The 55,354-nt window shown below is 67.0% G+C and carries 53 protein-coding genes, 1 tRNA gene and 1 pseudogene (2 of these 55 only partly in view); 29 read left to right on the top strand and 26 right to left on the bottom strand.

Annotated features, from left to right (window positions below):
• From QY917_RS08495 to QY917_RS08480, 4 genes and pseudogenes are all read right to left on the bottom strand, one after another.
• Positions 1-513 (bottom strand): annotated as a pseudogene (locus QY917_RS08495) (methyl-accepting chemotaxis protein) (its annotated part extends 269 nt beyond the left edge of the window); the annotation flags it as partial.
• 133 nt (positions 514-646) lie between these two features.
• Positions 647-1,615, bottom strand: a complete 969-nt coding sequence (locus QY917_RS08490) for a tripartite tricarboxylate transporter substrate binding protein BugE (RefSeq protein ID WP_011806124.1) — start codon at positions 1,613-1,615, stop codon at positions 647-649.
• A 90-nt stretch (positions 1,616-1,705) separates the two neighbouring features.
• Positions 1,706-2,962, bottom strand: coding sequence for a CaiB/BaiF CoA-transferase family protein (locus QY917_RS08485; protein WP_123676004.1), 1,257 nt, complete (start codon positions 2,960-2,962; stop codon positions 1,706-1,708).
• 152 nt (positions 2,963-3,114) lie between these two features.
• Positions 3,115-4,311, bottom strand: a complete 1,197-nt coding sequence (locus QY917_RS08480) for an acyl-CoA dehydrogenase (protein WP_015913800.1) — start codon at positions 4,309-4,311, stop codon at positions 3,115-3,117.
• Between the two features lie 165 nt (positions 4,312-4,476).
• On the opposite strand from QY917_RS08480, the gene QY917_RS08475 reads away from it, so the two are divergent.
• On the top strand, positions 4,477-5,430 hold the full coding sequence (locus QY917_RS08475) for a LysR substrate-binding domain-containing protein (protein ID WP_123676005.1): 954 nt from the start codon (positions 4,477-4,479) through the stop codon (positions 5,428-5,430).
• Between the two features lie 21 nt (positions 5,431-5,451).
• Here the strand turns inward: QY917_RS08475 and QY917_RS08470 are convergent, their stop codons facing one another.
• Together QY917_RS08470 and QY917_RS08465 are read right to left on the bottom strand one after the other, a co-directional pair.
• The gene (locus QY917_RS08470; protein WP_123676006.1) at positions 5,452-6,177 is read right to left on the bottom strand and encodes an LrgB family protein; all 726 of its coding nucleotides are present in this window, start codon (positions 6,175-6,177) and stop codon (positions 5,452-5,454) included.
• The gene (locus tag QY917_RS08465) at positions 6,174-6,548 is read right to left on the bottom strand and encodes a CidA/LrgA family protein (protein ID WP_123676007.1); all 375 of its coding nucleotides are present in this window, start codon (positions 6,546-6,548) and stop codon (positions 6,174-6,176) included. The genes QY917_RS08470 and QY917_RS08465 overlap by 4 nt, the downstream gene beginning before the upstream one ends.
• 225 nt (positions 6,549-6,773) lie before the next feature.
• Between QY917_RS08465 and QY917_RS08460 the strand changes: the two genes are divergently transcribed.
• Both QY917_RS08460 and QY917_RS08455 read left to right on the top strand, forming a co-directional pair.
• Positions 6,774-7,001: a hypothetical protein gene (locus QY917_RS08460; RefSeq protein WP_123676008.1), complete on the top strand. Its 228-nt coding sequence runs from the start codon at positions 6,774-6,776 to the stop codon at positions 6,999-7,001.
• Between the two features lie 614 nt (positions 7,002-7,615).
• Complete coding sequence (locus QY917_RS08455) at positions 7,616-7,750, top strand: hypothetical protein (RefSeq protein WP_255580449.1); 135 nt, start codon at positions 7,616-7,618, stop codon at positions 7,748-7,750.
• A gap of 580 nt (positions 7,751-8,330) precedes the next feature.
• Here the strand turns inward: QY917_RS08455 and QY917_RS08450 are convergent.
• Together QY917_RS08450 and QY917_RS08445 are read right to left on the bottom strand one after the other, a co-directional pair.
• The gene (locus QY917_RS08450; protein ID WP_123676010.1) at positions 8,331-8,939 is read right to left on the bottom strand and encodes a lipocalin family protein; all 609 of its coding nucleotides are present in this window, start codon (positions 8,937-8,939) and stop codon (positions 8,331-8,333) included.
• Positions 8,940-8,964: 25 nt separating this feature from the next.
• Positions 8,965-9,915 carry a cobalamin-dependent protein gene (locus QY917_RS08445; protein WP_123676011.1) on the bottom strand — a complete coding sequence of 317 codons (951 nt, stop codon included), beginning with the start codon at positions 9,913-9,915 and terminating at the stop codon, positions 8,965-8,967.
• 168 nt (positions 9,916-10,083) lie between these two features.
• On the opposite strand from QY917_RS08445, the gene QY917_RS08440 reads away from it, so the two are divergent.
• The 9 genes from QY917_RS08440 (at position 10,084) to QY917_RS08400 (ending at position 18,937) form a co-directional block, all read left to right on the top strand.
• Positions 10,084-11,388 (top strand): NAD(P)/FAD-dependent oxidoreductase, encoded by a 1,305-nt coding sequence (locus tag QY917_RS08440; RefSeq protein WP_123676080.1) that lies wholly within the window; start codon positions 10,084-10,086, stop codon positions 11,386-11,388.
• Positions 11,385-12,203 (top strand): DUF1365 domain-containing protein, encoded by an 819-nt coding sequence (locus QY917_RS08435; protein ID WP_123676012.1) that lies wholly within the window; start codon positions 11,385-11,387, stop codon positions 12,201-12,203. The genes QY917_RS08440 and QY917_RS08435 overlap by 4 nt, the downstream gene beginning before the upstream one ends.
• Positions 12,204-12,205: 2 nt before the next feature.
• The gene (locus QY917_RS08430) at positions 12,206-13,426 is read left to right on the top strand and encodes a cyclopropane-fatty-acyl-phospholipid synthase family protein (RefSeq protein WP_123676013.1); all 1,221 of its coding nucleotides are present in this window, start codon (positions 12,206-12,208) and stop codon (positions 13,424-13,426) included.
• A 75-nt stretch (positions 13,427-13,501) separates the two neighbouring features.
• Complete coding sequence (locus QY917_RS08425; protein ID WP_123676081.1) at positions 13,502-15,178, top strand: methyl-accepting chemotaxis protein; 1,677 nt, start codon at positions 13,502-13,504, stop codon at positions 15,176-15,178.
• Positions 15,179-15,205: 27 nt separating this feature from the next.
• A complete protein-coding gene (locus QY917_RS08420) occupies positions 15,206-15,802 on the top strand; it encodes a chalcone isomerase family protein (RefSeq protein ID WP_123676014.1) in 597 nt (198 codons plus the stop codon).
• Positions 15,799-17,118 (top strand): MFS transporter, encoded by a 1,320-nt coding sequence (locus QY917_RS08415; protein WP_123676015.1) that lies wholly within the window; start codon positions 15,799-15,801, stop codon positions 17,116-17,118. Before QY917_RS08420 ends, QY917_RS08415 begins: the two co-directional genes overlap by 4 nt.
• Positions 17,115-17,651, top strand: a complete 537-nt coding sequence (locus QY917_RS08410) for a DUF3833 domain-containing protein (RefSeq protein WP_123676016.1) — start codon at positions 17,115-17,117, stop codon at positions 17,649-17,651. The genes QY917_RS08415 and QY917_RS08410 overlap by 4 nt, the downstream gene beginning before the upstream one ends.
• Before the next feature lie 11 nt (positions 17,652-17,662).
• Positions 17,663-18,445: an SDR family NAD(P)-dependent oxidoreductase gene (locus QY917_RS08405; protein ID WP_123676017.1), complete on the top strand. Its 783-nt coding sequence runs from the start codon at positions 17,663-17,665 to the stop codon at positions 18,443-18,445.
• Between the two features lie 3 nt (positions 18,446-18,448).
• Entirely contained in the window at positions 18,449-18,937 is a 489-nt protein-coding gene (locus tag QY917_RS08400; protein WP_123676018.1) for a nuclear transport factor 2 family protein, read from the top strand.
• A 246-nt stretch (positions 18,938-19,183) separates the two neighbouring features.
• On the opposite strand, the gene QY917_RS08395 is transcribed toward QY917_RS08400, so the two are convergent.
• From QY917_RS08395 to QY917_RS08380, 4 genes are all read right to left on the bottom strand, one after another.
• Positions 19,184-19,492, bottom strand: a complete 309-nt coding sequence (locus QY917_RS08395) for an RNA-binding protein (RefSeq protein WP_011806105.1) — start codon at positions 19,490-19,492, stop codon at positions 19,184-19,186.
• 76 nt (positions 19,493-19,568) lie between these two features.
• Complete coding sequence (gene infA, locus QY917_RS08390) at positions 19,569-19,829, bottom strand: translation initiation factor IF-1 (RefSeq protein ID WP_011806104.1); 261 nt, start codon at positions 19,827-19,829, stop codon at positions 19,569-19,571.
• Positions 19,830-19,852: 23 nt separating this feature from the next.
• Complete coding sequence (locus tag QY917_RS08385; RefSeq protein ID WP_123676082.1) at positions 19,853-20,068, bottom strand: hypothetical protein; 216 nt, start codon at positions 20,066-20,068, stop codon at positions 19,853-19,855.
• Between the two features lie 427 nt (positions 20,069-20,495).
• Positions 20,496-20,580: transfer RNA gene (locus QY917_RS08380), tRNA-Leu, on the bottom strand.
• Between the two features lie 43 nt (positions 20,581-20,623).
• On the opposite strand from QY917_RS08380, the gene cysM reads away from it, so the two are divergent.
• From cysM to QY917_RS08365, 3 genes are all read left to right on the top strand, one after another.
• Positions 20,624-21,529: a cysteine synthase CysM gene (cysM, locus tag QY917_RS08375; RefSeq protein WP_047350540.1), complete on the top strand. Its 906-nt coding sequence runs from the start codon at positions 20,624-20,626 to the stop codon at positions 21,527-21,529.
• A gap of 115 nt (positions 21,530-21,644) precedes the next feature.
• Positions 21,645-22,208: an NUDIX domain-containing protein gene (locus tag QY917_RS08370; protein ID WP_015913780.1), complete on the top strand. Its 564-nt coding sequence runs from the start codon at positions 21,645-21,647 to the stop codon at positions 22,206-22,208.
• Positions 22,209-22,213: 5 nt separating this feature from the next.
• Complete coding sequence (locus tag QY917_RS08365) at positions 22,214-22,441, top strand: sulfurtransferase TusA family protein (RefSeq protein WP_011806050.1); 228 nt, start codon at positions 22,214-22,216, stop codon at positions 22,439-22,441.
• 103 nt (positions 22,442-22,544) lie between these two features.
• Here the strand turns inward: QY917_RS08365 and galU are convergent, their stop codons facing one another.
• From galU to hemC, 7 genes are all read right to left on the bottom strand, one after another.
• Complete coding sequence (gene galU, locus QY917_RS08360) at positions 22,545-23,432, bottom strand: UTP--glucose-1-phosphate uridylyltransferase GalU (RefSeq protein WP_011806049.1); 888 nt, start codon at positions 23,430-23,432, stop codon at positions 22,545-22,547.
• Between the two features lie 78 nt (positions 23,433-23,510).
• Positions 23,511-26,378 (bottom strand): valine--tRNA ligase, encoded by a 2,868-nt coding sequence (locus QY917_RS08355; protein ID WP_123676083.1) that lies wholly within the window; start codon positions 26,376-26,378, stop codon positions 23,511-23,513.
• A gap of 134 nt (positions 26,379-26,512) precedes the next feature.
• The gene (locus tag QY917_RS08350) at positions 26,513-27,133 is read right to left on the bottom strand and encodes a VOC family protein (RefSeq protein ID WP_011806047.1); all 621 of its coding nucleotides are present in this window, start codon (positions 27,131-27,133) and stop codon (positions 26,513-26,515) included.
• 178 nt (positions 27,134-27,311) lie between these two features.
• Positions 27,312-28,595, bottom strand: coding sequence for a heme biosynthesis HemY N-terminal domain-containing protein (locus QY917_RS08345; protein WP_123676019.1), 1,284 nt, complete (start codon positions 28,593-28,595; stop codon positions 27,312-27,314).
• 23 nt (positions 28,596-28,618) lie between these two features.
• Entirely contained in the window at positions 28,619-29,695 is a 1,077-nt protein-coding gene (locus QY917_RS08340; RefSeq protein ID WP_123676020.1) for a uroporphyrinogen-III C-methyltransferase, read from the bottom strand.
• On the bottom strand, positions 29,685-30,503 hold the full coding sequence (locus tag QY917_RS08335) for a uroporphyrinogen-III synthase (protein ID WP_123676021.1): 819 nt from the start codon (positions 30,501-30,503) through the stop codon (positions 29,685-29,687). The genes QY917_RS08340 and QY917_RS08335 overlap by 11 nt, the downstream gene beginning before the upstream one ends.
• A 2-nt stretch (positions 30,504-30,505) precedes the next feature.
• Positions 30,506-31,438, bottom strand: coding sequence for a hydroxymethylbilane synthase (gene hemC / locus QY917_RS08330; RefSeq protein WP_123676084.1), 933 nt, complete (start codon positions 31,436-31,438; stop codon positions 30,506-30,508).
• A 125-nt stretch (positions 31,439-31,563) separates the two neighbouring features.
• Here hemC and ppc point away from each other — a divergent pair, with 125 nt between their 5' ends.
• From ppc to QY917_RS08310, 4 genes are all read left to right on the top strand, one after another.
• Positions 31,564-34,413, top strand: coding sequence for a phosphoenolpyruvate carboxylase (gene ppc / locus QY917_RS08325; protein WP_123676022.1), 2,850 nt, complete (start codon positions 31,564-31,566; stop codon positions 34,411-34,413).
• A gap of 9 nt (positions 34,414-34,422) precedes the next feature.
• Positions 34,423-36,606, top strand: coding sequence for a YccS family putative transporter (gene yccS / locus QY917_RS08320; RefSeq protein WP_123676023.1), 2,184 nt, complete (start codon positions 34,423-34,425; stop codon positions 36,604-36,606).
• A gap of 97 nt (positions 36,607-36,703) precedes the next feature.
• Positions 36,704-37,318: a hypothetical protein gene (locus tag QY917_RS08315; protein WP_123676024.1), complete on the top strand. Its 615-nt coding sequence runs from the start codon at positions 36,704-36,706 to the stop codon at positions 37,316-37,318.
• Positions 37,319-37,332: 14 nt separating this feature from the next.
• The gene (locus QY917_RS08310) at positions 37,333-37,887 is read left to right on the top strand and encodes a FlgO family outer membrane protein (protein WP_302079261.1); all 555 of its coding nucleotides are present in this window, start codon (positions 37,333-37,335) and stop codon (positions 37,885-37,887) included.
• Between the two features lie 81 nt (positions 37,888-37,968).
• Here QY917_RS08310 and flhC read toward each other — a convergent pair whose 3' ends face one another.
• From flhC to bfr, 3 genes are all read right to left on the bottom strand, one after another.
• Complete coding sequence (gene flhC, locus QY917_RS08305; protein ID WP_015913769.1) at positions 37,969-38,508, bottom strand: flagellar transcriptional regulator FlhC; 540 nt, start codon at positions 38,506-38,508, stop codon at positions 37,969-37,971.
• A 41-nt stretch (positions 38,509-38,549) separates the two neighbouring features.
• Positions 38,550-38,879, bottom strand: a complete 330-nt coding sequence (gene flhD, locus QY917_RS08300) for a flagellar transcriptional regulator FlhD (protein ID WP_011806037.1) — start codon at positions 38,877-38,879, stop codon at positions 38,550-38,552.
• A gap of 303 nt (positions 38,880-39,182) precedes the next feature.
• The gene (bfr, locus tag QY917_RS08295; protein WP_011806036.1) at positions 39,183-39,659 is read right to left on the bottom strand and encodes a bacterioferritin; all 477 of its coding nucleotides are present in this window, start codon (positions 39,657-39,659) and stop codon (positions 39,183-39,185) included.
• A 237-nt stretch (positions 39,660-39,896) separates the two neighbouring features.
• Here bfr and ahpC point away from each other — a divergent pair, with 237 nt between their 5' ends.
• Both ahpC and ahpF read left to right on the top strand, forming a co-directional pair.
• Positions 39,897-40,460, top strand: coding sequence for an alkyl hydroperoxide reductase subunit C (gene ahpC, locus QY917_RS08290; protein ID WP_015913767.1), 564 nt, complete (start codon positions 39,897-39,899; stop codon positions 40,458-40,460).
• Positions 40,461-40,565: 105 nt separating this feature from the next.
• Positions 40,566-42,122, top strand: a complete 1,557-nt coding sequence (gene ahpF / locus QY917_RS08285) for an alkyl hydroperoxide reductase subunit F (RefSeq protein WP_123676026.1) — start codon at positions 40,566-40,568, stop codon at positions 42,120-42,122.
• 100 nt (positions 42,123-42,222) lie between these two features.
• On the opposite strand, the gene QY917_RS08280 is transcribed toward ahpF, so the two are convergent.
• Entirely contained in the window at positions 42,223-43,053 is an 831-nt protein-coding gene (locus QY917_RS08280) for a pyruvate, water dikinase regulatory protein (RefSeq protein WP_011806033.1), read from the bottom strand.
• Positions 43,054-43,276: 223 nt separating this feature from the next.
• Here QY917_RS08280 and ppsA point away from each other — a divergent pair, with 223 nt between their 5' ends.
• The 4 genes from ppsA (at position 43,277) to QY917_RS08260 (ending at position 48,691) form a co-directional block, all read left to right on the top strand.
• The gene (gene ppsA, locus QY917_RS08275; protein ID WP_011806032.1) at positions 43,277-45,667 is read left to right on the top strand and encodes a phosphoenolpyruvate synthase; all 2,391 of its coding nucleotides are present in this window, start codon (positions 43,277-43,279) and stop codon (positions 45,665-45,667) included.
• Between the two features lie 20 nt (positions 45,668-45,687).
• Entirely contained in the window at positions 45,688-46,005 is a 318-nt protein-coding gene (locus tag QY917_RS08270) for a DUF4212 domain-containing protein (RefSeq protein WP_011806031.1), read from the top strand.
• A complete protein-coding gene (locus QY917_RS08265; RefSeq protein WP_123676027.1) occupies positions 45,998-48,085 on the top strand; it encodes a VC_2705 family sodium/solute symporter in 2,088 nt (695 codons plus the stop codon). Before QY917_RS08270 ends, QY917_RS08265 begins: the two co-directional genes overlap by 8 nt.
• Before the next feature lie 138 nt (positions 48,086-48,223).
• Positions 48,224-48,691: a hypothetical protein gene (locus QY917_RS08260; protein ID WP_047350521.1), complete on the top strand. Its 468-nt coding sequence runs from the start codon at positions 48,224-48,226 to the stop codon at positions 48,689-48,691.
• 115 nt (positions 48,692-48,806) lie between these two features.
• On the opposite strand, the gene efp is transcribed toward QY917_RS08260, so the two are convergent.
• The 3 genes from efp to QY917_RS08245 form a co-directional block, all read right to left on the bottom strand.
• Positions 48,807-49,361, bottom strand: a complete 555-nt coding sequence (efp, locus tag QY917_RS08255) for an elongation factor P (protein ID WP_011806028.1) — start codon at positions 49,359-49,361, stop codon at positions 48,807-48,809.
• A 166-nt stretch (positions 49,362-49,527) separates the two neighbouring features.
• A complete protein-coding gene (earP, locus tag QY917_RS08250; protein ID WP_123676028.1) occupies positions 49,528-50,640 on the bottom strand; it encodes an elongation factor P maturation arginine rhamnosyltransferase EarP in 1,113 nt (370 codons plus the stop codon).
• The gene (locus QY917_RS08245) at positions 50,637-51,536 is read right to left on the bottom strand and encodes a LysR family transcriptional regulator (RefSeq protein ID WP_123676029.1); all 900 of its coding nucleotides are present in this window, start codon (positions 51,534-51,536) and stop codon (positions 50,637-50,639) included. The genes earP and QY917_RS08245 overlap by 4 nt, the downstream gene beginning before the upstream one ends.
• A gap of 120 nt (positions 51,537-51,656) precedes the next feature.
• Here QY917_RS08245 and QY917_RS08240 point away from each other — a divergent pair, with 120 nt between their 5' ends.
• The 4 genes in view from QY917_RS08240 to QY917_RS08225 are tightly spaced (at most 50 nt apart) and all read left to right on the top strand, a layout consistent with a single transcriptional unit that may run on beyond the window.
• Complete coding sequence (locus QY917_RS08240) at positions 51,657-52,877, top strand: CaiB/BaiF CoA-transferase family protein (RefSeq protein WP_015913760.1); 1,221 nt, start codon at positions 51,657-51,659, stop codon at positions 52,875-52,877.
• On the top strand, positions 52,874-53,848 hold the full coding sequence (locus tag QY917_RS08235; RefSeq protein ID WP_123676030.1) for a hydroxymethylglutaryl-CoA lyase: 975 nt from the start codon (positions 52,874-52,876) through the stop codon (positions 53,846-53,848). The genes QY917_RS08240 and QY917_RS08235 overlap by 4 nt, the downstream gene beginning before the upstream one ends.
• Positions 53,849-53,885: 37 nt before the next feature.
• Positions 53,886-54,887, top strand: a complete 1,002-nt coding sequence (locus tag QY917_RS08230) for a tripartite tricarboxylate transporter substrate binding protein (protein WP_123676031.1) — start codon at positions 53,886-53,888, stop codon at positions 54,885-54,887.
• Between the two features lie 50 nt (positions 54,888-54,937).
• Positions 54,938-55,354 carry the beginning of a tripartite tricarboxylate transporter substrate binding protein gene (locus QY917_RS08225; RefSeq protein ID WP_041836343.1) on the top strand. It continues 570 nt past the right edge of the window, so only the first 417 of its 987 coding nucleotides appear in the window; the start codon lies at positions 54,938-54,940; the stop codon falls past the right edge of the window.

Here is a 55,354-nt window from a genome sequence, read left to right as displayed (position 1 = left end):
TGGTGGCGCCGGCTTGGCCGACCAGTGCGGACCCTTGCTCCGCCCGCTCCACGCTGGTGTGGATCAGTTGCTTGATCTCCTTGGCCGCGGCGGTCGAGCGCTGGGCCAGCGCACGCACCTCCCCGGCCACCACGGCAAACCCGCGGCCCTGCTCGCCGGCGCGTGCGGCCTCCACCGCGGCGTTCAGCGCCAGGATGTTGGTCTGGAAGGCGATGCCGTCGATGACGCCGATGATGTCCGCGATGCGGTGGCTGCTTTCGTTGATGCCCTGCATGGTGGTGACGACCTGGGTCACCACTTCGCCGCCCTGGCTGGCGACCTGCGAGGCGTTGCGGCCAGCTGGTTGGCCTGGCGCGCGTTGTCGGCGTTCTGGCGCACGGTGGAGCTCAGGTCCTCCATAGAGGCGGACGTTTCCTCCAGCGCGCCGGCCTGCTGCTCGGTGCGGGCCGACAGGTCGTTGTTGCCCTGGGCGATCTCGGTGCTGGCCAGTGCCATTTGGCGCGCGTTGACTCTTTCTTGAATTTTGTTTCAATAGGTGATTACCCTGTGATGTATGGGCATATCAGGAAGGCCTGCCGTTGCACCCATGGCGCAAACGAAAAAGCCCCGCGGGGGCGGGGCTGGTGAGGGTTGGGGCGGTGCGCGCTCAGTCCATGGTGAGCTTCTGCTTGTCCACCACGTTTTTGTAAGCCGTGTATTCGGCCTTGATTTCCTGGGCGAACTTCGCCGGCGTGTCGGCCACGATCAGCGAGCCCGTGTCCTCGATGCGCTTGCGCACCGCAGGGTCCTTCAGCACCTTGTGCACGGCGGCGTTGACCTTGTCCACGATGTCCTTGGGCAGACCCTTGGGTCCGATGATGCCGTAATAGGCCATACGGTTCACGTTGGGCAGGCCCACTTCGGCCAGTGTGGGCACGTCGGGCAGCACGGCCAGGCGCTGCGGGGCGGCCACCACCAGGGCGGTCAGGCGCTTGTCCTTGATGAAGGGCAGGGCGGACGGCAGGTTGTCGAAGATCAGCGGGATCTGGCCGGCGACGGCGTCGTTCAGTGCCGGGCCCGAGCCGCGGTAGGGCACGTGCACCAGCTGGGTGCCGGTCTCCAGCATGAACATTTCCATCATCAGGTGGCCGATGCTGCCGGTGCCGGGCGAGCCGAACGAGTACTTGCCTGGAGTCTTCTTGACTTCGGCCAGGAAGCTCTTGTATTCCTTGCCGGCGAACTGCGGGTTGGCCGCAATCACGTTGGGCGTGGCGGCGATGTTCACGACCGGGGTGAAGTCGGTGAACACGTTGTAGGGGATCTTGGGGTTGATGGCCGGGTTGGTGGCCGTGGTGGACACGGTGGCCACGCCCAGGTTGTAGCCGTCCGGCGTGGCGCGCGCGGTTTCGGCCGCACCGATAGCGCCGCCGCCGCCGCCCTTGTTCTCCACCACCACGGGCTGGCCCAGCTCGCGGCCCAGGGGCTCGGCCACCACGCGGGCGATCAGGTCGGTGGTGCCGCCCGCGGCGAAGGGCACCAGCAGGCGGATGGGCTTGTTGGGGTAGCCGGACTGGGCCTGGGCGGCCGTGCCGAGCAGGGCCAGCAGGCCCAGGGTGAGTGCGCTGCGACGAATCATGCTTTTATCTCCTGTTATCGATGTGGTGAAGCAATGGCGTGCCAGTGATGGCGGGAAGGAAGCACCGACGGGGCCGGTGCGGGAAAAGGGTCAGATGGCACCCCCCGCTTTGAGCGCTGCGATGGCCGAAGCATCCAGGCCCAGCTCGCGCAGCACCTCGTCGGTGTGCTGGCCGAGCGCGGGTGGCGCGCGATGGTAGCTGACGGGCGTGCCCGACAGCCGCATGGGGTTGGCCACCGTGGCCATGGGGGCGATGCCGTCGCCGGCGTCGCGGGGCAGCTCCCTGCGGATGCCGCGCGCGCGCACCTGTGGGTCGTCGAAGGCCTGGGCGATGGTGTTGATGGGGCCGCAGGGCACGGCCTTGTCCTCCAGCAGGGCGATCCACTCGGTGGTGCTGCGGGTCTGCAGGACAGGCTCCATCAGCGCCAGCAGCGCAGCGCGGTGCTGCACGCGTGCGGTATTGGTGGCAAAGCGTGCGTCCTGTGCCCATTCGGGGTGGCCACACGCCTGGCAAAAGCGCGCGAACTGTCCGTCGTTGCCGATGGCCAGCAGCACGTTGCCGTCGCGGCTGCGAAAGTCCTGGTAGGGCGCCAGGCTGGGGTGGATGTTGCCGGCGCGTCCGGGCGCCTGCCCGGTGGCCAGGTAGCCCGCGGCCTGGTTGGCCAGCACGGCCATGCCCACGTCGAGCAGAGCCATGTCGATGTGCTGCCCTTCGCCGGTGCCGTTGCGGGCGTTGTCGCGCGCGTTCAGCGCGGCCAGGATGGCGTTGCTGGCGTACAGGCCGGTGAACACGTCCACCACGGCCACGCCGACCTTTAGAGGCCCGCCGCCGGGCTGCCCGTCGGCATGGCCGGTGATGCTCATCAGGCCGCACATGGCCTGCACCATCAGGTCATAGCCGGCGCGTTCGGCATACGGCCCGTCCTGGCCGAAGCCGGTGATGGAGCAGTAGACCAGGCGCGGGTTCAGCGCCTTCAGGCTGGCGTAGTCCAGCCCGTATTGCGCGAGGCCCCCCACCTTGAAATTCTCGACCACCACGTCGGCCTCGGCGGCCATGCGGCGCAGCAGCGCCTGGCCCTCGGGATGGGCCATGTCCACGGTGATGCTGCGCTTGTTGCGGTTGCAGGCGGTGAAGTAGCTGGCCTCGCGCGTGTCGCGGCCAGCGTCGTCCTTCAGGAAGGGCGGGCCCCAGTGGCGCGTGTCGTCACCGGCCTGGGGGCGCTCGACCTTGACCACGTCGGCGCCCAGATCGGCCAGCATCTGGGTGCACCAGGGACCGGCAAGCACGCGCGAAAGATCCAGTACCTTGATACCGTCCAAGGCGCCGCGGGGGGTGGAAGCACTCATGAAATCGCTATTGAAAACGTAGCTGCTCGCGCTTGTTGTGCCAACAATTCAAGGATAAAAACCATTGAACTGATTGCAGGGTAAGCGCGAGAAGCTCCTATTTTGAGAGCGCGCGTGACAGGCCTTTGATGCGGCCCGCGCGCCGCGTTGGGTCAGTTGGCGAACGCGGCGATGCCCGTCTGCGCGCGGCCCAGGATGAGCGCGTGCACGTCGTGCGTGCCCTCGTAGGTGTTGACCACCTCCAGGTTCACCAGGTGGCGTGCTACGCCGAACTCGTCGCTGATGCCGTTGCCGCCCATCATGTCGCGCGCCAGGCGGGCGATGTCCAGGGCCTTGCCGCAGTTGTTGCGCTTGATCAGCGAGGTGATCTCCACCACGTTCTGGTGCTCGTCCTTCATGCGGCCCACGCGCAGCGCGGCCTGCAGGCCCAGCGTGATCTCGGTCTGCATGTCGGCCAGCTTTTTCTGCACGAGCTGGTTAGCGGCCAGCGGGCGGCCGAACTGCTTGCGGTCCAGCGTGTACTGGCGCGCGGTGTGCCAGCAGAACTCGGCCGCGCCCATGGCGCCCCAGGCGATGCCGAAGCGTGCGCTGTTCAGGCAGGTGAAGGGGCCCTTGAGGCCACGCACCTCGGGGAAGGCGTTTTCTTCGGGCACGAACACATCGTCCATCACGATCTCGCCGGTGATGGAGGCGCGCAGGCCCACCTTGCCGTGGATGGCGGGGGCGGACAGGCCCTTCATGCCCTTGTCCAGGATGAAGCCGCGGATCTGGCCCACGGTGCCGGATGCCTCCACTTCCTTGGCCCAGACCACGAACACGTCGGCCACAGGGCTGTTGGTGATCCACATCTTGTTGCCCTTGAGGCGATAGCCGCCGTCCACCTTGTAGGCGCGCGTGGCCATGCTGCCGGGGTCGGAGCCGTGGTCGGGCTCGGTCAGGCCGAAGCAGCCGATGAACTCGCCGGAGGCCAGCTTGGGCAGGTACTTCTGCTTCTGCGCTTCGGAGCCGAACTCGTTGATCGGCACCATCACCAGCGACGACTGCACCGACGCCATGGAGCGGTAGCCCGAGTCCACGCGCTCGATCTCGCGCGCCACCAAGCCGTAGCTCACGTAGTTCAGGCCGGCGCCGCCGTATTCGGTGGGGATGGTGGGGCCCAGCAGGCCCAGCTCGCCCATCTCGCGGAAGATGGTCACGTCGGTCTTCTCGTGGCGGAACATGTCCAGCACGCGGGGCGCCAGCTTGTCCTGGCAGTAGGCGCGCGCGGCGTCACGGACGGCGCGCTCGTCCTCGGTGAGCTGCTGGTCGAGTTGGAAGGGGTCGTCCCATTGGAAGGCGTTGCGGGTCATGGTGTCTCCAGTGCTGGAATGCGGGGTGGGTGGCGGGGACCCAAGCATGCACAAGGTGCATTGCTTGGTTAACGAAGGTGATCGTATGGCGTCTGAGTAAGTGACGGCAAGCGAGTTATTTGCATCCAGATATTTGATTTAAGAATATCTGGCTAAGATGCTGCGATGCGACGACACCTGCCATCCACCCAGGCGCTGGCCTGCTTCGAAGCCGCTGCGCGTCACGAGAGCTATACCCGGGCCGCGCAGGAGCTGGCGCTGACGCAAAGCGCGGTGTCGCGCCAAATCCTGGCGCTGGAGGAGCAACTCGGCGTGCAACTCTTTCGCCGCACGCGCCACGGGGTGGTGCTCACCCCCGCGGGGCGGCATTACGGGCAGCAGGTGGCGCGCTGGCTGCAGGGGCTGGAGCGCGACACGCTCGACGTCATGGCCCACCAGGGGCATGGCGGCGCCATTTCGCTTGCGGCAGTGGCCACCTTTGCCACGCGCTGGCTGATCCCGCGCCTGCCTCTGCTGGCCGCGCGCCACCCCGAGATCGTGGTGCACATCGAGACGCAGACCCGGCCCTTCCTGTTCACCGATACGGCCTTCGACGCGGCGCTGTACGCGGGCACGCCCGAGCAGGTCGCCAACTGGCCCGGCGTGCAGGCGCAGCTGCTGATGCAGGAGGACGTGGTGCCCGTATGCAGCCCGCGCCTGCTGGAGACGGCGGCGCAGCAACTGGGCATGCCGCGCGGCACGGGCCGTGCACACCAGGGCCTGCCGCCACCGGCGCTGGCGCGGCTGCCGCTACTGCAGCAAAGCACCCGGCCCTATGGCTGGCGACAGTGGTTCGATGCCATGGGCGTGTTGGATGCGCCGCGCGCGCTGGAAGGGCCGCGCTATGAACTGTTCTCCATGACGGCCGCCGCGGCGGCCCACGGCCTGGGGATTGCGCTGATGCCGCCCATGCTGATCGAGGCCGAGATCGCCCGGGGCGAGCTGGTGGTGGCCTGCCCGCGTCCGTTGCGTGGCGAGCGGGGTTACTACCTCGTGAGCCCCGCGCAGCCCCAGCCGCCGGTGCTGGCCGCGTTCGCTGGCTGGCTGCAGGACATGGCGGTGGCCGGGCCGCTGGCGTAGCCGCTCTTCAGCATCTGTCGATCAGCGTCCACCCATCAACGCGACGCATACCGGCACCAGCACGGCAGTGGCCACACCGTTCAGGCCCATCGCCAGCGCGGCGAAGGCACCGGCCGTGGGATGCACCTGCAGTTCGCGCGCCGTGCCGATGGCATGGGCCGTGAGGCCGATGGCAAAGCCGCGCACGGCCGGGTCGTGCACGCGCAGCAGGCGCAGCAGCGGCCCCGCCAGCACCGCCCCCGCAATGCCCGTGATGGCCACGGCCACCGCTGCCAGCGATGGCGCGCCGCCGATGCGCTCCGCCACGGGCAGCGCGATCGGCATGGTGGCGGATTTGGGTGCGAGCGCCATCAGCGTCTCATACGATGCGCCCAGCGCCCAGGCCAGCAGCAGGGCGGAGACGATCGCCACCGTGCAGCCCACGAGCAGCGCCACGCTGATCGGGCGCCAGAGCTGGCGAATGCGCTCGCGCTGCGCGAACAGCGGCACGGCCAACGCCACCGTGGCGGGGCCGATGAGAAAGCTCAGTAGTTGCGTGCCCTCGCGGTAGGTGGCGTAGGGCGTGCCCGTGAGCAGCAGCACCGCCACGACGAGCGCCGTCGCCGTCAGTGGTGGGATCAGCAGCGGGTGTGCGCCGCTGCGCCGATACAGCGCCAGCGTCAGCGTGTAGGCCGCCAGCGTCAGCGCCAGCCAGGGCAGGGGCGACGCCGTGAGCCATGCGGCCAGCCCGGGGAGAGACGCGCTCACTGGGCCTGCTCCTGCTCGCGCGGGCGTGCGTCGGCGCTGTCGCGCAGCAGCCAGCGCAGCGTCCAGGCCGTCACCACCAGCGTGATGGCCGCCCCCACGATGCCGGCCACGAGGAACGGCAGCCATTCGCGCGCGATGCGGTCAAAGTGCAGCATGACCCCGGCGATCGCCGGGATGAACAGCAGCATCATGTTCTGCAGCAGGCTGCCCGCGGTGCTCTCCAGCGCCTGCGGGACGCGCCCGTATGCCAGCAGCGCCGCCAGCAGCAGCAACATGCCTGCGAGAGCGCCAGGCAGTGGCAGGCCCACGAGCTGGACCAGAAGTTCTCCCAGTAACTGGAGGATGAAGAGGGCGGTCAGGGCGTAGAGCATTGAAGGCGGGCAGGGCGTCGCGCAGGCGCAAAAACCATGATCATCCCTGATACCCACCGGACCGCGCTGGTGCTCGGGTGATGTCGCCTCTTTGCGGGAGGTCGGGGGCTCCGCCGGTTGCGCGCAACGGCCATCCGCAATACCCTGGTGTGCAGCGGTCGTCCGGCGAAGCACCCTCCGGTGCAACGCAACGGTCGCCGCACCACTGCACCAGGAGGACTTGCCATGGCTACCGCCCAGCCCCTGTACCACGCGCCCACGTTTGAACCTACCGTGGATGAGATCGCCACGCTGAAGCAGCTCGAAATGGGCCAGGCCATCAGCGTGCCCGACGCGCTCAAGCACCATCTGTCCGGGCGCCTGCTGGATTGGGCCTATATCGGCAAGACGCCCGGGGGCGAGTTCCACATCACCGACCTGGGCCGCCAGCTCATCAAGCGCCAAAACAACTGAGCCGGGGTCACCGCTGCGGGGCGGATTCGCCTCCGTCCTACACGGCGTCCCGTGCGTGCGAAGGTACCTTACGGCCACCGCGGCAAACCCCCGACGGGTGCGCATCGCAGTTTTGCTGCCATGCCCAGGCGGCGCGGGCCGGGCTTCTCGGCTCCCATTGCGGGAGCCCTGGTGCCAGGTCTGGGCCGAACGCTGTGGCCGCATGCATGGCAAGGGTGGCGTCCTCTTATCGCCGCCCGGCGGCATGTGGCTAACACCCGTAAGCTTTGCCCTTTGGCAGCGTCCCGTGCTGGCCAGTCCTCACGGGGCCCCGCGTACTCGATTGCCGAGGCGCGGGCGGCAGGCACATCGTCCTGCCGCTGCCTCTGGCGCGGTATGCCACCGACCCGGAGATGGCTGACATGATTCACCGCACCGCTCTCGCTCACCGCCAACCGGCCGATCCCCCCGTGGAGCCGGATGTGCCCGCTCCACCCCCGGAGCCCGCTGACACGCCTCCGCGTCTGGGCTGAATGGCGGTACGGACGGGCAGTACGCGCACTTGCGCGGGTGGCTGTCTTACAAGGCAGGCCCCGCCAGGCGCTTATGGTGGACCGCAACTACCGGAGCGTGACATGCCACCTACCAAACCCGCCTCAGGCGAAGTACCCCATTCTTCAGGCCGCAACCGCGTGGCCACCTCCAGGACTGTGACACTGCTGCTCATCGCCGTGGCGGTGATGCTGCTGTTCCTGTGGGCGCCGTGGTAGCACCGGGACAGACCGTTGGTCTTTTTGCGCTGTTGAACGGGACGTTCGAACGGGGCATTCGTCTGACAGTGGCCGTGCCCCTGTGTTCATAACGTGCTTCATGTAACACAGGAGCTTCACCATGAACCGCACCCCCAACCGTCCGGGCGCTGCACCATCCCCGGGCACCACCCCACCGAGCCAGCGCGACGACAAGCGCGCCATTCGCATCGCCCTTGTCACCGCCCTGATCGCGCTGGTAGCCGTTGTCGTATTCAACTTGCGCGCTCCAAAGGATCGCTTGAGCGCGCCTGGCGAAGGGGCTCCCGCAGCCACCCAAGGGTCCGCCGGAATGGCCGGGCCGTCGGTGGATCCCCCCCAGCCCTCAGCGCCCCAGCGCGGCGACACGCCTACCACCCCGGGTCGCGAAGGCATGGGCGCACCTGCCGGGGGCGCGCCCGCGGCGCAGTAAACGATGCGGGCACGCGCATTGCCGCACGACTGACCGGCTACGAACGTGGGTCAAAGAAAGGCGCACGCCACTGAGCGCGTTTTCGATCCCACGTAGGCTTCTTTTCCCGCTGCTCGCTGGTACATGCAGTCAATGGGGCGGGTGCGCAGGATCCTGGCGCTTGTGCGTGACCCAGATGAGAGCGTGCGTATCCACCCCCAGCGCCTGGGCGCGAGCCACGATGGCATCGCGCTGCGCAGCGTCCAGTTGTTTGTCGCGCGCCAGAATCCAGCAGTAGCTGGTATCAGGCCCCAACACCAGCGCCCAGCGGTAGTCAGGGTCAAGCGCCGCGACGTGGTAGCCGCCGTAGAACGGGCCGAAGAAGGACACCTTGAGCGATCCGGTGGTGGGAGCACCCGTGAACAGCGCCTTGCCAACGGCTTCGCGCCATTGGCCCGATGCGGCGGCAAAGCCGCGGTTGACCACGCGCACGCTGCCGTCCGCCTGGGGGGTGTAGGTGGCGGACACATCCGTCATGCCGCGCTCGAATGAGTGGTCGAGCCGGGCCAGCTCATACCAGCGCCCCTGATAGCGCTGTAGATCGAATGGCGTGACCGCTTTTACGCCCGGCGGGGGGCTGGTGTTTGCACAGCCGGCCATTACGGCGACCCCTGCCATCCACAGGGCCCACAGGCCTGCGCGGCAGGACGGGATGAGTGCGCGCCGCACAGAAAATAGAAAAGCCGAGAGCAGGTACATGTGATGTCCTTGACCAAGTGGTGGATCAGTGTGTGTGGCGCCATTGCGCCACCAAGGGTTGAAGCCCCGTCAGGTGCTGGACGGGAGTGATCCCTTCCAGGGGCTTTTGGTACAGAGCCGTGCACGAGCCGCCGACCCACAACGCGGTGGTGGGAGACAACTGGGCCCGCAACTCACGCAGGCTGGCGTGAACGACTGTCCCGTTATGCACATTGCTAAAGCTCAAAGCCACCACATCCGCCCGATGGGCCACGGCGGCTTGGGCCACGTCGCCCACGGGTGTCTGCGTACCCAGCGAAACGCAGGTACAGCCTTCCAGTGCCAGCAGAGCTTCAACCATGAGCAACCCCAAGCTGTGCAATTCCTGGGGCAGCGTGGTGAGCAGGACCTTGGGACCTTGCGGTATGGGCAGCGGCGCCAGGGAAGCAATGGCGTTGCGCAGAACCCCGGTGATGACCTCGGTGAAGAGGTGTTCCTCGAAGACCTCGAAGCGCCCTTGCACCCAGGCCTCGCCCACGGCCGTGGTCAGGGGAGCCACCAGGTCGGTGACAAACGGAGCGAGCCCCATGCGCAGCTGCGCGTGACTCAGGGCATGCCGCAGGGCTTGCGGATCGTGCGCTCCGATGGCCTTAAGAAGCGGAGCCAGGGTCGCAGGTGAGGAGAACGCCTGAAGATTTGTCTTGGACAAAGATGAACTGGGGAATGAAGGTCTCTGGTTCAGCAAGGACAGCAGTTCTGCACTGTCCAAGCCCACCACCTTGCCGGGCCTGGCCCCTGTGTCGAGCAGGCGGCGAATCAGTTTCAGCCGTTGCACCTGCTCGCTCGGATACAGGCGGTCCCCCGCCCCGTCGCGCAAGGGTTGCGGGAAGCCATAGCGTTTTTCCCATACGCGCAAGGTGTCCTTGGCTACGCCGGTTTCGCGCTCCACGGCCGCGATGGGCAAACCTGCGCTTTCGGGATGGTCTGGCGTGCTCATGCGCCAACCTTTATGCGGCGTACAGGCCTCAGGAGGGTATTGAAAGTCATGGACAAACTGTGGGGATTGGTGAAATTGTCTAGGACAAAATTTGTTTTGTCCACTACATTACGCCCATTGTCTGCTCACAGCGCTACCTCTGGTATTTCGCCGAGGGTTGGAGTGATCATGAAAATCGCCATCATTGGTTCGGGAATTTCAGGTTTGGCCGCAGCCCACCGCCTGCGGGCGCAGGCGCATGTCACGGTGTTCGAGGCGGGGCATTACTTCGGCGGCCACACCCACACGGTGGACGTGTGCCTGCCGGACGCGGCCGGGGAATTGGTAACGCATGGCGTCGACACCGGCTTTCTGGTCTTCAACGAACGGACCTATCCCGGGCTGATTGCCTTGTTTGACGAGCTGCGGGTACCCACCGCGCGCTCGGACATGTCGTTCTCGGTGCAGGTGCCTGGCGCCGGCGCAATGGGCACCGGGACGCTGGAGTGGAGCGGTGCCAACCTGGCAACCGTGTTTGCCCAGCGCCGCAACCTGCTGCGCCCGCGTTTCTGGGGCATGCTGCGCGAGCTGCTGCGTTTCAATCAGCTGTGCACCGCCCTGGCGGAGTCGGGCGAAGAGGCCGCGCTGGCCCAGCCCCTGAGCGAGTTTCTGGCGCTGCATGGCTTTGGCACAGCGTTCCGCGACTGGTATTTCCTGCCCATGCTGGGCTGCATCTGGAGTTGCCCCACCGACCAGATGCTGCGCTTTCCCGTGGCCACCATGATCCGTTTCTGCCACAACCACGGGCTGATTCAGGTGAGCCACCGCCCGCAGTGGTTCACGGTGGCGGGTGGCGCACGCCAGTACGTGCACCAACTGCTGCGGGGGCTTGATGCGCGACTGGCCACGCCTGTGGAGCGCATCGTGCGCGATGCCGCTGGCGTGCAGGTGCATGCAGGGGGGCAAAGCGAGCGCTTCGACGCCGTGGTGCTGGCGGTGCACAGCGACCAGGCCCTGCGCCTGCTGGCGCAGCCGACACAGCAGGAAACCCAGGTGCTGGGTGCCATCCACTACCAGCCCAATCGCGCGGTGCTGCATACCGACGCGCATGTGATGCCGCAGCGGCGCAGCGCCTGGGCCGCCTGGAATTACGAGCGCGCAGCCAGCAAGGAACGTGAATCGGCGCGCGTGTGCCTGCATTACTGGCTCAATCGCTTGCAGCCTTTGCCTTTTGCCGACCCCGTGCTGGTCTCTCTCAATCCGACGCGTTCGATTGCGGCGGAGAAGGTGTTGGCCGAATTCGACTACGACCACCCCGTGTTCGATCTGGCCGCCATTGCCGCCCAGGACCAGGTGCCGCAATTGCAGGGCGTGCAGCGCACGTGGTACTGCGGTGCTTGGACGGGGTATGGCTTTCATGAAGACGGCCTGCAGTCGGGCTACCGCGCCGCCGATCTGCTGCTGGAGCAGTTGCGTCAGCGGGAGGCCGCATGAGCCCTCCAGTCACCGCGGTCACTGGCAACCGGCCGCACATCGGCTTCGGTCATGTGTGGCACACCCGGCTGCGCCCGCGCCGTCACCGTTTCATCGTCCCGACCTTCTTTCTGCTGCTGCCCATGCGCACGCTGCGCGCGCAGCCGCAGGCCGCGGGCGTGTTGGCGCTGAACCGGCCGGGTGCTCTGGCGTTTCGCGATGCCGACCACGGTGATGGCCGCAGCCCGCAAGCCGGGGGGGCATTGGCCTGGCTGGAAGAGCTGCTACGCGGCGAAGGCATTACCGATGCGCAGGGTGAGATCTGGCTGCACTGCTATCCGCGCATCCTGGGCTACAGCTTCAAGCCGGTGAGTTTCTGGTACTGCCACCGCCGTGACGGCAGCCTGCGTGCCATCGTGGCCGAAGTGAACAACACCTTCGGCGAGCGCCATGCCTACCTGCTCGACGCACCAAGGTACGGCGAGGAATTACGCGCGCGCAAGGTTTTCCATGTGTCGCCGTTTTGCCCGGTGGAAGGCGGCTACCGCTTTGAATTCAAGCGCAGTGGCATACAGGGGCTTGAGTCCACGCGCGTGCGCATCGACTTTGACGATGCCCAGGGCCCGCTGGTGCTCACCGGCGTGGCAGGGCGCCTGCAACCCTTGGACGCCAGCAGCCGCCGCCGGGCGCTGTGGCACTACCCGTTTCTGACATGGGGCGTCATTGCGCGCATCTACTGGCATGCCCTGCTGCTGTGGATCAAGCGTGCGCCCTTGCATTCCAAACCCACGCCGCCTGCACGGCCCGTGACCCGATCTTCCTCGCCGAGCACCTGACCATGAACACCACCACTGTCTCGCCGTCCGCGCTCCCCTTGCCTGACATGTCTGCCGCGGCACGCCATGGACTGCGACTGTTGCAGCGCCTGCAGCGTGGCACGCTCCATCTGGAGCTACCCGACGGCAACGTCGTGCAATTGGGTAGCGGCCAACACCCGCATGCCAGCATGCGCCTGCACAACTGGAAGGTGTTTGGAGCCGTCCTGCGCTCGGGGGATATTGGCCTGGCGGAGAGCTACATCGCCCAGGATTGGAGTACGTCCCACCTGGCCGACTTGTTGCGGTTGCTGATGGACAACCGCGATGCGCTGGAGTCTCTGGTCTATGGCGGCTGGTGGGGGCGGCTTGCGTACCGTCTGCGTCACCTGCTCAATCGCAACACCCGTGCCGGGAGCCGGCGCAACATCCACGCGCACTACGACCTGGGCAACGCTTTCTACACGCTGTGGCTGGACCCGAGCATGAACTACTCCAGTGCATGGTTTGAGGGCAACCTGGGGGGAGACCTCACCCAGGCGCAGCACGCCAAAGTACGCCGCGCCCTGCACAGCGCGGGCGTGCAGCCCGGCCACCGGGTGCTGGAAATCGGTTGTGGCTGGGGTGCCCTGGCAGAGATGGCCGCTGGCGAGTTCCGGGCGCAGGTGACAGGGGTGACGCTGTCCACGGAGCAACTGGCCTGGGGCCAGGCACGCATGCAGGCCGCGGGCCTGGCCGCCCAGGTGGATTTACGGCTGCAGGACTACCGTGATATCCAGGAAGGCCCGTTCGATGCCATCTGTTCCATCGAAATGGTCGAGGCCGTGGGGCAGGCTTATTGGCCTAGTTACTTTGGCGCCATGGCGCGCCTGCTCAAGTCGGGCGGGCGCGCCTGCGTGCAGAGCATCGTGATCGACGACGCGCTGTTCGACCGCTATGTGCGGGGTACCGATTTCATCCAGCAGTACATCTTCCCAGGGGGGTGTCTTCCCAGTCCATCGCGTTTTCGCGCCGCCGCACAGGGCGCGGGGCTGCGGGTGGTGGAGGAGTTTGCCTTCGGCCGCGACTACGCGGAAACCCTGCGCCGCTGGCACCAACGCTTCGTCCAGCAGCGAGCCCAGGTACAGGCCCGGGGATTTGATGCGTCTTTCCTGCGCACCTGGGAGTTCTATCTAGCGTACTGCGAGGCCGCATTCGACGCACGCAGCATCGACGTCGTGCAGTACACGCTGGTGAAGGACTGAAGCGCCCCTCACGGGCAACGATCCCCGCTTTTCATGGCCCCGTACGGCCCCCTTTTTTTCAACAAGAAAATCATCATGTTCTTATCTCGAATGACGGTCGCCGCCCGCTTGTACGCCGGGTTCGGATTGATCCTGGTCCTTTTGGTGGTGCTGACGGGTATCGCCCTGGTGAAGGTGAACCGCATTGACCAGGCGCTGCGAACCAACAACGACATCCACGTGCAGGTGCAGCGCTACGCCATCAACTTCCGTGGTTCGGCCCATGACCGCTCCATCGCCGTGCGCGACGTGGTGCTGAGTCCGTCCCCCGCCGAGCGCGACCGGGAGATCGCCACCATCGCTGCGCTGGCGGACTTTTACGCCCAGTCGGCTGCGCCGCTGGAAAAGCTCATCACCCGCAAAGGCGCGGCCCCTGAACTGGGGCAGCTGTATGCCGATATTCGCAGCGCTGAATCCAAGGCCGTGGCCACCACTCAGGCCATCATTGCCCAGGTGCAGGCGGGCGACGCCGCTGCGGCACAAACCCTGTGGACGCAGGCCAAGCCGCAATACGTGCAGTGGCTTGCAACCATCAACAAGCTCATCGACTTCAAGGAAGCGCGCATCCAGGCGACCAACCAGGGCGCCATGGACGAGGCGGGCAGCTTCCTCGGCGTGATGTTCTCGGCGCTGCTGCTGGCGTTGGTGCTCAGCGTGGCGGTGGCTTGGAGCGTGGCGCGCAGCATCGTGCGTCAGCTCGGGGCCGAACCCGCAGCGCTGGCCGACGTGGCCAGCCTCGTGGCGCAGGGCAACCTGCGGCCGGTGACGGGCGCTGCCCAGGCGCAGCCGGGGAGTGTGCTGGCATCGCTGGGGGCGATGCAGGCCAGTCTGGCGCGCGTGGTAGGCCAGGTGCGCCAGGCGTCGAACGCCGTCACCGTGGGTTCTGAAGAGATTGCCGGCGGCAACGCCGGGCTGCTGCAGCGCACCGAAGAGCAGGCCGCGAACCTGCAGCAGGCCGCCGCTTCCATGGAGCAGATGACCGCTTCGGTGAGGAACAACGCCGACTCGGCCCGCCAGGCCACCCAGGTCGCGGCCTCCGCCAGCCAGGCGGCCCACAAGGGCGGCGCGGTGGTGGCCCAAGTGGTCAGCACCATGGAGGAGATCACGGCCAGCAGCCACAAGATGGCCGACATCATCGGCGTGATCGATTCGATTGCGTTCCAGACCAACATTTTGGCGCTCAACGCTGCCGTGGAGGCTGCGCGCGCCGGTGAGCAGGGCCGCGGCTTTGCCGTGGTGGCCGGCGAAGTGCGGGCGCTGGCGCAGCGCAGTGCCGACGCTGCCAAGGAGATCAAAGGACTGATCGACGGCAGTGTGGCCAAGGTGGAGGAGGGCGCGCGCCTGGTGGGCGATGCAGGAGCCACCATGACCGACATCGTGGAACAGGCCCAGCGCGTGGCGGGCCTGATTGCGGAAATCAGCACCGCCACCGCCGAGCAGACCGACGGTATTGCCCAGGTGGGCAACGCCGTGACCCATCTCGACCAGGCCACCCAGCAAAACGCGGCCATGGTGGAGCAAAGCGCCGCGGCTGCACAGACCCTGAAGCAGCAGGCTGCGCAACTGGCCGAGGCCGTCAGTGTGTTCCGCTTGGCGCAGGACGCAGGCGGTGGTGCACCGGTGTCGGTGGTGCGCCGCACTTCCCCCATGGTGGCTGCTGCACCCTCTGCCTTGCGGCTCCGGGGCGAGGTTGCGGCTTCTGTTGCATATTAAAACAATAGCGGCTAGCGCTTGACCCATATGCCCTGGAGCCGAATTTCATCCTTGAAGCGCTGGGCTTTTGCAGGCGGTGCGGCCTTGGCGTTGGCGGTGGCTTCGGCCAATCCCACGACCGGACAGGACGGTGGCGCTGCCCCGGCCTGGGTGCGGCAATCCCTCATGGGGGCCACCCTGGCGGGGGAAGGGCAGATGCGGTTTTTGGGCTTGCGCATCTACGACGCACGGCTGTGGGTCACGCCTGGTTTTGACGCCAGCCGCTTTGGTGCGCACCCGCTGGCGCTGGAGTTGACCTACCACCGTGGCTTCACCGGTGCGGCCATTGCCCGGCGCTCGGTAGAGGAAATGCAGCGCCAGGCCAGCGTGCCTTCTGAACAGGCCGAGCGCTGGCAGCAGCGCCTGGCGGCCGTGATTCCCGACGTGCAGCCAGGCGAGCGGCTCACCGGCCTGTACCAGCCGGGCCAAGGCATGCGTCTGTGGCGTGGCAGCCAGGAGTTGGCCGCGATTGACGATGCGGAGCTGGCGCGCCTGTTCTTTGGCATCTGGTTGTCACCGCAGACCTCGGAGCCGGGCCTGCGCAGTGCCTTGCTGGCCCGCACTCCCGGCGGAGGGGCCCCATGACTCCCCGGGCTGCGCCCGTGCGTGCGGTTCCGCTGCCCCGTTGGTGGTCCGGGCCGGCCTATGGCCTGCTCGGTCTGCCGCTGGCCTTTGTGGCCTTGCCGCTGTATGTGGTGTTACCGCATTACTACGCCACGGAATTGGCTTTGCCGTTGGCCAGTGTGGGTGCTTTGCTGATGCTGGTGCGTCTGCTGGATGCGGCCGCCGAGCCCCTGCTGGGGCGCTTGAGCGACCGCCTGTACCAAGGCCCGCTGCGTGCGGTCCTGTGGGTGGCGGGGGGCTCGGCCTTGGTGCAGGTGCTGGGGTTGTCGGGGCTGTTCTTTCCCGCGGTGCAAGGACCGCAGGCGTTGGCGGCGTGGATGGTGGCAGGGTTGTTGGTGACCTGCCTGGCGCACAGCCAGTTGGTGATTGCGCACCAGGCCTGGGGCGTGCGTCTGGGCGGCGACGCGCTGCAGCGCAGCCGTGTCGTGGCCTGGCGCGAAGGTCCGGGGCTGATCGGCGTGGTCACGGCCAGTGCGTTGTCGGTGGCCTGGGGCGCCGGGCCCATGCTGGTGGTGTTCGCGCTGAGCTTGCTGGCCGGGTGGCTGGCCCTGTGGTGGGCGCCGCGCCCTGCAGCACCTGCGCCGCGGGATTTATCTGCCGCTTTTGCCTGGGCCACGGTCTGGCAACCCTTGCACCAGCCAGCCTTTCGTCGCTTGCTGGCGGTGTTTTTGTGCAACGGCATTGCCAGCGCAGTTCCGGCGGCGTTGATGCTGTTTTTTGCCCAGGACCGGCTGCAGGCCACACAGGCGCAGATTGCTTTGTTTCTGGTGCTGTACTTTGTCAGCGGGGCGCTGTCCATGCCAGGGTGGCTGCGCGCGGTGCGCCGCTGGGGGCTGGAGCGCGCCTGGCTGGGCGGCATGCTGCTGGCGGTGGCCTGTTTTGGCTGGACGACGCTCCTGGGCAGCGGGCAGATTGCGGCCTTTGCGTGGATCTGTGCGTTGTCCGGTATCGCCTTGGGGGCGGATCTGGCCTTGCCCGGGGCTTTGCTGGCGCGCTTGGTGGAACGCCAGGGGGCTCAGGGGCGCAGCGAAGGGGCGTACCTGGGGTGGTGGAACCTGGCCACCAAACTGAATCTGGCCCTGGCCGCAGGCGCGGCGCTGCCGTTGCTGCAGTGGCTCGGCTACAGCCCCGGCATCCAGGACGCCCACGCGCTACAGCGCCTCGCTTGGGCTTACGCGCTGCTGCCTTGCGCCCTCAAGCTTCTGGCAGCAGGTTTGCTGTACCGCCTGCTGATCCGCCCCTCCCCGCCGTTGCATGACCAAGGAGTTACCCCATGAACACCCGCCGCCACGCCTTGCTGGCCTTGCTCGCGGGCACTGCCGTGTTGACCGGCTGTGCCAGCCCCCAGGTGACCGACTATGCCCAGGAGCGTCCACAGCTGCAGCTGGACCGCTACTTCAACGGCCGCATCCTGGCCCACGGTATTTTTCAGCAGCGAGGCGGCGAGGTGGTGCGCCGCTTTACCGTGGTGATGGATTGCCACTGGGAGGGCCATCAAGGCGTGCTGGACGAGGCTTTCACCTATTCGGACGGCAGCACCCAGCGCCGTATCTGGCGCCTGACCAAGCATGCTGATGGGCGCTACACCGGGACCGCTGACGATGTGGTGGGTGAGGCCCAGGGCCAGACCGCGGGCAATGCCTTCCGCTGGAACTACACGCTGCGCCTGCCGGTGGACGGCAAGGAGTATGAAGTGCAGTTCGACGACTGGATGTTCCTGGTCGATGACCGGGTGATGCTCAATCGGGCCACGATGCGCAAGTTCGGCGTCACCCTGGGCGAGGTATTGCTGTCGTTCACCAAGACATAAGGAGCCGCACTGTGCCTTTGAACCCCGCGATCACTGACTGGCGCGGCAAGCGCGTGTGGCTGGTGGGCGCCTCCAGCGGTATTGGCCGGGCCGTCGCAGCGCAATTGCACGCACAGGGCGCGCAGGTGATCGTGTCGGCACGCCAGCAGGCGCTGCTGGCGGCGTTTGCGCACGAACACCCTGGCAGCCAAGCAGTGGTGCTGGATGTGACCGATGCCCAGGCGGTCCTGGACGTTGCCGCGCGCCTGCAGACCGAGTCACCACTGGACCTGGTGTGCTACTGCGCCGGCCACTACACCCCCATGCGTGCCGACACGCTGGCGCTGCCCGAGCTGCTGCGCCATCAGCAGGTCAACCTGACGGGCGCGCTGCATGTGCTCGCCGCCGTGGTCCCGGGACTCCTGGCATCTGCCCAGGCGGGACGCGTACCTCACTTGAGTCTGGTGGCCAGTGTTGCAGGCTGGCGCGGTCTGCCGCAGAGCTTGGCCTATGGACCGACCAAGGCGGCCCTCATCAACCTGGCCGAGACGCTGTTCCTTGACCTGCGCCCGCAGGGCGTGGGCGTGAGCGTGGTGAACCCCGGCTTTGTCGATACGCCCCTGACGCGCCAGAACGACTTCAACATGCCCGCGCTGCTCACGCCGGAGCAGGCGGCCCAGGCCATACTGCGTGGTTGGGGGAGGGGCGCGTTTGAACTGCATTTTCCACGCCGCTTCACGCTGTGGCTCAAGCTGCTGCGCGTGCTGCCGTACCGCTGGTACTTTCCGCTGGTCCACCGTATGACCGGGCTGTGACGCATGCACCCACCTATAGACACCCACGCTTGCGTCGCCCGGCTGGTCCAGCTCTACGAGCAGCTAACCCCCGCGCAGTTGCCCCTACTGGAGGACTACTACGCGCTTGACGCACGGTTCAAGGACCCCTTCAATGATGTGCACGGCGTGCCCGCCATCCGTGCCATCTTTGCCCACATGTTCGAGAGCCTGGAGCAGCCGCGCTTTGTCGTCACCCAGCGGCTGGTGCAGGACGACCGGGCCTTTTTGCAATGGGAGTTCCACTTCCGCCTGAAGCGCTGGCGGGCACAGGTGCCTCAGTGCATCCACGGCGCGACCCTGGTGCATTTTGATGCCCAAGGCCGCGTGACGCTGCACCGCGATTACTGGGACCCGGCTGAAGAGCTGTATGAAAAATTGCCTGTTTTGGGGGCTCTGATGCGCTGGCTGAGCAAGGCTGGCGCGGCACCCCTGCCGCATCCTCATCGCTGTTCACCCCCTAGCGACCGTTAAGGTGGAGAAGGGGAGAGGTTCATGCCGATGAACGTCCATGAAGCCACGATGCTCCCCACCACAAAGACGAACACCCCGACGACTTTCGTCATCGGGGTGTTCGAGGCCAAGAAAGAGATGGGGCGACCATCTCGTTAACGGCATAAGACGCGGCGGAGGGCTCTGCGGGAGGTGGTCAGCGTCCAAAACACGGACTCACCCGGATGGTCCGGAGCACTCTAAGGCAATTGCCGCGGCAAGGCCCTATCAGTAGCGGCCACCGCGGTAGCCACCACGGTCTGCGCCGCCGCCAAAACTTGGGCGAGCTTCCATGGGACGCGCGACGTTGACCGTCAGTGCACGTCCATCGACAGAACGGCCGTTCAGACCGTTAATGGCATCCTGTGCCTCGGAATCGCTGCCCATTTCTACAAAGCCGAAGCCCTTGGATCGGCCTGTATCACGCTCCATCATCACCTTGGCGGAGGTGACGGAACCAAATTGGGAAAACTGCTGGTGCAGCGATTCATCACGCACGGAATAGGCCAAGTTGCCCACGTACAGTCGGTTGTTCATGTCAGTGTCTTTCTTTCGGGAAATGAAGGGACGGCTTGTAAGCGCATCCCAGAGGAAATGAGCGGGGGAACCAAAATCAATGGCGCCGGCGCGCTGGAGGGGTGGTGCGCGTGCGGTTCTCGATATGCCGAAATGTCACTCGACCCTTGTTGAGGTCGTAGGGAGACATCTCCAGGGTCACCAGGTCACCGGCCAGAATGCGGATGCGGAACTTACGCATCTTGCCCCCGGTATACGCGATGAGCTGATGCCCGTTGTCAAGCGTGACGCGGTAACGGGCGTCAGGCAGAACTTCATCGACCTTGCCCTGCATTTCAATCAACTCTTCTTTGGCCACGGGTACCTCCGTCAATAGCAGGATCAGCCCAGTTGGTTGTGTAGCACCATGCGGCGCCCTTGCGCTAAGGCGTACTGGACTGCTTGTGTATCGCAGGGGAAGCTTGGGAGGAAGCGGAAGATGCGGTCGTACATTCCCCGGCGTATGGAAACCGAAGCAGTAACACCGACATTGGTGGTTTTGGTCAGCGGCGTGACAACGTAGTTGCCCACGCGCTCGGCGTTTTGTTTTTCAAGCATTGCAAACAGACAGGATGTAATCGCGAAGGCGACCATCCAGGAGAGAAAAGAGGGGAAAAGACCTGCCGCGCGTCGGCGCAGGAAAGGCGGGGGCAGACCCTGAAAGAGGTTTAAGGTCTGCGATGAGCTTGCTGCTTTGAAGAGTGACGGCCAACACTTTTGCAAGAAGTGCGGCGCAAGGCGCATCAGCCAGGATGCTGTCAGGCAGGCGCTATCGAAGCAAGCAGTGGGTAGCGCGTTGGCGGATTATTACTCACCGAAATGAAAAAAGCAAACTTAATTCTTGTGGATGTGCCCGATACCGACCAGCAGGCGTCTTAGGGCCCCGGATTGCTGCACAGTCCCTCGCACCTTTGTACGACGCTATCGAGGGTTTCGGAGGAAAAAGAAAAGGCCGCACGTTCTGGGAACTGTGCGGCCTTGTATGTGGTGCCCGGGGCCGGAATCGAACCGGCACGCCTTGCGGCGGGGGATTTTGAGTCCCCTGCGTCTACCAATTTCACCACCCGGGCAGGCGCGAAAGCGAAGTCGCAAATTATGGCACAGTAACGCGGTATGAAGACCTACCCCACCATTGAAGACGCGATCGGACACACGCCGCTGGTCGCACTGCAGCGCATCGGTGCACAGGACAACGCGGCACGCGGCAATGTCATTCTGGGCAAGCTAGAAGGCAATAACCCGGCGGGTTCGGTGAAGGATAGGCCGGCACTGTCGATGATCCGCCGGGCCGAAGAGCGCGGCGAGATCAAACCCGGCGATACGCTGATCGAGGCGACGTCGGGCAACACCGGTATCGCCCTGGCGATGGCTGCGGCCATCAAGGGCTATCGCATGGTGCTGATCATGCCGGAGGATCTGTCCGTGGAGCGCGCGCAGACCATGAAGGCCTTTGGCGCGGAGCTGGTTCTCACGCCCAAGAGCGGGGGGATGGAATACGCGCGGGATCTGGCCGACCAGATGGTGGCGCAGGGCAAGGGCGTGGTGCTGGACCAGTTTGCCAACCCGGACAACCCCCGCATCCACTACGAGACCACCGGCCCCGAACTGTGGGAGCAGACCGAGGGGCGCATCACCCATTTCGTGAGCGCCATGGGCACCACGGGCACCATCACGGGCGTCGCGCGCTTCCTGCGCGAGAAGAACCCCGCGGTGCGCATCGTGGGTGCGCAGCCGCAGGAAGGCTCGCGTATCCCGGGCATTCGCAAGTGGCCCGAGGAATACCTGCCCAAGATTTACGAGCCCCAGTTGGTGGACGAATTGGTGCTGGTGAGCCAGGACGATGCCGAGGACATGGCACGGCGCCTGGCGCGCGAAGAGGGCATCTTTGCCGGCATCTCCGCAGCCGGCGCCTGCTGGGTGGCGCAGCAGATCGCGCAACGCGAGGAAAACGCCACCATCGTTTTCGTGGTGTGCGACCGGGGCGACCGCTACCTCTCCACCGGCGTCTTCCCGGCGTGAACGTGAAGATCACAGTGGGCATCAATAAGGCCGCTGGCGCCCGGTAGTCAAGCCCAAGCAGCTATTAATTACGGAGCGCTGTGACTGCCATGGCGCATGCTGGAGGAGCATCGCTATGTCGTACGAAACCCGCTATTGCACCCACTGCGCCACGGCGCTGGCGCCCATCGTGGTCATTGAGGACAGCGGCGAGAAGGAACGCCTGCGCTGCCCCGCCTGCGGCTGGACGCACTGGAACAACCCGACGCCCGTGCTGGCGGCCATCGTGGAGGTGGACGGCCGCGTGCTGCTGGCGCGCAATGCGCTCTGGCCACCCAAGATGTTCGCGCTGATCACTGGTTTCATGGAGGCCGGCGAGACGCCCGAGGACGGCATTGCCCGCGAAGTCAAGGAAGAAACCAACTTGGACGCGCGCAGTGTGCAGCTGGTGGGCGTGTATGAGTTCATGCGCATGAACCAGGTCATCATCGCCTACCATGTGCGGGCCGAAGGCGAGGTGCGCCTGTCGCCGGAGCTGCTGGAGCACCGCTTTTATGAGCTGGACCAGCTCAAGTGCTGGCCCGCGGGCACAGGCTATGCGCTGGCCGACTGGCTGCGCTCGCGTGGCCACGAGCCGGTGTTCTTCACCGCCGAGGAAAATGCAGAGCGCCGCCGCGGACTGGACGCGCCGAAGGACTGAGAAAAATGGACATCCACAAGGAAATCGACACCCGGGGCCTGAACTGCCCCCTGCCCATCCTCAAGGCCAAGAAGGCCTTGGCCGACATGGCCAGCGGCCAGCTGCTCAAGGTGGTGGCGACCGACAGCGGCTCGCTGCGCGACTTCCAGGCGTTTGCCCGGCAGACCGGCAACGAACTGGTTGAGCAACAGACCGTGGGCGAAGAATTCATCCACGTGCTGCGCCGTCGCTGAATGATTAAGGACTAAATAGCCGTCCAGCGCTTGTTGGGCAAGCGCTGGTAGCTATCAAAATAGGAATCCGGGCGGGAGGCAGGGGTACCGCTCCGGCGGTGCGTTACAGCGCCAGGGATTGGAGGTATTCGCGGAACTGCGGGCCCACCTGCGGGTGCTGCAGTGCCAGTTCGACCGTGGCTTCCAAAAAGCCTTCCTTGCTGCCGCAGTCGTACCGTTTGCCGGCGTACTGGTAGGCATACACCGTCTCGTGCTGCATCAGGCGCGCGATCGCATCGGTGAGTTGGATCTCGCCGCCCACGCCCTGCGGCTGGTTGCGGATCTCTTCGAAGATGCGCGGCGTGAGCACATAGCGGCCGGCCACGCCCATGCGCGACGGTGCCTTTTCGGGTGCGGGCTTCTCCACGATCTCGTCAACGCGGATCAGCGCGCCGCCAGCGCTCTCGCCCTTGACGATGCCGTAGCGCTTGGTGTGCTCCAGCGGGACTTCCTGCACGGCCAGCAGCGAGCGCCCCTGCTTGGCGAAAGCGGCCGTCATCTGCGCCATCACGCCGGGGCCGCCGGGCTCGCCGGTCATCAGGTCGTCGGCCAGGATGACGGCAAAGGGCTCGTTGCCCACCAGGGGCTCGGCGCACAGCACGGCATGGCCCAGTCCCAACGAGCGTGGCTGGCGCACAAACAGGCAGTTCATGTCGTCGGGCGCGATGCTGCGCACCAGCGCGAGCATCTCGCGCTTGCCGGCGTTCTCCAGCTCGTTCTCCAGTTCGTACGCGGTATCGAAATGGTCCTCGATCGCGCGCTTGCTGCGGCCGGTGACGAACACCATGTCGCGGATGCCGGCCTCGTAGGCCTCCTCGACCGCGTACTGGATCAGGGGCTTGTCCACCACCGGCAGCATCTCCTTGGGCGATGCCTTGGTGGCGGGCAGGAAGCGGGTGCCGAGCCCCGCGACGGGAAAGACGGCCTTGCGGACACGGGTGGGTGCGTTCAAGTCGGGTGCCTCACTAAAAAGGGTGCCGGGTAAAAACAAGGGCGCCTGCAGCGCCCTTGTCCGGTGATCGGGCTGATCTTAGCCCAGGCGCGCGAGCTGCTCCTCGATGCGCGCCAGCGTGGCCCCGAAGTCGGCCACGCGCTTCTTTTCCTGCTCGATCACGGCCGGCGGGGCCTTGGCCACGAAAGCCTCGTTGCCCAGTTTGCCGTTGGCCTTGGCGATCTCGCCGGACAGGCGCGCGGCCTCCTTGGACAGGCGGGCCTTTTCAGCAGCGATGTCGATCTCCACGAACAGTGCCAGGCGGGCGTCGCCCACCACGGCCACGGGCGCGCTTTGCGCGGCCTGGGCCCAGGCGGCCTCGTCGTCGAACACCTTCACCTCGCTGAGCTTGGCCAGGTTCTGCAGCACCGGGGCGATGTTGCGCATGAAGTCCGCGTCGCCCGCCACCAGCAGCGGCAGGCGCTGTGCGGGCGACACGCCCATCTCGCCGCGCAGCGTGCGGCAGGCGTCCACCACTTGCTTGATGCGCGCCACGTAGGCGATGGAGCCCTCGTCGATTTTCTCGGGCTGGGACTGCGGATAGGCGGCGATGGCGATGGAGTCGCCCTTCAGGCCCGCCAGCGGGGCCACTACCTGCCACAGCGCTTCGGTGACAAAGGGGATGACGGGGTGCGCCAGGCGCAGGATGGCCTCCAGCACGCGGATCAGCGTGCGGCGCGTGGCGCGCTGCTGCGCCTCGTCGCCAGTCTGGATCTGCACTTTGGCGATTTCCAGGTACCAGTCGCAGAACTCGTTCCAGACGAAGTCGTAGAGGGTGTTGGCCACGTTGTCCAAGCGGAACTCGGCGAAGCCCTTGGCCACTTCGGCCTCGACCTGTTGCAGCTGCGAGACGATCCAGCGGTCGGCCTGGCTGAAGCGCAGGTAGCTTTCAGTGCAGCCCTGCGCGGTGTCCATGCCGCAGTCGTAGCCCTCGCAGTTCATCAGCACGAAGCGGCTGGCGTTCCACAGCTTGTTGCAGAAGTTGCGGTAGCCCTCGCAGCGCTTGCTGTCGAAGTTGATGCTGCGGCCCAGCGACGCCAGCGCGGCGAAGGTGAAGCGCAGCGCGTCGGCGCCATAGGCGGGAATGCCCTCGGGAAATTCCTTTTGCGTGTTCTGGCGCACTTTGGTCGCGGTCTCGGGGCGGCGCAGGCCCTGGGTGCGTTTGTCCAGCAGCGGCTCCAGCGCAATGCCGTCGATCAGGTCCACCGGGTCGAGCACGTTGCCCTCGGACTTGCTCATCTTCTTGCCCTGCGCGTCCAGCACCAGGCCGTGGATGTAGACATGCTTGAACGGCACGCGCCCGGTGAAGTGCGTGGTCATCATGATCATCCGGGCGACCCAGAAGAAGATGATGTCGTAGCCCGTGACCAGCACGCTGCTGGGCAGGTACAGGTTGTAGTCGTCGGTGGCACCATCGGTCTGGTTTGGCCAGCCCATGGTGCTGAAGGGCACCAGGGCGCTGGAGTACCAGGTGTCGAGCACGTCGGCATCGCGGGTCAGCGTCTTGCCGGGGGCCTGGGCCTGGGCCTCTTGTTCGTTGCGGGCCACGTACACATTGCCGTCCTCGTCGTACCAGGCAGGGATCTGGTGGCCCCACCACAGCTGGCGGCTGATACACCAGTCCTGGATGTTGTTCATCCACTGGTTGTAGGTGTTGACCCAGTTCTCGGGCACGAACTGCACCTGGCCGCTGGCCACGGCGTCGATGGCCTTTTGCGCGATGCTCTTGCCGGTGGCGTCGCCCGTGCCTTCTTGGGCCACCTTGTTCATGGCCACGAACCACTGGTCGGTCAGCATGGGCTCGATCACCTGGCCGGTGCGGGTGCAAATCGGCACCATCAGCTTGTGCTTCTTGGTCTCGACCAGCAGGCCCTGGGCCTCCAGGTCGGCCACGATGGCCTTGCGCGCCACGAAGCGGTCCATGCCCTGGTACTTGGCGGGGGCGTTCTCGTTCACCGTGGCCTGCAGGGTGAGCACGCAAATCATGGGCAGCTTGTGGCGCTGGCCCACCTGGTAGTCGTTGTTGTCGTGCGCGGGCGTGACCTTGACCACGCCGGTGCCGAACTCCTTGTCCACGTAGGCGTCGGCAATCACCGGGATCTCGCGGTCGCACAGCGGCAGCTTGACCATCTTGCCGATCAGGTGCGCGTAGCGCTCATCCTCGGGGTGGACCATCACGGCCACGTCGCCCAGCATGGTCTCGGGGCGGGTGGTGGCCACCACCAGCTGGCCGCTGCCGTCGGCCAAGGGGTAGGCGATGTGCCACAGCGAGCCGTCTTTTTCCTCGTTCTCCACTTCCAGGTCCGACACGGCGGACTGCAGTTTGGGGTCCCAGTTCACCAGGCGCTTGCCGCGGTAGATCAGGCCCTGCTGGTACAGCTTCACGAAGGTGTCGGTCACCACCTTGGAGAGCTTGTCGTCCATGGTGAAGTACTCGCGGCTCCAGTCCACGCTGTCGCCCAGGCGTCGCATCTGGGTGGTGATGGTGTTGCCGCTCTTTTCCTTCCACTCCCACACCTTCTTCACGAAGTCGGGGCGGCCCAGGTCATGGCGGCTCACGCCTTGCTCTTGCAGCTGGCGCTCGACGACGATTTGTGTGGCAATGCCCGCGTGGTCGGTGCCCGGCACCCAGACGGTGTTGTGCCCCAACATGCGGTGGTAGCGCGTCAGGCTGTCCATGATGGTCTGGTTGAACGCATGGCCCATGTGCAGTGTGCCCGTCACGTTGGGCGGAGGCAGCTGGATGGCGAATGCCGGCTGCCCGGCCTGCGCCGCGCCCGTGCCGCGGTAGCCTGCCACGCCGTAGCCGCGCTTTTCCCATTCGGGGCCCCAGTGGGCCTCCAGGGCGGCGGGCTCAAAGGACTTGGAGAGGCTGTTCAGGCCGGGTTGTTCGATCGTGTCGCTCATGGCAATGAAAAACGGCATCCCGTGGGATGCCGCCTGGGCAGTGGTTCGGAGGATGGGGGCATTTTATTCGGTTACCGCCATGCTTCCATACTGATAGCTGCTTGCGCTTGCTGGATAAGCGCTGGAGGCGCTTTTTACTCAGACCCTGTGGTGGGCACGAATTCGGGGCGGTCGTTGGTCTGGGGTTTGAGCGGCGCGCTGGCATGGCCGCCGGCGCGTTCCTTGCGCCATTGCTCCTTGCGCGCCGTCCACTCGGCCAGCCGGGCGTGGGCGGTGGTGCTTTCGCGCTGCATCTGCGCGGTGTCGGCCAGTTGGGCCGACAGCTCCAGCCGGATGCCGTTGGGGTCGAAGAAGTAGATGCTCTTGAAGATGTGGTGGTCGGTCACTCCGAGCACCTGCACACCGTGTGCCTGCAGACGGGTTTTGGTGTCCTCCAGCTCTTGCACGGTGTTCACGCGGAAGGCGATGTGGTTGACCCACGGGGGGGTGTTGGGCGAGGGCTCGGGCTTCACGTCGTCGCCCAGGTCGAAGAACGCGATGAACGAGCCGTCCTGCAGCCGGAAGAAGAAGTGGGTGTAGGGGCAGTACTCGCCCGTGCTGGGCACGTAGTCGCTCTGGATGATGTGGTACAGCGGCAGGCCCAGGATGTCCTCGTAGAAGTGGCGCGTCTCCTCCGCGTCGCGCGCCTTGTAGGCGTAGTGGTGCAGCTGCTGGATGGCGGCGGGGGGCGGGAGGGTGTCGTGGGGAGCAGTCATGGCGTTGTCTCCGGGATAGGGCGCCAGGGCGCATGCTGGTATGAAGAAGTGCCTGAAATTCTACTATTCGTAATTGATTTGCGTTAAGTGAATTTGAAAAACCGCTGTCCAGCAGGCATGGCGCAGCCGCCGCGGCAAAGGCGGCCGGTGGCCTCAAACGGGAAAGAGGGAGTGGTGCTCAGGCGTTCGCCTGGGCGGCTTTCTTCCAGGCATCCGCGGCGGCCTCTGCGTCGCCGCGCTGCTCGGCCAGCTCGGCAAGATGGCGCCAAGCGCTGGCGCGCAGCGACGCATCGGGAAGCTGCTGAGCGGCCTGGGTGAAGAGTTGCTGGGCCTTGCCCCACAGGTTGCGCTGCAGGCAGGCCTTGGCCGACAGGTATTGCAGACGCGCGTTGCGCGGAGCCGCCTGCTGGGCGGACTCGATGCGCGCCAGCCAGTTGGCATCCAGCGCCTGCAGGCTGCCCTCAAGCGCGCGCACCAGTTTGAGCACCTGGGCATCGGGCAGCGGGGGCTGAGCGGGGTCCGTCATGCGTTCCCACACCGGCAGAAGCCATGCGCGCACCTGCATCGCATCGCCGCCCAGCTGGCCCAGGCGCTGCGCCGCATGCACGGCAATCTCGGGCATGGCGCGCTCATGGGGCTCCAGCCCCAGCCAGATGCGCTGCAGTTGGGCTGGGTCGTAGGCGCCGTTGATCAGTTCCATTGCCAGGCCGCGCACGATGCTCTCGGCGGCGGCCGGCGAAAAGGCGTGGTGCTTGCCCAGCAGACGGGCGGTTTCCAGCGCCTGCTCGGTCTGGTGCGACAGGCGCGATGCCTTGAGTTTGGCGCGCAGTGCCAGCGTGCGGCGCGCCGTGCCGGCCGGCAGGACGGAAAGGCGCTCCAGCGCGGTGGTGGCGTCGCGCTCGTCCAGCGACCAGCGTGCCGCGCGCAGCTGCGCGCCCTCGCGCAATTCCTGCTCGATGGCGGCCGCCCGATCGGGAATGTTGTCCAGCGCCTGCTGCAAGTGTGCTTCCCGCGTGGCACGGTCCTGCAGCGCATGCGAGCTTTCCGCGGCCACCATGTGGGCCAGCGTGCGCAGCCGACGGCCATGGGGCAGGGCTTCCTTGGCGTCTTCGAGGGCGCGCTCCTGCACGATCGCGGATTCCGCGGACTTGCGGGCGCGCAGGAAGCGCCCTCCCAGCATCTGCGACAGCGCATCCAGCAGCGCACCGTGCATGGCACGCTCCTTTTGCAGCAGGCGCCAGCGGCGCGCCTGCATGGGTAGCTCCAGCAGCGCCGCCAGGGCGCGCAGCGCCGCGTACAGCAGCGTGAAGCCGCCGAACAGCAGCATCAGCACCATGTTGAGGGACAGGTCGATGCGGTAGGGCGGCCAGAACAGCGTGACCGTGCCCTGGTTGTTGCCCGCAAACAGGGCGACGGCAACGGCCACACCGAACAGGGCCAGGAACCAGAGTGCTGCGCGCATGGGCAGAGTGTCCTAGGGGCGGGTCAACGGCCGGCCGCGGCCGTGGCCAGCGCGGCGAAGGTGTCCTCCAGCGCGGGCATTTCGACAGTCTTCATGTGCGCCTGCAGCTGCTGCAGGGCCGCGGTGGCGTTCTGCGTGCGGCGCGAGGCAGGATCGAAGTACTTGCCCAGCGCGCTGTAGGCGCCGGCCAGGTCGGCGCGCGCCGAGTCCATGCGACGCGCCAGCAGGCCCAGCCGTGCATTGAGCAGCTTGAGCTTGAGGTTCTCGCGCAGGAAGAAGGCCTGGTCGGGGGCGAGCAGGATGGCGTCGGGATGGTCGATGCGGCTCACGCGCACCAGGCCGCGCACCTCGTCGCGCACGCCTTCCCAGGTGCGGTGCAGCGTGGCTTGCCAGCGGGGCTGGCTGGCGGTGCTCGCGGCGGGGGCGGGCGCCGTCGCCTCGCCCGCCGGGCGGCGCATGCTGGCTGCTTGGGCCACGCTGCCCAGCAGGGGCAGCTCGTCCACCTGGCGCACCAGGTCGTCCAGGCGGCCGAGCAGACCTGCAGTGTCGATGACGTTGGCGCGCTCCAGGCGCTCCAGGTCATGGCCCATGGCGCGCAGCACGGGCGCCAGGCGCGGCTGCGATGCGCGCTCCACGCGCTGGCTCGCGCTCTTGAGCGCGGCCACCAGGGGCTGCAGGCTGCCCGTGAGCTGGGCCTGCTGCTGCGCCAGGCGGATGGCGGCTTCCACGTCCACCACCAGGTTCTCGTCGCGCGTGCGCGAGAGGCTTTGCATGAGCTCTTCCAGCTGGCTGCGCTGCAGCGCGACTTCGCTCACGCGGGCTTCTGCCACGGCCAGGCGCGTGGAGGTCTCGCGCGCCAGCTCCTGCGCTTGCTGGGCCATGGTGCGTGCCTCGATGGCCTGGGCGCCGGAGTCGGCCGACTGGCGTGCCAACTGCTCCTGGATGGACGACAGCCGCTGCCACAGCATCACCGAACTGGCCAGCGCGGCAATGGCGATGGCGCTCAGCGCGAATAGGGTCGCGCGGCCGCCGTGGGCCGCGGCGGGCCGGGGAGCGGCGGGCGCCGGTGCGGGCAGCCCGGATGAGGACTCATTGCTCATAAAGCGATTCTATCGAGGCTGCCACTTCATCGAACGCCGGACGGCATTCGTGCACACTGCCAAAGCCGGCCACACGTGCGGCCTGCGCGATACGCGGGTGGGTGGTCAGGGCGCGGGCCATGCCCCAGTGTTGCGCGGGCAACACAGCACGCAGGTTGGCGATGGCCTCGGAACTGCTCAGCAGCCAGACCGAGCCGTCGCTGGCGGCTGCTTGCGCCAGCTCCAGTTGCTGGGCGTCGAGGCAGGGGGCGCCGCGCTCGTACGCGGCGACGAAGTCCACCGCGCCACCCGCAGCGGCAATCTGCCGGGCCAGCCATTCGCGCCCGTTGCCGCCCTCGGCCGTGGGGGCGTTGGCTCCACGCACGATGAGCACGCGGTCGCCCGGGCCGATCTGCGGCGCGACCACTTGCCACAGGGCTTCGGAGTCAAACTGCGCGGCGTCGGCGCCGGGAGCGTCAATGCGCTCGGGCGCAACCCCGGCCTGCACGAGTGCCGCCACGGTACCGGGGCCGGGAGCCCATACTCTCGTTTTGATAGCTGCTAACGCTTGTCCAGAAAGCGCTAGAGGCATATTTGATTCAAAGAAATACTGCGCCGCATTGCCGCTCACGAACATCACCGCGCAGTAGCGGTCCACGCATGCCCGGGCCTGTTGCAGCTCCTCGCGCAGAGCCGGGTTGGTCACCGGGCCGATGGCGATGAGTGGCAGCGCCAGCGCGGCGATGCCGCGCGCCTGCAGATCGGCGGCCCACTGCGTGGCCTCGCGCGCGGGGCGCGTGACGATGGCCCGGGGCGGCTGCACGGGCAAGGTCAGAGCGCTCCCACGGCGCCGGCGGTGCGCAGCTGTGCGGCGACGGCCAGTCCCAGTGCATCGGCCTGCTCCAGCGTATGCACGGGGGCCGCGCCCTCGGCGCGCACCAGCGGCACCCGGGCCGCGACGTCGCCCCAGGCGGCGCGCAGCGAGAGCGTGTCGCCGTCCCACTGGCCATGCGCGGCCAGCGGCATGGAGCAGCTCCCTCCCATGGCGCGGCTCACGGCACGCTCGGCCGTCACCGTGAGCCAGGTGCGCTCATGGGCCAGCGGCGCCAGCGCCTCGCGCAGGTCGTGGCGGTCGCCGCGGATCTCGATGCCCAACGCGCCCTGGCCGGCGGCGGGCAGCATCTGCTCGGGCGTGAACACGGCGCGGATGCGCTCGTGCAGGCCCAGGCGCTTCAGGCCTGCGGCCGCGAGCACGATGGCCGCGTACTGGCCCTCGTTCAGCTTGCGCAGGCGCGTCTGCACGTTGCCGCGCAGCGGCTCGATCTGCAGGTCGGGGCGCAGCGCTTGCAGCAGCACCTGGCGGCGCAGGCTGGAAGTGCCCACCACCGCACCGTGGGGCAGTTCGTCCAGCGATGCGTAGCCGGGCGACACGAAGGCGTCGCGCGGGTCCTCGCGCTCCATCACACAGGCCAGGGCGAAGCCCTGGGGCAGTTCCATGGGAACGTCCTTGAGCGAATGCACCGCGATGTCGGCGCGGCCTTCCTCCAGCGCCACTTCCAGCTCCTTCACGAACAGGCCCTTGCCGCCCACCTTGGACAGCGTGCGGTCCAGGATCTGGTCGCCGCGCGTGGTCATGCCCAGCAGCGCCACGGCGTGGCCGCGCGCGCGCAGCAAGGACTGCACATGCTCGGCCTGCCAGAGCGCGAGTTGGCTTTCGCGCGTGGCGATCACGATGGAAGGAAGCGAGGGAGAGGGAGTGGTCATTGCGGCGTCTGTCTCGGCCCCCGCAGGCACGGCGGCGGGGCAGCGGGGGGATGCTAGCATGCTGCGCTGCAACAGCCGCGCCATTCCATCAACCATCCCATCGGCGCGCCAGGAGACCTTTGCGCATGACCGCCCCCGCCCGCAAGACCGACGCCGCCGCGGCGCCGGCGCCCGCCCGCAAGACCGACAAGGACCTGCCGCTGATCCAGGACATCCGCCTGCTGGGGCGCATCCTGGGCGACGTGATCCGCGAACAGGAGGGCGTGGCCGCCTATGACCTGGTGGAGCAGGTCCGCAAACTGTCAGTGGCCTTCCGGCGCGACGCGGATCACGAGGCCGACAAGGCGCTGAAGAAGCTGCTCAAGGGCCTGACGGGCGACCAGACGGTGAGCGTGATCCGCGCCTTCACGTACTTCAGCCACCTGGCCAACCTGGCCGAGGACCGCCACCACATCCGCCGCCGCGCCGTGCACGAGCGCGCGGGCAGCGCGCAGGAGGGCAGCATCGAGGTGGCGCTGGCGCGCCTGCGCTGGGCCGGCATCGCGCCGCGCACCGTGGCGCAGACGCTGGCCACCAGCTATGTGGCGCCGGTGCTCACGGCCCACCCGACCGAGGTGCAGCGCAAGAGCATCCTGGACGCGGAGCGCGAGATCGCCCTGCTGCTCACCCAGCGCGACGATATCCAGGCGCGCGCCCAGCTCTACAACAGCGCGAAGGACACGCTCACCCCGCGCGAGCTGGCCGCCAACGAGGCGCAGCTGCGCGCGCGCGTGGCCCAGCTGTGGCAGACGCGGCTGCTGCGCTACTCCAAGCTCACCGTGGCCGACGAGATCGAGAACGCCCTTTCGTACTACGAATACACCTTCCTGCACGAGATCCCCAAGATCTATGCCGAGCTGGAGCGCGAGCTGGGCGGCAGCCACCCCGTGGCGAGCTTCCTGCGCATGGGCCAGTGGATCGGTGGCGACCGCGACGGCAACCCCAACGTGAGCGCCGACACGCTGGCCCTGGCCCTGCGCCGCCAGGCCGAGGTGGCGCTGCGCCACTACCTGACCGAGGTGCATCACCTGGGGCGCGAGCTGTCGCTCTCCAGCAACCTGGTGCAGGTCTCGGCCGAGATGCTGCAGCTCGCCGCACGCTCGCCTGACACCAGCGAGCACCGCCGCGACGAGCCCTACCGCCGCGCACTCACGGGCGTGTACGCGCGCCTGGCCGCCACGCTCAGGGATTTGACGGGCGGCGAGGCTGCACGCCATGCCGTAGCCCCACAGAATGCGTACGCCAGCGCGGGCGACTTCCTGGCCGATCTGCGCGTGATCGAGGCTTCGCTGCGCTCGCACCGCGGTGCGGCCCTGGTGGGCGAACGCCTGCGCCCGCTGATGCGCGCAGTGGAAGTGTTCGGTTTCCACCTGGCCACGGTGGATCTGCGCCAAAGCTCCGACCAGCACGAGCGCGTGGTGGCCGAACTGCTGGCCACCGCCCGGGTGGAGTCCGACTACGAGGCCCTGCCCGAGCCCGCGCGCCGCGCGCTGCTGCTGCGCCTGCTGTGTGACGCACGGCCCCTGCGCGTGGTGGGGGCGCCGTATTCCGAGCACACGACGGGTGAGGTCGCCATCTTCGAGACCGCGCGCCAGATGCGCGAGCGCTATGGCGACGACGCCATCCGCCACTACATCATCAGCCACACCGAGACGGTGAGCGACCTGCTGGAGGTGCTGCTGCTGCAAAAGGAGGTGGGCCTGCTGCAAGGCACGCTGGACACGGGCGCCAGGGCGGACCTGATCGTGGTGCCGCTGTTCGAGACGATCGAGGACCTGCGCAATGCCGCGCCCATCATGCGCGAGTTCTACGCGATCCCTGGCATCGCGCAGTTGGTGCGCGCCAGCGGGGCCGAGCAGGACATCATGCTCGGCTACAGCGACAGCAACAAGGACGGCGGCATTTTCACCAGCAACTGGGAGCTGTACCGCGCCGAGATCGCGCTGGTGGCGCTGTTCGACGAGATGAACGCCGCCCAGGCGGGTGCGCCCATCCAACTGCGCATGTTCCACGGCCGTGGCGGCACGGTGGGGCGTGGCGGCGGGCCCAGCTACCAGGCCATCCTGGCGCAGCCGCCCGGCACCGTGCGCGGGCAGATCCGCCTGACCGAACAGGGCGAGGTGATCGCCTCCAAGTACGCCAACCCCGAGATCGGCCGGCGCAATCTGGAGACCCTGGTGGCCGCCACGCTGGAAGCCACGCTGCTGCAACCCACCAAGTCCGCCACCAAGGCGTTCCTGGAAGCGGCCGAGCAGCTCTCGCAGGCCAGCATGGAGGCTTACCGCGCGCTGGTGTACGAGACACCGGGCTTCACCGATTACTTCTTCAATTCCACGCCGATCCGCGAGATTGCCGAGCTCAACATCGGCTCGCGCCCGGCCAGCCGCAAGGCCAGCCAGCAGATCGAGGATCTGCGCGCCATCCCCTGGGGCTTCAGCTGGGGCCAGTGCCGCCTCACGCTGCCGGGCTGGTTTGGCTTCGGCGCTGCGGTGGATGCCTTCACGCATGCACCGGGCAAGGACCCCAAGGCCCAGCTGGCGCTGTTGCAGAAGATGTACCGGCAGTGGCCGTTTTTTCGCACGCTGCTGTCCAACATGGACATGGTGCTGGCCAAGAGCGACCTGGCGCTGGCCTCGCGCTACAGCGAGCTGGTGGCCGATGCGCGCCTGCGCAAAAAGGTGTTCGGTGTGATCGAGGCCGAATGGCAGCGCACGGCCGACGCGCTCACGCGCATCACGGGGGAAAAGCAGCGCCTGGCGGCCAACACGGCGCTGGCGCGCTCCATACGGCACCGCTTCCCCTACATCGACCCCCTGCACCATCTGCAGGTGGAGCTGGTGCGCCGCTGGCGCGCGGGCCAGGGCGACGAGCGCGTGCAGACCGGCATTCACATCTCCATCAACGGTATTGCCGCGGGGCTGCGCAACACGGGCTGAGGTACGGGCGTGGTAGACGGCATCACGGCGCAGTGGCTGCAACGCCTGGGCGCGCAGGTCGCCTGGGCCTACGGCCTGCGCGTGCTGCTCGCGCTGGGCGGCGCCATGGCCTGGAGCTGGGGCACGCACCAGGTGGATCTGGTGGTGCCGCTGTTCCTGGGCGTGCTCGCGTCTGCGCTGGCCGAGACGGATGACAGCTGGCGCGGCCGCCTGAAGGCGCTGCTGGTCACACTGGCGTGCTTTGCGCTCGTGGCCTTCCCGGTGGCGGCGCTCGTGGACCAGCCGCTGTGGTTCCTGGTGGTGCTGCTGGTGTGCAGCTTCGTCTTCACATTGCTGGGCGCGGTCGGCGGGCGCTACCGCGCGATCGCTTCGGCCACGGTGATCCTGGCGCTGTATGCGGCCCTCAGCGTGCCCCAGGGTGCGGGCGACACGCAGCCCTGGTGGCGCATGCCTGCGCTGCTGCTGGCGGGCGCGGGGTGGTACGGGCTGCTGTCGCTGGCGTGGTGTGTGCTCACGCCGTTGTTGCCCCTGCGGCATGGCATGGCTGCGCTGTACGAGGAACTGGGCGCCTACCTGCGGCTCAAGGCCAGCGTCTTCGAGCCCGTGCGCGGCGTGGATGTCCAGCAGAGGCGGCTGGCGCTGGCACAGACCAATGCGCGCGTGGTGGCGGCGCTCAACAGCGCCAAGGAAAGCCTGTTCAGCCGCATGGACGCGCAGCCGCCCCAGGGCCGGCTGCTGCAGCTGCTCAACCTGTATTTCATCGCCCAGGATATTCACGAGCGCGCGAGCTCCTCGCACTACCACTACAACGAATGGGCGGACGTGCTCTTTCACAGCGATGTGCTGTACCGCTGCCAGCGCGTCCTCACGCTGCAGGGCATGGCCTGTACGCAGCTGGGTGAAGCACTGCGCCGGCGCCGCCCGCTGGTACGCGATGCGGGGCATGCGCAGGCGCTGGCAGACCTGCATGATTCCATCACCTACCTGGAGCGCCAGGGCCAGAGCGCCTGGCAGCGCCCGCTGCGCTCGCTGCGCGCGCTGGCGCGCAACCTCAGCACGCTGGACGCGCAACTCACCACCGCCACGCTGCCCATGCAAAACGCGGTGCTGGGGGACATCGCATTGTTCGACCGCACGCCGCGCTCGCTGGCCGATGCGTGGGGCCGCGTGCGTGCGCAGCTGCATGCGCGCTCGGTGCTGTTTCGGCATGCGGTGCGCCTCACGCTGGCGCTGGCCGCGGGGTATGCCGCCATGCAGCTCACGGACCCCAGGCACGGTTACTGGATCCTGCTGACCACGCTGTTCGTCTGCCAGCCGACCTATGGGGCCACCGTGTCCCGCGTGGCGCGGCGCGTGCTGGGCACCGCGCTGGGGCTGGTGGCGGGCTGGGCGTTGCTGGAGCTGTTCCCCAGCCCGACCCTGCAGGCGCTCTTGGCCGTGGCGGCGGGGGTGCTGTTCTTCCTTACGCGCACCCAGCGCTACCTGCTAGCCACGGCGGCCATCACGCTGATGGTGCTGCTGTGCTTCAACCAGACCACGGGCGAAGGCTACACGCTCATCCTGCCGCGCCTGCTGGACACGGTGATCGGCAGTCTCATCGCGGCGGCCGCCATGTTTCTGGTGCTGCCTGACTGGCAGGGCAAGCGCCTGGGTGCCGTGGCGGCCGAGGCGCTGGAGGCCCATGCGCTGTACCTGCGCGAGATCATGTCGCAGTACGCCACGGGCAAGGACGACGACCTGGACTACCGCCTGGCGCGCCGCGTGGCGCACAACGCCGATGCGGCCCTGTCCGCCGCGCTGTCGCACATGCTGCTGGAGCCGCGCTGGGTGCGCCGCCACGCGCGCGTGGGACTGCAGTTGCTGGTGCTCTCGCACACGCTGTTGAGCTATCTGTCGGCCTTGGGTGCGCACCGCGGTCTGCCGGCCGACGTGGCGGCTGATTCGTTGGCAGAGCGCGCCGCCCGTGAGGCCGCGAACCAGATCGAGCAGATGGCCCAGGCGCTGCGCGGGCGGCATGCGCTGGCGCAGGAGGATGGCGCTGCCGAGGGGTTGGCGCTGGCGCTGGAGCAGGCGGCCGATGCCTCCGGCGACGGCCTGTCGCTCGTGCAGGCCCAGTTGGCGCTGGTGTGCCGGCAGGTGGCGCCGCTGCGGGCCGCGGTGCGCTCGCTTGCCGGGCAGGGCGCGGCGGCCTGAGGCTGATCTGGCCCGCAAAGCCCCTCTTGTTCCACCCTTGGCGCGCAGGCGCACCGGCTAGCATGGCCGGTCGTCACGCAATACATATTCTTCGATCATGAGAAACCGGGTTTTGGCCTTCTGCGTCCTGGCCGGGCTGGCGGCCGGCTGCGCGCCCCTGCCAACGGCGCCGCACGGCGCGACGCCGGAGGGGGCGCACGCGCCCACGGAGCAACAGGCGGTGAACGCAGTCCGCCAATGGGACGTGCTGGCTGCCGACGTGGCGGCGCATGTGGCCGATCGGCTGCGTGGATGGCCCGCGGGGCAGCACCCGATCCATGTGGAGATGGCCCCCCAGGCCTCCGACTTTCAGCGCGGCTTTCGCGAGTTGCTGGTCACGCATTTGGTGGAGCGGGGCATCGCCGTGACCACCGAACCCGCAGCCCTGCGGTTGCGGGCCAGCACCCAGCTGGTGCAGCACCACGCGGGTGCGGCGTCCGCGGCGCCGTTGCAGCGCCTGGCCGAAGGTGTGTACGTGCGGCGCAATGCAACGCATGCGGACGCGAGTGTGCCGATGCGCACCGAGGTGCTGGTCGTCACGTCGCTGGAAAGCGAGGGCCGGGTGCTGGTGCGCACATCTGACGTGTACACGATCGCGCAGCCGGACGCACCGCTGTACCAGCGCCCCGCTGCGGCGCCGGGGCCCCTCACGACCTGGCGGGTCGTGCCATGAAGGAGGGAGACCGCATGACGCAACGCATTGGAATACAGCGGCGCGTGCTGCTGGCAGCGGTGCTGACCGCCAGCGCATTGGCCCTGCCGGGCTGCGCACGCTACTACTACGGCGCTGCGGTCAGCAGCGACCCCGTGGACCTGATGGCCAGCAACCACGGCGCCGCGGATGCGCTGTTGCTGCAAGTGCCGCTGGATCCCGATACCCCTGTGCTGGTGGCAACGGTGGTGCAGTTGGACCGGTTGGATGAATCTTCGCGCCTGGGGCGCCTGGTGGCCGAGCAACTGGCGGGCCGGCTGGTCCAGCGCGGGCTGCGCGTGACCGAGCTGCGCATGCGCGAGACCCTGGCGATGCGCCCCGGACAGGGCGAGCTGCTGCTGTCGCGGCACGCACAGGAGGTGGCGCGCGCCCAGGCGGCCCAGGCCGTGCTGGTGGGCACCTACGCGGTGGCGCCGCAGGCGGTTTACGTGAGCCTGAAGCTGGTGGGCGCGGGCAACGCGGTGCTGGCGGCGCACGACTATGCACTGCCCATGGATGCCAACGTGCGCGGTCTGCTGGCGGGCCGGTAGCCCATTGCCGCGCCGTTATGCTATTTATTTAATAGCTATTAGCGCTTGATGGGTAAGCGCTAGAGGCTATTTTCACTTGAATTAGTGCAGCGTGAGTGCGCCGGCGCTCTTGCTCTTGCCGGCACGTGCGGGCGGGTTGCACAGGCCGCAGGTGTAGTGGCGGTTCTCGTACAACTCGGTGACGAACTGGCCGCTGCACTGCGAGCACTTGGTGCGCGTGAGCATGCCGGCATCCACGAACTTCACCAGCCGCCAGGCGCGCGTGAAGGACAGCAGTGGGTCGATCTGCGCCGCGGCCACCTGCTCGTTGTAGAGGCGATAGGCCTTGGTGAGCAGCTCCACCGCGTCCAGGCTCACGCCCTTGGACAGATATTCGTAGATGTTCAGGAACAGCGAGCTGTGGATGTTCTCCTGCCAGGTGAGGAACCAGTCCGTGGAGAAGGGCAGCTGTCCCTTGGACGGCGACTTGCCCGCGATCTCCTTGTACAGGCGGATCAGGCGCTCGTACGACAGCGTGGTCTCGGACTCCAGCACCTGCATGCGGGCTCCCATCTCGATCAGCATGGCGGCGCGTTCGATTTGCTTGGATTCGTTGAGAACGCTCTTGGCGGGTGCGGACATGGCGGGCTTTCGGAAGAAGAGGGGAAGGCTGGCGTGGGACTTCAGAGCACTTCGGAGACGCGGCTGGCCATCAGGATGTTGGCGTGCAGCGTGTTGGTGGCTTCGCTGGCGGCTTTGCGCGGCGTGTTGTGGCTGGTCAGCAGGCTCCACACCAGTTCGTCGTCCACGCGGAAGCTGCACAGCAGCGTGTTGCGCGAGGCAAGCTTGAGCACCTGTGCGGCGGACAGCGATGCCAGAATGTCGGCCGCTTCTTCGTTCAGCCCCAGACGGAACACGGCTTCGGCCTTGTCCTGGCGGATCAGGGTCTGCGCCAGCATCAGGTAAGTGAGGTTGGCTTCGCGGATTTCGGCGAGCAGTTGTTCGGAGGTCATGGGGCAATCCTTTCCAAGAGGGGATCACTGCGTTGCATAACGTTGCATGTGTTGCGTGATCCGATGAAATGGATTGTGAAACCGGGGCAAAAAGAAATTAAGTCGGGGTTCGGCGCTGCGTGGCGTCTGGCGGATGAGCAGCCTTTGTAGGAATTTGCCTTACAGCGGCGTCGGCGTGTGGCGCGTGTTTGCGGTAGTGGTTTCGCCGGTACAGGCATGAAAAAACGGGCCGCAGCCCGTTGGATGGAGTGCGCGCGGTCGTGCGCAGGGGGAAGGCACCGTGTCAGGCGCCTGACGCCTGGCTCAGTCGGCGTCGCCCATCTGGGACTGCAGGTAGTTCTGCAGCCCGACCTTGGCAACCAGTTCGATCTGGGTTTCCAGAAAATCGATGTGCTCTTCGGTGTCTTCGAGGATGTCTTCCAGCAGTTCGCGCGAGACATAGTCGCGTACCGACTCGCAGTAGGCAATGCCTTCCTTGATGGTGGCCTGCGCTCCGCGCTCGGCGCGCAAATCGCATTCCAGGATCTCGGGTACGTCTTCGCCCACCTGCAGCTTGGCCAGGTCCTGCAGGTTGGGCAGGCCGTCCAGCATGAAGATGCGGTCCATCAGCCGGTCGGCGTGCTTCATCTCGCCGATGGACTCGTCGTATTCTTTCTTGGCCAGCTTGTCGAAGCCCCAGTGCTTGAGCATGCGGTAGTGCAGGAAGTACTGGTTGATGGCCGTGAGCTCATTCTTCAGCTGGGCCTGCAGGTGTGCGATGACTTGCGCGTCGCCTTTCATGGGGCTTCTCCTTTCAGTCAGAAAGGGGCATTGTCATGACCCTGGCACCACGGGGCAAGACAATGCCCCTGCATGCAGGCTTTGCCTGCGTGTGATGCTGAGTCGTGTTCTCGAATGGAATGAGTTGATAGTCAATATCAATTCAATTGATGTGTTCAATTTATTGGATTTATCATTCGATCCGGCCTAGACTTCAGTCTTGTTCTAGCCCATCAACCTAAGTAAGAGGAAACAGCAATGTCCGTGCTTAACACCACTATCAAGCCTTTCAAGACGCAAGCCTTCAAGAACGGCAAGTTTGTCGAAGTGACCGAGAAGGACGTCCTGGGCAAGTGGGCCGTGTTCTTCTTCTACCCGGCCGACTTCACCTTCGTGTGCCCCACCGAGTTGGGCGACGTGGCCGACCACTACGACGAGCTGCAGAAGCTGGGTGTTGAGGTGTACTCCGTGTCCACCGACACGCACTTCGTGCACAAGGCATGGCATGACGCCTCCGACACGATCCGCAAGATCAAGTACACCATGCTGGGCGACCCCACCTGGCAAATCAGCCAGAACTTCGACTGCCTGCGCGAAGGCCAGGGCCTGGCAGACCGCGCCACGTTCATCGTGGACCCCCAGGGCGTGATCCAAGCGATGGAAATCACCGCCGAAGGCATCGGCCGCAACGCCGCCGATCTGCTGCGCAAGGTCAAGGCTGCCCAATACGTGGCCAGCCACCCCGGTGAAGTGTGCCCCGCCAAGTGGGAAGAGGGCGCCAAGACGCTGGCTCCTTCGCTGGACCTGGTCGGCAAGATCTAAGCTGGCACCAGCCGCGTTCAGCCGCCGCGGCGGCTGACCAAGACGCCCGGGTGCCAGGCGCCCGGGTTTTTTTTGCCCATAACTAGATTGATTAGGAGTAACCCTATGCTCGACGCCAACCTCCAAGCCCAATTGAAAGCCTATCTGGAGCGCCTGCAGCGCCCGGTGGAGCTGGTCGCCACGCTGGACGATGGCGCCACTTCCCAAGAGCTGCGGGAACTGCTCCAGGAGATCCGCTCCCTCTCCGACAAGATCACTGTGGTCGAGAAGAACGACGCGCCCGTGCGCAAGCCGTCCTTCCTGATCACCAACCCCGGCGTGGACACCGGCGTGCGTTTCGCGGGCGTCCCCCTGGGCCATGAGTTCACCTCGCTGGTGCTGGCGCTGCTGCAGGTGGGCGGCCATCCCTCCAAGGAATCGGCGGACCTGCTGGAGCAGGTCAAGGGCCTGGACGGCGACTTCCATTTCGAGACGTACTACTCGCTGTCCTGCCACAACTGCCCCGACGTGGTCCAGGCGCTGAACCTGATGAGCGTGCTCAACCCGCGCATCACGCACACGGCCATCGACGGCGCCGTGTTCCAGGACGAGATCAAGGAACGCCAAATCATGGGCGTGCCCACGGTGTTCCTGAACGGCAAGAACTTCGGCCAGGGCCGCATGGAGCTGGCGGAGATCGTCGCCAAGATCGACAGCGGCGCGCATGCCCGCGTGGCAGCCAAGCTCAACGCCATGGAGCCGTTTGACGTGCTGGTGGTCGGCGGTGGCCCCGCCGGCGCTGCGGCCGCCGTGTATGCGGCGCGCAAGGGCATTCGTACCGGCGTGGTGGCCGAGCGTTTCGGCGGCCAGGTGCTGGATACGGTGGACATCGAGAACTACATCTCGGTCAGCAAGACCGAGGGCCCGAAGTTCGCCATCGCGCTGGAGCAGCACGTCAATGACTACGACGTCGAGGTGATGAACCTGCAGCGCGCCAAGGCGCTGAAGCCCGCCGCAACGGAAGGCGGCCTGGTGGAAATCGAACTCGACAACGGCGCAACGCTCAAGAGCAAGACCGTGATCCTGTCGACCGGCGCGCGCTGGCGCAACATGAACGTGCCGGGCGAGGAGCAGTACCGCACCAAGGGCGTGACGTACTGCCCGCACTGCGACGGCCCGCTGTTCAAGGGCAAGGACGTGGCGGTCATCGGCGGCGGCAACTCGGGCGTGGAGGCCGCGATCGACCTGGCCGGCATCGTCAAGAGCGTGACGGTGCTGGAGTTCGCCAGCGAGTTGAAGGCCGATGGCGTGCTGCAGAAAAAGCTGCGCAGCCTGCCCAACGTGACGGTCATCCTGAACGCCCAGACCACGGAAGTGAATGGCGACGGCAGCAAGGTCACCGGCCTGACCTACAAGGACCGCACGACGGACGAGGCCAAGACCGTGGCGGTCGAGGGCATCTTCGTGCAGATCGGTCTGTTGCCCAACACCGACTGGCTCAAGGGCACGGTGGACCTGACGCGCTTTGGCGAGATCATCATCGACGCCCGGGGCCACACCAACGTGCCGGGCGTGTTCGCCGCGGGAGACTGCACCAACGTGCCGTACAAGCAGATCATCATCGCCGCAGGGGCGGGCGCGACGGCGGCCTTGTCGGCCTTCGACCACCTGATTCGCCACTGACATCTAAGCCAAATTGGCCTCTAGCGCTTACCAGTCAAGCGCTGATAGCTATCAAAAACAAAGCGCCTTTCGGGGCGCTTTTGTTTTGATGCAGGGGCGGTCAGTATTGCAGCCGTTCCGGCCGCACCTCCTGCAGGATGGTGGTCGCGATCTCCTCGATGCTCTTGGTGGTGGTGGATAGCCAGCGAATGCCCGAGCGGCGCATCATCGCCTCGGCCTCGGCCACCTCGTTGCGGCAGTTCACCAGATCGGCGTACCGGGAGCCGGGGCGCCGCTCATTGCGGATCTGCGACAGCCGTTGCGGGTCGATCGTCAGGCCGAAGATCTTCTTGCGGTGCGGCACCAGCGCGGGCGGCAGTTGGCGGCGCTCGAAGTCCTCGGGGATCAGTGGATAGTTGGCCACTTTCAGGCCGCACTGCATGGCCAGGTACAGGCTCGTGGGCGTCTTGCCGCTGCGCGACACGCCGATCAGGATCACGTCCGCACCCGACAGGTCGCGGTGGCTCTGGCCGTCGTCGTGGTCCAGGCTGAAGTTGATGGCTTCGATGCGGTCGCTGTATTCCTTGGACACGCTGATGTCAGAGAAACGCCCCACGCGGTGGTGTGACTTCACGCCCAGCTCGGACTCCAGCGGGCGGATGAAGGTGCCGAACATGTCCAGCAGCATGCCCCTGCAGCCGTCCTCGATGATCTTGAGCACGCTCATGTTCACCAGCGTGGTGAACACGATGGGCTTCTTGCCCTCCAGCTCGGCCGTGTGGTTGATCTGGCGCACCACCTGGTGCGCCTTGTCCTCGGTATCGATGAAGGGCAGGCGCACGTGGCGCGGGCGGATGTCGAACTGCGCCAGGATGGCATTGCCGAAGGTCTCGGCCGTGATGCCGGTGCCGTCGGAGATATAGAACACGGTGCGCGTGTGCGTGGCAAGCATGGGAAAGGAAGAGCGGGAAGGAGAGCGTGGTGAAGCGATGGCGCGTGCGCTGCGGCGGGCAGCCCGCCTACAATGGCGCCCATTATTCCCAATTTCTCCCCATGCACCGCGCCGGCCCACAACCACAACAGCAAAGCCGTGGCCGCTGCATGAGCGACGACTGCCCGCCTTCCCTTGACGCGACGGTGGGCGCAGACCGGTTTTTAAACTCTGGAGCTTTCCCATGTCTGCACGTTTCGAGGCGACCGCCCTGGTCGTACCGTTTGAGAACCTGAGAATGAGCGACGTCGAGGTCGTTGGCGGCAAGAACGCCTCCCTCGGCGAGATGATCTCCCAACTGCCCCAGGGGGTGCGCGTGCCCACGGGCTTCGCCACCACCGCGCATGCGTTCCGCGAGTTCCTCAAGTACGAAGGCCTGCACGACCGCATCAGCCAGCGCCTGGCCGCGCTGGACGTGGACGACGTGCGCGCGCTGGCCGAGGCGGGCGCCGAGATCCGCGGTTGGGTAGAAAACCAGCCGTTCCCTGCCGACCTGGAAAAGGCCGTGCGCGAGGCATTTGCCGCGCTGTCGGCGGGTAACGACCAGGCCAGCTTTGCCGTGCGCTCCTCCGCCACGGCCGAGGACTTGCCCGACGCCTCCTTTGCCGGTCAGCAGGAGACCTTCCTGAACGTGGTGGGCATCGAAGCCGTACTGCACAAGATGAAGGAAGTGTTCGCGTCGCTGTACAACGACCGCGCCATCTCCTACCGCGTGCACAAGGGTTTTGCCCATGACGTGGTGGCCCTGTCGGCGGGCGTGCAGCGCATGGTGCGCTCCGACCTGGGCGCGGCCGGGGTGATGTTCACCATCGACACGGAAAGCGGCTTCGAGGACGTGGTGTTCATCACCTCCAGCTACGGCCTGGGCGAAACCGTGGTGCAGGGCGCCGTGAACCCCGACGAGTTCTACGTGCACAAGCCCATGCTCCAGGCCGGCAAGCAGGCCGTGATCCGCCGCAACCTGGGCTCCAAGCTGATCCAGATGGTGTTTTCCACGGCGCAGGAAAAGGCCGCCAGCGGCAAGCTGGTGAAGACCACCGAGGTGGCAACCGAGCTGCGCAATCGCTACTCGCTGACCGACGCCGAGATCGAGCAGTTGGCCCACTACGCGCTGGTGATCGAGCAGCACTACGGCCGCCCCATGGACATCGAGTGGGGCAAGGACGGCACTGATGGCCAGCTCTACATCCTCCAGGCGCGCCCTGAGACGGTGAAGAGCCAGGCCAAGGGCCAGGCCGAGCAGCGCTTCAAGCTCAAGGGCCACGGCCCGGTGCTGGCCGAAGGCCGCGCCATCGGCCAGAAGATCGGCACCGGCCCGGTGCGACTGGTCAACGACATCGCCGAGATGGACAAGGTGCAGCCCGGCGACGTGCTGGTCACCGACATGACCGACCCCAACTGGGAGCCGGTGATGAAGCGCGCCAGCGCCATCGTGACCAACCGGGGCGGGCGCACCTGCCACGCGGCCATCATTGCGCGCGAACTGGGTATTCCGGCCGTGGTGGGCTGCGGCCACGCCACCGACGTGCTCAAGGACGGCACGCTGGTCACCGTGAGCTGCGCTGAGGGCGACACCGGCCGTATCTACGACGGCCTGCTCGAGACAGAGGTGACCGAGGTGCAGCGCGGCGAGATGCCGCCCATCTCCACCAAGATCATGATGAACGTGGGCAATCCGCAGTTGGCCTTCGACTTCGCCCAGTTGCCCAACGAAGGCGTGGGCTTGGCGCGCCTGGAGTTCATCATCAACAACAACATTGGCGTGCACCCGAAGGCCATCCTGGACTACCCCGCCGTGGATGCCGACCTGAAGAAGGCCGTGGAGAGCGTGGCGCGCGGCCATGCCAGCCCACGCGCGTTCTACGTGGACAAGGTGGCCGAGGGCGTGGCGACCATCGCCGCCGCGTTCTGGCCCAAACCCGTCATCGTGCGCCTGTCGGATTTCAAGTCCAACGAGTACCGCAAGCTCATCGGCGGCAGCCGCTACGAGCCCGAGGAAGAGAACCCCATGCTGGGCTTCCGTGGCGCAGCGCGCTACGTGAGCCAGGACTTCGGCGAGGCCTTCGCCATGGAGTGCGAGGCCATCAAGCGCGTGCGCAACGACATGGGCCTGACCAACGTGCAGGTCATGGTGCCCTTCGTGCGTACGCTGGGCCAGGCCGAGCGCGTCACCAAGCTGTTGGCACAGCATGGCCTGCAGCGCGGCGAGAACGAGCTCAAGCTCATCATGATGTGCGAGATCCCGAGCAACGCGATTTTGGCCGAGCGCTTCCTGGAGTACTTCGACGGCTTCTCCATCGGCTCCAACGACCTGACCCAGCTCACCCTGGGCCTGGACCGCGACTCGGGCCTGGAACTGCTGGCCGCCGACTTCGACGAGCGCGACCCGGCCGTGGAAGCGCTGATCCACCTGGCCATCAAGGCGTGCCGCGCGCAGGGCAAGTACATCGGTATCTGCGGGCAGGGCCCCAGCGACCATCCCGACTTTGCCCAGTGGCTGGCGCGCGAGGGCATCACGTCGATCTCGCTGAACCCTGACAGCGTGATCGATACCTGGCAGCAACTGGCGCGCTGACCGCGCCGCAGCCGCAGGCCATGCCCCACCGCCGGTCGCTCACGCAGGAAGAGATCGAGGGGGCGCCCTTTGCCCCCGACCTGCACGATGCACGCCACCTGTGGCTAAAGGCGGGCCTGCTGCTCGTGTGGGTGCTGGTGTCGTTCGGCACCGGCTACTTCGCGCGCGACCTGCAATTCCTGGTGGGTCCATGGCCGTTGAGCTACTGGATTGCCTCCCAGGGGGCAGTCCTGATGTTCATTGGCATCGTCTGCGTTTACTGTGCCGCCATGAGCTACTTCGAACGGCAGGACATGGCGGCGCAGCGCGACGCTGCCACAGCCCCACCCCATGATTGAACGCGGCGGCGAGGGGCGCAGCTACATGGCGCGCCTGAACCGCATCGTGGCGCTGTACATCGCGGGGCTGCTGGGGTTTGTGGCCCTGATGGCCTGGGCCGAGCAGCGCGGGCTGTCGCGCCAGTGGATTGGCCCCATCTTCCTGTTTCTCACCGTGATGGCCTACGCCGCCATCGGCGTGTACGGCCGCACCACGGATGCGGACGAATACTACGTGGCGGGCCGCCGCATTCCGCCGTTCTACAACGGCATGGCCGCCGCCGCGGACTGGATGAGCGCGGCCTCGTTCATCAGCCTGTCGGGCGCGCTGTATCTGCAGGGCTTCTCGGGCACGCCGGAGCAGCCGGGCGGGCTGGCCTATCTGTTGGGCTGGACGGGCGGCTTCGTGCTCGTGGCCATGCTCATCGCGCCGCACCTGCGGGCGATGAACCTCTACACCGTTCCGGACTTCTTCCAGGTGCGTTTTGGCGGGCGCTGGCCACGCATCATCGCGGCCCTGTCGGCCGTACTGTGCTCTTTCACCTACGTGGTGGCGCAGATCTACGGCGTGGGGCTGATCGCCTCGCGCCTGACCGGCGTGCAGTTCGAGATCGGCATCATGCTCGGCCTGGGCGGCGTGCTGCTGTGCTCGTTCCTGGGGGGGATGCGCGCCATCACCTGGACGCAGGTGGCGCAGTACATCGTCATCCTGCTGGCGTTCCTGATCCCCGTGTCGTGGCTGGCGTACAAGCAGCTCGGCAACCCCGTTGCACCGGTGGTGGCGGGGGCACAGATCGGCAAGATCGCCACGCTGGAGGGCGGGCTGCTGGCCTCGGAAGTCGAGCAAGACGTGGTCGCGGCCTACCTGCAGCGCGCCGAGGATTACAAGGCGCGGCTGGCCGACGTGCCCGCCGCACTCGCGCGTGAGCGCGAAGCGGCGCGCGAGCGCATCCAGCGCCTGCGCGCCCAGAACGCCGACGTGGGGCTGATCGTGGCCGCCAGCCGGGATTTGGCCTCCATGCCGCGCGACGAGGCTGCCGCGCGCGATCGCTGGACGCGCGAGATGCGCGACAACTATGAGCGTGCCCGCGCCATGGGCGGCCTGCCGCGCCACAGCCAGGCGTTTGCGGGCGATCCGCAGGGCACCCCGCAGGAGCGCCAGACCTTCGACGATGCGCGCCGCAACTTCCTGGCGCTGATGTTCTGCCTGATGGTGGGAACGGCCGGCCTGCCGCACCTGCTGACGCGCTACTACACAGTGCCCTCGGTGGCGGGCGCGCGCGCGTCGGTCGCGTGGTCGCTGTTCTTCATCGCACTGCTGTACCTGAGTGCGCCGGCGCTCGCCGTGCTGGTGAAGTTCGAGGTCATGAACAACCTCGTGGGCAGCAGCTTCGACCAACTGCCCAACTGGATGGCGCAATGGGCGCGTGTGGACGCCTCGCTGCTGTCCGTGGAGGACGTGAACGGCGACGGCATCGTGCAGTTCGGCGAAATCCGCTTCGGGGCCGACCTCATCATGCTGGCCACGCCCGAGATCGGCGGGCTCCCCTACGTGATCTCCGGCCTGGTGGCCGCGGGCGGGCTGGCCGCTGCGCTGTCCACTGCCGATGGCCTGCTGCTCACCATCAGCAACGCGCTGGTGCGCGACCTGTACCACCAGGAAACGCGCCGCAAGGCGTCGCCCGAGCAGCGGGTGATCCTGACCAAGTTCACGCTGCTCTCCGTGGCGCTGTCTGCGGCGTTCGTGGCGGCGCTCAAGCCGTCGGAAATCCTGCCCATGGTGTCGGCGTCGTTTTCCATCGCCGCATCGGCCTTCGTGCCCGCGATGGTGATGGGCATCTTCTGGCGCGGTACTACGCGCCAGGGCGCGGTAGCCGGCATGCTCGCCGGCCTGTCCGTCACCGTGTATTACCTGTTGGCGCAGGTGGACAGCGTGCGCGAATGGGTACCTTCCGCGCTGCTCGTCGATGGCCTGTGGTTCGGCATCCATCCAATTTCGGCCGGGGTCTTCGGCGTGCCGGTGGGCCTGGCTGTGGCGTGGAGCGTCAGCCTGGCCACGCGGCCGGGCCGCGTGCGGCCGGTTCCCGCGGACGGGCTGTAGCGCGCCGCGCCCCGCGGCTGCGCGCCCACGGGCGACCTGCGGTTTGACCTCATTCACAAATGGTCACATTCGTGCGACGCTGATCCCGTGCGGCGTTCCATGCCGCTTTTCCATCACGTACCAAGCGAAGAGGTGGGCATGATTCTCGTGAAGACACCGGCTGGGCAACTGGCGCTGAAGGATCGCCAGGGTGCGCTGTCGCCGCGCCAGCGCTCAGCCTTCATCCTGTTCGACGGCAAGCGCACCCTGGACCAGGTGCTGACGGCCACGGCGGCCATGGGTATCTCGCGCGAGGACGTGCAGCTCATGATCGACCAGGGGTTGCTGGAGAGCGGACCGGGAGCGCCGGCACCCGCGGCCGCAGCGCCGGCGGACGGCGCCGAGGTGCAGGTCGATGGCACGGGGCGCACGCAGCGCGAGCGCTATCAAGCCGCCTACCCGATCGCCACCGAACTTACCGCCAGCCTGGGGCTGAAGGGCTTCCGTCTGAATCTGGCGGTCGAGGGGGCTGCAGGGTATGAGGATCTGGCAGCGCTGGCTCCCAAGATCCGCGAGGCCGTAGGAGACGCCAAGTACACCAGGCTGGAGAGGGCATTGTTCGCGTGAATGCAGCGCTGGGCGTGGCCACTGCCGGACCCACCCAGTCCTCAATAAAAAAAGGGAGCGTGCATGACACGCTCCCCTTGCATGAACAGCGTCCGCAGCCGGACGCAAGGTGTTCTTAGACGCGCTTGCGGTATTCGCCCGTGCGCGTGTCGATCTCGATCTTGTCGCCCTGGTCCACGAACAGCGGCACGGCCACTTCGAAGCCGGTGGCGATCTTCGCGGGCTTGAGTACCTTGCCGGACGTATCGCCCTTGACGGCGGGTTCGGTCCAGGTGATCTCGCGCTCCACGCTGGTGGGCAGTTCCACGGAGATGGCCTTGCCGTCGTAGAACACCACTTCGGCGGCCATGCCGTCTTCAAGGTAGCTGATGGCATCGCCCATGTTGGAGGCTTCCACTTCGTACTGGTTGTACTCGGCGTCCATCCACACGTACATCGGGTCGGCGAAGTAGGAGTAGGTGCACTCCTTCTTGTCCAGGATCACGTTGTCGATCTTGTCGTCGGCCTTGAAGACGACTTCGGTGCCCATGTTGGACAGGAGCGCCTTCAGCTTCATGCGCACGGTAGCGGCGCCGCGGCCGCCGCGGGCGTATTCGGTCTTCAGCACGATCATGGGGTCTTTGCCCTGCATGATCACGTTGCCGGCGCGGATTTCTTGAGCGATTTTCATGGCTTGCTTGGGAAGGAAAGGTTGACCGCTCCACAAGTCGGGGCGGGCGGGCGTGGCCCAGGCGTTTGCGTGAACTGGGCCGCCTTCCACCCCGGCGCATGTTCCGCGGCGGGGGCGCCGGCTGGGCACGCGAGTGCCGCCTTCGAATGGCGCAAAACCAGGGATTCTAGCTTTTCTCCGCCAAAAACCCTAGTAGTAAGGTCAATAAATCCTGCTGTGCCAGCAGCCGCGCGCGCGCGGACTGTATACATGCGCGCCATTCGCCCAGGGTCGCCGCGTCCAGCGGCGGCAACTCGCCGCGGGTCTCCAGACCGTTCCAGAGGGCCGACCAGCGCCGCAGCGACGCTGGTGCGTGCAGCCAGTCCAGGAAGGCCAGTAGCTTGGCGTGGTGCGCATCGTCGTGCTGCGGATAGATCTGCCACACGAACGGCTGGCCCGCCCACAGGGCGCGCACCAGTGAGTCCTCGCCGCGCACGAAGTTCAGGTCGCAGGCCCAGAGCATTTCGTCAAAGGCCGGCTGAGAGCAGGGTAGCAGATATGAAATTGATAGCTGCTCGCGCTTGCTGTATGAGCCTTTGAGGCTGTTTTGACGCTCAAACTGCTGCTGCCATTGGCGCACGGCCGCCGTGGCACGTCCGGGCGTGACCAGCAGCCGCACGTCGCTGCGCGGTTGCCATTGCGCCAGCAGTTGGGGCAGGGCGGGTGGCTCGTAGCAGAACAGCGAGATGGCGACTTCGTCTGTCCCGATGCCGTGGCCGGCGCGCCAGGCGGAGCGGTCGAATGCGGCCTGGCGCGCCAGCAGGTCTGGCTCACGCAGCAGGCCGCCCGTGCGCTCGGTGAAGCCGGGGTAGTAGAACCAGCGCGTCAGGCCCGCCCCCGGGCCGCTCATGAGCGGAGACGGCAGCCGGTGGCAGCGTTCCACATAGGCCTCGGCCGACAGGTACTCCAGGTTGATCCATAAGGGCTTTGGGCCTGTAGCGTTTGTGTGGTGAGCGATGGCAGCTATGAATTGCGGAGCAATTTCGCAACCGAAGGCCTCCACCACCACGTCGCCAGGCCCGTCTGCGGGCGCCTGCGTGGGCCAGGGCAGCACCTGTACGCCAGGTGCGCCCTGCGGCGCCATCCAGGCCAGAGCGCTGGCGTCATCCACCCACAGGCGCACGCGGTGGCCGCGGCTGCCCAGATCGGCCGCCAGGCGCCAGCACACGCCGATGTCGCCAAAGTTGTCGATCACCTGGCAAAAGATGTCCCAGCGCAGGTGGGCCGTGGCCTTCGTCATGGCGCCTCCTGGGCGCCGGCGCGCAGGTGGTCCACCAGCAAGCGTGCGACGCTGGACAGCGACTCCTCCGAGCGCACACACAGCGACAGCCGCCGCCGTGCCCAGGGCTCATCCAGCGTGATGGCGCGCAGGGCCAGCGTGCCGCGGTAGATCTGGGCGCTGCCGCGCGGCAGCACGGCCACGCCCAGACCGGCGGACACCATCAGGCACAGGGCGTCATAGCTCGTGACCTGGATGCGCAGCTTGAGGGGCATCTCCTGCTCGGCCGCGGCGCGTGTGAGCAGGTTGTTGATGGCGCTGCCCGGATGCATGCCCACGAAGTCACAGGCCAGGGCGTCTGCCAGGCGCACGCTGCGGCGGCGCGCCAGCGCATGGCCCGCGGGGACGATGAGGACCAGCTCGTCCTCGCGGTAGGGCAGCAGGGTCACGCGCTCGCCATAACTGCCGTGGTTGAGGATGCCCACGTCGGCTGCGTTCTCGGCCACCGATTGCGCCACGGCGGTGCTGATCTGCTCCTGCAGCCGCACATCGACCTGCGGATGCGCGGCCATGAAGCGCTGCAGTTCGCCCGGCAGGAACTGCGTGATGGCCGAGATGTTGGCCACCACGCGCACGTGGCCGCGCACGCCGGCGCGAAAGTCCTGCATCTGCGTGGCGATGCTGTCCAGGTCGTTGAGCACGCCGCGCGCCAGGTGCAGCAGGGCGTAGGCCGCGGCCGTGGGCTCGGTGCCGCGGTTGCTGCGCGTGAACAGCTCCACGCGCAGCGCGTCCTCCAGCTCGGCCAGGCGGCGGCTGGCGGCGGAGGGCGCGATGTGTTCGCGCGCGGCGGCGCGGGCGATGGCGTTTTCCTCCATCACCGCGACGAACAGGCGCAGGGAGACCGGGTCGAGCTTCATGGGCGGCGATGGTACTGCGGCGGCGGCGGGCCATGCCGGTTTGCGATGGCAGCTTCGCGCTTGAGCGTTTTGCGGCCCGGCCGGGGCGCCGCATCATGCCGCCTGGATTGCAGGAGACATATGACCCCCAAGTACTACACCGCTGCCCCCACGCCCGCGGCACTGGCCGGCGTGCGCGTGATCGAAATGGGCCAGCTCATCGCCGGGCCGTTCTGCGGCAAGACATTGGGCGAGTTCGGCGCCGATGTGGTGAAGATCGAGGCCGTGGGCGCGGGCGACCCCCTGCGCAACTGGCGCCTCATCAAGGAGGGCACCTCCGTGTGGTGGCAGGTGCAGTCGCGCAACAAGAAGTCGGTGGCGCTGGACCTGCGCCAGGCCGAGGCGCAGGACATCGCGCGCCGCCTGATTGCTGAAGCCGACGTGCTCATCGAGAACTTCCGTCCCGGCACGCTGGAGGGCTGGGGCCTGTCGCCCGAGGCGCTGCACGCCCTCAACCCGGGCCTGGTCATCCTGCGCATCTCGGGCTACGGGCAGACCGGGCCCTACCGCGACCTGCCGGGTTTTGGCGTGATCGGCGAGGCCATGGGCGGCCTGCGCCACCTCACGGCAGAGCCGGGCCGCGTGCCGGTGCGCGTGGGCGTGTCGATCGGTGACACGCTGGCCGCGCTGCACGGCGCCATCGGCGTGATGATGGCGCTGTACCACCGCAAGGTGAACGGCGGCGCGGGCCAGGTGATCGACGTGGCCCTGCACGAGGCGGTGTTCAACTGCATGGAAAGCCTGATCCCCGAGTACAGCGCCTTTGGCGCCGTGCGCGAGGCCGCGGGCAGCGCGCTGCCGGGCATTGCGCCCAGCAACGCCTACCCTTGCCAGGACGGCTGGGTGCTGGTGGCCGGCAATGGCGACAGCATCTTCAAGCGCCTGATGGCCACCATCGGCCGCCAGGATCTGGCCGATGACCCGCAACTGGCCGACAACGCCGGCCGCGTGGCGCGCGTGGCCGAGATCGATGCCGCCATTGGCCGCTGGACCGCCGAGCGCACCGTGGCGCAAGTGATGGAGTTGCTGGCCGCCGCACGCGTGCCCGCGGGCAAGGTCTATACCGCCAAGGACATCGCCGAGGACCCGCACTACCAGGCGCGAGACATGCTGCTCACGCAGCGCACGCGCGACGGCTACGAGCTGCAGGTGCCGGGCATCGTGCCCAAGCTCTCGGCCACGCCGGGCACCATCCGCACCAGCGCGCCGCGCCTGGGGGACGACACCGATGCCGTGCTGGCCGAGGCGGGGCTGACGGCCGAGCAGATCGCGCTGCTGCGCAGCAAGGGAGTGATCCAATGACGACCAGCGTGTGGAACGGCGCCGGGCGGCGCATCGAGCTGTGCGACGTGGGCCTGCGCGACGGCCTGCAGATGGAGGCGCAGTTCGTGCCGACCGAGGACAAGATCGCGCTCGTGAATGCACTGTCCCAGGCGGGCCTGTCCAAGATCGAGGTGACCTCGTTCACCTCGCCCACGGCGATTCCTGCGCTGCGCGACGCCGAGGTGGTGATGCGCGAGATCGAGCGCCACCCGGGCGTGACCTACACCGCGCTGGTGCCCAACGCGCGTGGCGCGGAGCGCGCCATCGAGTCGCGCACCGACGAGCTGAACCTGGTCATGTCCGTCAGCGAGACGCACAACCTCGCCAACCTGCGCATGACGCGCGCGCAGTCGTTCGCGGCACTGGCACAGGTGATCACCATGGCGCAGGCGGCGCAGGTGCCGGTGAACGTGTCGCTGTCGTGCGTGTTCGGTTGCCCCATGGAGGGCGACGTGGCCCTGGATGCCGTATGGGACCATGTGCAGCGCTTCGCCGACCTGGGCGCTGCGGGCATCACGCTGTGCGACACCACGGGCATGGCCTTTCCCACGCAGGTGGGGCAGGTGGTGGCCGCTGCGCGCGCGCGCTGGCCGGGCATGGCCTTCACGCTGCACTTTCACAACACGCGCGGCATGGGCCTGGCCAATGTGCTGGCGGCCATCGATGCGGGGGCGCAGCGCTTTGACGCATCGCTGGGCGGCCTGGGCGGCTGTCCCTATGCGCCGGGTGCCACGGGCAATGTGTGCACCGAAGAAGTGGTGCATGCGCTGCAGCTCATGGGTTACGACACGGGCATTGATCTGCCGGCGCTGATTGCCACTGCAGCCCGCCTGCCCGCGCTGATCGGCCACGAGGTGCCCAGCCAGATCGTGAAGGCGGGGTGCCGGCTGGCCCTGCATCCGGTGCCTGCGGGCTTTGACGCGATCCGCGAGCGCGCGCTGGCGCGGTAGCTTTCACCGCACATCCATAACGACAGGAGACAACCCCATGCCTTTGACCACTGCATTCCACGGCCGCAGGGCCGCGCTGGCCTTTGGGGCCGCTGTGGGCGCACTGCTGTGCACCGCGCCCCTGGGCGCCGTTGCGCAGGACAAGTACCCCTCCAAGCCCATCACCCTGGTGGTGCCGCAGGCCGCGGGCGGCGCCAACGACGCGATTGCGCGCGTGCTGGCGCAGCGCCTGAGCGAGCAGATGGGCCAGAGCGTGGTGGTGGACAACCGCCCCGGCGCGGGCGGCACGCTGGCCACGGCGGCCCTGGCGCGTGCCAAGCATGATGGCTACACGCTGCTGGTCACGGCCGACAGCGCGCACGTGATCGGCCCGGCGCTCTACAAGAACCCGGGGTTCGACGCAGTCAAGGATTTCGAGCCCGTGGCGCCCGTCGCCACCGCCGGCTATGTGCTGGTGGCGCATCCTTCGTTCCCGGGCAACAACGTGGCGGACCTGATCCGGTTGGCCAAGGCCAGCCCCGGCAAGTACGCCATCGCCTCGGCTGGCAATGGCACGCTCAACCACCTGATCGGTGAGTTGCTGCAAAAGGCCGCGGGCATCCAGCTGCAGCACATTCCCTACAAGGGCTCGGCGGCGGCCGCCACCGACGTGGCGGGCGGGCAGGTGCCGCTGTCGGTGCAGAGCCTGCCCTCGTCGATCGCCTTCATCAAGGCGGGCAAGCTCAAGGTGTTGGGCGTGGTGAACGAGAAGCGCGTCGCCGCGCTGCCCGACGTGCCCACCATCGGCGAGACGCTCAAGGGCTTCGCCCAGGCACCGTGGTACGCCATGTTCGCCCCGGCGGGCACGCCCGCGCCCATCGTCGAGCGGCTGCAGGCCGAAGTGGCACGCGCGCTGGACCACAAGGATGTGGTGGACAAGCTCGCCGTCGTGGGCTGCGAGCCGTTCAAGGGCACGTCTGCCCAGCTGGGTGCGCTGGTGCAGTCCGACCTGCCCAAGTGGGCGCGCGTGGTCAAGGACACCGGCGCCACCGTGGACTGATTCTTCCATTCCGAATTCGCACAACTTTCAACAAGGAGACACAACCCATGATGACCACGCGCATCACACGCAAACATTTCGGCGCACTGGCGCTGGCCGCTTTGGCGCCGCTGGCGCTGTCCACGGCCTGGGCGCAGGGCGGCTACCCGTCGCGCACGGTGACCTTCGTCGTGCCGGCCGCCGCCGGCGGCACCACCGACATCTCGGCCCGCATGGCCGCGCAGGCGCTGGCGCCGGTGCTGGGCCAGTCGGTGGTGGTGGACAACAAGGGTGGTGGCAACGGCGCCATCGCGGCCAACATCGTCAAGCGCGCCGAGCCCGATGGCTACACGCTGCTCATGCAGTACTCGGGCTACCACGTGATCTCGCCCCATCTCACCAAGGCACCGCAGTGGGATCAGAAGGACTTCCAGCCCATCGCCAACGTGATCTCGGCGCCGCAGATCATCGTGGTGCGCGACGGCCTG

Origin of the sequence: Diaphorobacter sp. C33 (assembly GCF_030503915.1) — a bacterium.
GTDB classification, from domain to species: Bacteria; Pseudomonadota; Gammaproteobacteria; order Burkholderiales; family Burkholderiaceae_C; genus Diaphorobacter; species Diaphorobacter nitroreducens.
Note: the sequence above shows the minus strand (reverse complement) of the source record. Positions and strands in the feature narration are given on the sequence as shown.

Bases quoted from the DNA above. Each gene is read 5' to 3' on its own strand.
- QY917_RS08435 (WP_123676012.1), top strand. From the start codon at position 11,385: ATGAGCCCTCCAGTCACCGCGGTCACTGGCAACCGGCCGCACATCGGC.
- QY917_RS08415 (WP_123676015.1), top strand. From the start codon at position 15,799: ATGACTCCCCGGGCTGCGCCCGTGCGTGCGGTTCCGCTGCCCCGTTGG.
- efp (WP_011806028.1), bottom strand. From the start codon at position 49,361: ATGAAAATCGCTCAAGAAATCCGCGCCGGCAACGTGATCATGCAGGGC.
- QY917_RS08455 (WP_255580449.1), top strand. From the start codon at position 7,616: ATGCCACCTACCAAACCCGCCTCAGGCGAAGTACCCCATTCTTCAGGC.
- QY917_RS08370 (WP_015913780.1), top strand. From the start codon at position 21,645: ATGTCGTACGAAACCCGCTATTGCACCCACTGCGCCACGGCGCTGGCG.
- QY917_RS08240 (WP_015913760.1), top strand. From the start codon at position 51,657: ATGACCCCCAAGTACTACACCGCTGCCCCCACGCCCGCGGCACTGGCC.
- QY917_RS08425 (WP_123676081.1), top strand. From the start codon at position 13,502: ATGTTCTTATCTCGAATGACGGTCGCCGCCCGCTTGTACGCCGGGTTC.
- QY917_RS08280 (WP_011806033.1), bottom strand. From the start codon at position 43,053: ATGCTTGCCACGCACACGCGCACCGTGTTCTATATCTCCGACGGCACC.
- QY917_RS08430 (WP_123676013.1), top strand. From the start codon at position 12,206: ATGAACACCACCACTGTCTCGCCGTCCGCGCTCCCCTTGCCTGACATG.
- QY917_RS08235 (WP_123676030.1), top strand. From the start codon at position 52,874: ATGACGACCAGCGTGTGGAACGGCGCCGGGCGGCGCATCGAGCTGTGC.
- QY917_RS08445 (WP_123676011.1), bottom strand. From the start codon at position 9,915: ATGAGCACGCCAGACCATCCCGAAAGCGCAGGTTTGCCCATCGCGGCC.
- bfr (WP_011806036.1), bottom strand. From the start codon at position 39,659: ATGAAAGGCGACGCGCAAGTCATCGCACACCTGCAGGCCCAGCTGAAG.
- QY917_RS08460 (WP_123676008.1), top strand. From the start codon at position 6,774: ATGGCTACCGCCCAGCCCCTGTACCACGCGCCCACGTTTGAACCTACC.
- QY917_RS08420 (WP_123676014.1), top strand. From the start codon at position 15,206: ATGCCCTGGAGCCGAATTTCATCCTTGAAGCGCTGGGCTTTTGCAGGC.
- QY917_RS08410 (WP_123676016.1), top strand. From the start codon at position 17,115: ATGAACACCCGCCGCCACGCCTTGCTGGCCTTGCTCGCGGGCACTGCC.
- QY917_RS08230 (WP_123676031.1), top strand. From the start codon at position 53,886: ATGCCTTTGACCACTGCATTCCACGGCCGCAGGGCCGCGCTGGCCTTT.
- QY917_RS08265 (WP_123676027.1), top strand. From the start codon at position 45,998: ATGATTGAACGCGGCGGCGAGGGGCGCAGCTACATGGCGCGCCTGAAC.
- cysM (WP_047350540.1), top strand. From the start codon at position 20,624: ATGAAGACCTACCCCACCATTGAAGACGCGATCGGACACACGCCGCTG.
- QY917_RS08465 (WP_123676007.1), bottom strand. From the start codon at position 6,548: ATGCTCTACGCCCTGACCGCCCTCTTCATCCTCCAGTTACTGGGAGAA.
- ppsA (WP_011806032.1), top strand. From the start codon at position 43,277: ATGTCTGCACGTTTCGAGGCGACCGCCCTGGTCGTACCGTTTGAGAAC.
- QY917_RS08485 (WP_123676004.1), bottom strand. From the start codon at position 2,962: ATGAGTGCTTCCACCCCCCGCGGCGCCTTGGACGGTATCAAGGTACTG.
- QY917_RS08475 (WP_123676005.1), top strand. From the start codon at position 4,477: ATGCGACGACACCTGCCATCCACCCAGGCGCTGGCCTGCTTCGAAGCC.
- QY917_RS08315 (WP_123676024.1), top strand. From the start codon at position 36,704: ATGAGAAACCGGGTTTTGGCCTTCTGCGTCCTGGCCGGGCTGGCGGCC.
- flhD (WP_011806037.1), bottom strand. From the start codon at position 38,879: ATGACCTCCGAACAACTGCTCGCCGAAATCCGCGAAGCCAACCTCACT.
- QY917_RS08385 (WP_123676082.1), bottom strand. From the start codon at position 20,068: ATGCTTGAAAAACAAAACGCCGAGCGCGTGGGCAACTACGTTGTCACG.
- QY917_RS08490 (WP_011806124.1), bottom strand. From the start codon at position 1,615: ATGATTCGTCGCAGCGCACTCACCCTGGGCCTGCTGGCCCTGCTCGGC.
- hemC (WP_123676084.1), bottom strand. From the start codon at position 31,438: ATGACCACTCCCTCTCCCTCGCTTCCTTCCATCGTGATCGCCACGCGC.
- QY917_RS08395 (WP_011806105.1), bottom strand. From the start codon at position 19,492: ATGAACAACCGACTGTACGTGGGCAACTTGGCCTATTCCGTGCGTGAT.
- QY917_RS08355 (WP_123676083.1), bottom strand. From the start codon at position 26,378: ATGAGCGACACGATCGAACAACCCGGCCTGAACAGCCTCTCCAAGTCC.
- QY917_RS08245 (WP_123676029.1), bottom strand. From the start codon at position 51,536: ATGAAGCTCGACCCGGTCTCCCTGCGCCTGTTCGTCGCGGTGATGGAG.
- QY917_RS08310 (WP_302079261.1), top strand. From the start codon at position 37,333: ATGACGCAACGCATTGGAATACAGCGGCGCGTGCTGCTGGCAGCGGTG.
- ahpF (WP_123676026.1), top strand. From the start codon at position 40,566: ATGCTCGACGCCAACCTCCAAGCCCAATTGAAAGCCTATCTGGAGCGC.
- QY917_RS08260 (WP_047350521.1), top strand. From the start codon at position 48,224: ATGATTCTCGTGAAGACACCGGCTGGGCAACTGGCGCTGAAGGATCGC.
- QY917_RS08270 (WP_011806031.1), top strand. From the start codon at position 45,688: ATGCCCCACCGCCGGTCGCTCACGCAGGAAGAGATCGAGGGGGCGCCC.
- QY917_RS08480 (WP_015913800.1), bottom strand. From the start codon at position 4,311: ATGACCCGCAACGCCTTCCAATGGGACGACCCCTTCCAACTCGACCAG.
- QY917_RS08365 (WP_011806050.1), top strand. From the start codon at position 22,214: ATGGACATCCACAAGGAAATCGACACCCGGGGCCTGAACTGCCCCCTG.
- QY917_RS08340 (WP_123676020.1), bottom strand. From the start codon at position 29,695: ATGAGCAATGAGTCCTCATCCGGGCTGCCCGCACCGGCGCCCGCCGCT.
- QY917_RS08440 (WP_123676080.1), top strand. From the start codon at position 10,084: ATGAAAATCGCCATCATTGGTTCGGGAATTTCAGGTTTGGCCGCAGCC.
- QY917_RS08400 (WP_123676018.1), top strand. From the start codon at position 18,449: ATGCACCCACCTATAGACACCCACGCTTGCGTCGCCCGGCTGGTCCAG.
- QY917_RS08350 (WP_011806047.1), bottom strand. From the start codon at position 27,133: ATGACTGCTCCCCACGACACCCTCCCGCCCCCCGCCGCCATCCAGCAG.
- flhC (WP_015913769.1), bottom strand. From the start codon at position 38,508: ATGTCCGCACCCGCCAAGAGCGTTCTCAACGAATCCAAGCAAATCGAA.
- ppc (WP_123676022.1), top strand. From the start codon at position 31,564: ATGACCGCCCCCGCCCGCAAGACCGACGCCGCCGCGGCGCCGGCGCCC.
- QY917_RS08345 (WP_123676019.1), bottom strand. From the start codon at position 28,595: ATGCGCGCAGCACTCTGGTTCCTGGCCCTGTTCGGTGTGGCCGTTGCC.
- ahpC (WP_015913767.1), top strand. From the start codon at position 39,897: ATGTCCGTGCTTAACACCACTATCAAGCCTTTCAAGACGCAAGCCTTC.
- earP (WP_123676028.1), bottom strand. From the start codon at position 50,640: ATGACGAAGGCCACGGCCCACCTGCGCTGGGACATCTTTTGCCAGGTG.
- QY917_RS08450 (WP_123676010.1), bottom strand. From the start codon at position 8,939: ATGTACCTGCTCTCGGCTTTTCTATTTTCTGTGCGGCGCGCACTCATC.